We start from the raw sequence: 57,355 nt of genomic DNA on the forward strand, positions 1-57,355 counted from the left end.
TATGGCGGTTTGGGTTGGGAAATGGGCGAACTGCCTGCCGGTCCAATCGGTTGGTACTGGGGCTCCGAGTATAACGACTGGACTTACTCCGATACCTATGACAGTCAGTCTGAAGCAGGCAACGTCATAGGTTCATCCGGCAACTCCGGTGGTGGTGTGCGCGATGTGTTTGCCACCTATATCGAGAGCCTGATCCCCATCACCGAGCAGGTCGAGCTGAACCTGGCGGGTCGTTATGACAAGTACAGCGACTTTGGCAGCGCCTTCTCGCCCAAAGCGAGCCTGCGTTACCAGCCGCTAGACAACTTGATGTTCCGGACCTCCTGGTCACAATCGTTCCGGGCGCCGGGGCTGGATGATCTCTATGCCGCAGACTCATTCTCTGCTGACTATGCCAAGGACTATGTACGCTGCAATGCTACCGGCACAGCTAACTGTCCTGAGAAACAGTATGACGTTACCCGCCAGTCCAATAAAAATCTGAAGGAGGAGACGGCTGATACCTTCACTATCGGGGCTGCTTACAATCCGCTGGATAACTTGAATCTGTCACTCGATTACTACTACATCAAGATTGATGATGTGATCCAGCTAGCCACGGCACAAACCCAGATTTATCAGGAGCTGAACAGTGGCAGCAACCCGAACGTAATTCGTCTCCCCAACGGCACCATCAAGGAGATCAAGGCTGGCATGGTCAACTTGGGGCAACTCAAGACCAGTGGTGTAGATTTTAAAGCCGATTACAAGTACGACTTCAACACCTTCACCCTGCGTTATGACTTCGGTGGTACTTACATCCTGCAGTACGAAGAGGGGTTGTTTGCCGGTGGTCCGATGATCGACAAGAAGGGTTGGAATGGCAAACCTGACTTGCGCCTCAACTCCGGGATCGGTGCCAACTTCCCGCAGCTGTGGAATCTGGATACCTACCTGAGCGCCAACTATATCGATTCCCAGAGCCAGGACTATGTTGATGGTCAGGAAGAGGGTCATATCGCTTCCAACACCGTCTGGAACCTGAACGTCGCAGTCGATACCAGCTGGAATGGCAAGATCCAGACCGGTGTGAAGAACATGTTCAACCGTGGCCCCTCCCTGTCCAATGATGGCTTCACTTACGATGAAGACCTCTACAGCATCGACGGTCGCATCTACTACATCGACTACACCCAGAAGTTCTAATCAACCCTGTTGATATACAACCTCAGCCGGCCCGGTCGGGCCGGCTGTGCCCAACGTCCAAGGAAGTTACGGAGATAGGGTAATCCTATGAAGACAAGGACCATTACAATGAAGAAAGCGCTCCTTGGCAGCCTGGTTTCGGCCGCCTTGTTGACCAGCTTCAATCTGAGTGCCGCTACTGCCGGTCAGGCTGTGGACGCTCAAGCCGCCACCAACAACGCATCCAAAGTTTCCCAGCAGAAGATCGACAGCTATGCCGAATCTGCCGAATCCGCACTGGCCCAGTACAAGGCCGCCCTGCGTCAGGTCGACAGTCTGCGCACCTACAACGAGCAGGTGAGCAAGATGGTCGAGTCCCAGAGCGCCGAGCTGGCGTCGATGCAAAAGCAGATCGCCCAGATCGACCAGACCAGCACCGAAGTGGTGCCCCTGATGCTCAAGATGATCGACTCCCTCGAGCAGTTTGTGGCGCTGGATCTGCCGTTCCAGAAGGTCGAGCGGGAGGACCGCGTGGCGGCTCTGACCGACCTGATGAACCGGGCCGATGTCACCATCTCGGAGAAGTACCGCAAGATCCTGGAGGCCTACCAGATCGAGGAGGGCTTCAGCCGCACCATTGAGGCCTACAAGGCGAGCCTGGACAAGGATGGCAGCGAGAAGACCTACGAGTTCCTGCGCGTTGGCCGCATCGCGCTGCTTTACCAGTCTCCGGATGGTCAGGAGACCGGCATGTGGAACAAGAAGACCCGTCAGTGGGAAGAGTTGCCCCAGGAGTATCGCAGTGCGGTTGAACAGGGCCTTCGCATCGCCAAGAAGCAGGCGCCTCCCGCGCTGATCAAGCTGCCGGTTCAAACTGCGGAGAAAGCATCATGAAAGGAATCAAACTTGCTATTGCCTCCCTGATTGCGGGAGCTACCCTGGTCACCCTGCCGGTGACCGCTGCCGAAAAACCGGTGGATCTCAATGCGCTGCTGAACCAGGTCAAGGCCTCCAGCCTGAGCGAATCCCAACTCAACAAGGAGCGGGAAGCCCGCTTCCTGGCTGACAAGAACGAGCAGGGGGCACTGCTGGCCAAGGCCAAGGCCGAGCTGGCTGCTGAAACCGCCAAGGGTGATCAGCTCAAGGCGACCTTCGATGCCAACGACAAGCAGCTGACCGAACTGACTGAAACTCTGCGCCAGCGTTCTGGCAACATGGGCGAGATGTTTGGTGTGTTGCGTCAGTTTGCCGGTGAGTTCAAGGGGATCTTCAACGCCTCCGCTCGTCGTGTCGAGCATCCGGAGCAATCAGCTCTGTTGACCCGTCTGGCCGAGAGTAAAGAGCTCCCCTCCAGCGACGATCTGGAAGCGTTCTGGACCACCACCCTCGGCCGCATGGTGGACGGTGGCAAGGTGAGCCAGATCCCGGCGACTGTGGTCTACGGCGAGGGCAACCAGGCCGAGAAGACCGTCACCCAGATCGGCGAGTTCAACACTGTCTCCGAAGGCAAGTACCTCACCTTCGTACCGGAGACCGGCAAGTTCGAGCAGCTCTCCCGTCAACCGGAGAAGAGCGTGCTGGCTCCCATCGCCGAGTTTGAACAGGGCGGTGACGGGGTCAAGCCCATCTTTATCGACCCGTCTCGCGGCGTGATCCTCTCCCTGCTGGTGCAGTCACCGACCCTCAAGGAGCGTATCGATCAGGGCGGTTCCGTGGGCTATGTGATCCTGGCATTGGGGGTCATAGGTACCCTGCTGGCCATCTTCTGCGGTATCCGCCTGTCGCTGATCGGCTCGTCCATGCGCAAGCAGCTGAAATCTGATCAGATCATCAAGGGCAACCCCATTGGTGACATGCTGGGGGCCTACCAGAACCATCGCGGTGACAACATCGAGGATCTGGAGTCCAAGCTCGACGAGATCATCCTGCGCAACGTGCCCAAGTTCGAGAAGGGCATCAGCCTCATCAAGCTGATCGCCTCAGTCGCGCCGCTGCTGGGCCTGCTCGGCACCGTAGTGGGGATGATTGCCACCTTCCAGGCTATCACCCTGTTCGGTACCGGCGATCCCAAGCTGATGGCGGGCGGTATCTCCGAGGCGCTGGTGACCACCATGCAGGGTCTGGTCGTCGCGGTGCCCATGCTGTTCCTCTACACCATTGTGCAGACCCAGAGCCGTCGTCTGATCCAGGTGCTGGAAGAGCAGAGCGCCGGTTTCGTCGCCCGTTATCAGGAACGTCTGCACGCCTCCAAAGCCGCAGCGTAAGGAGTCACCCATGTGGTTCTGGTTGATTGAAGAAGTCGAGTCGGTCCGCCGGTTTTTGGGATTGGGGGGCGATGTACTGGTCGCCCTGTTCTTCCTGACCCTGATGATGTGGGCCCTGTTGCTGGAGCGCTGGTTCTACTTCATGGCGGTTTACCCCAAGCAGGTGAAGCAGACCAAGGCCACCTGGCTGGCTCGCACCGATCATCTCTCCTGGTCTGCCAAGCAGATCCGGCGCGAGCTGGTCTCACGGGTTGCCATGGCGGTGGACAAGGGGATGCCGGTCATCAAGGTGCTGATCGCTCTCTGCCCGTTGATGGGGCTGCTCGGCACCGTGGTGGGGATGGTGCAGGTGTTTGACACCCTGGCCATCACCGGCACCGGTTCGCCGCGGGCGATGGCATCGGGGATCTCCAAGGCAACGGTACCGACCATGGCGGGCATGATCGCCGCCCTTTCCGGCCTGTTTTTTGTCAACCAGCTCGATCACAAGGCCAAACTGGCGGTGCAAAAGCTGGAAGACAACCTGAAACACGGTTGATGCAGGATGCATACCCCCGGCGAGGCATGGCCTGCCGGGGGCACAGAACAAGCAAGGAGTTTCTGCTATGAGAAAACGTTACAGCGACAGCGGTGCTGACGAGGCGGCTATCGATTTGACCCCCATGCTGGACATAGTGTTCATCATGCTGATCTTCTTCATCGTCACCACCTCCTTCGTCAAGGAGTCCGGTGTCGAGATCAACCGTCCCAGTGCCAGCACGGCCGAGACGGTGAAGAAGGGCAATATCATGGTCGCGGTGCGTGAAAACGGTCAGGTCTGGGTCGACAAGCGGGTGGTCGAGGTGGGGGCGGTACGCGCCAACATCGAGCGGCTGCGGGCCGAAAACCCGGAGAGCGCCGTGGTGATCCAGGCCGATAACGAATCCCGTTCCGGTCTGGTGGTGCAGGTCATGGATCAGATCCGCATGGCCGGTGTCCAGAACATCTCCATCGCGGCAGACAAGAGCAGCTGATGCCGGAGAGAGACCTATGAGATACCTGATATCGTTGGCGGTCTCCTGTGTGGTGGTGTTCTTTCTGTTTCTGGGAATGAACAAGCTGATCACACCGGATCACCGGGAGCTGGTGGAGAAGGATGACGTCACCATGACCGATTTCATCCGCCTCAAGCCCCAGGAGACCCTGCAAGAGAAACAGCGGGAGCTGCCCAAACCGCCGCCGCCCAAGCGTCCGCCGCCGCCTCCCGAGATGGAGGTGGCCAGCACGGATCGGCCGAAGATGGAGAGCGCGCCGATGGACATGCCCAAGCTTGACATCCCGGTCAACATCGGTGGTGGCAACGCGCTGGGGGCCTACAGCACCGGCGGCGGTGGTGGCGGCGTCGGTGGCAACAACGGCGCCATTCCGCTGGCAACCTTCGAGCCCATGATGCCCCGCAAGGCGGCACTGGCGGGGCTGGCTTCCGGCAAGGTGCTGGTGGAGTTCACCGTCACCGAGCGCGGCACCGTCAGTAACGTGCGGATCGTCAAGGAAGAGCCGCGCAGCTATGACCTCGGCAAAGAGGCGCGTAAAACCATCGCCAAGTGGACGTTCAAACCGGCCATGGTGGATGGCAAGCCGCAGGCGAGCCGTATGCAGCAAGAGATCGAGTTTGCGGTCAACTAAGGAAGGTGGCGATGAACAAGTTACACAAGATGATCCTCGCCCCGGTCGCCATGGCGGTGCTGCTCAGCACCGCCAGTTGGGCCGCCGAGCAGCCGGCCCTGTCGGATCGGGCCTATCGGGCGGTCAACAAGGCGCAGGAGCTGATCACCGAGAAGAAATACGGTGAGGCCAATGCCAAGCTGCAAGACGCGCTTTCAGGTGCGGGCGAGCGGGTCTACGACAAGGGGGTCATATTGCAGACCCTCGGTTTCGTGGCCGCCCAGCAGGAGAAATACGGTCAGGCGACCAAGTACTTTGCCGATGCCATCGCGACAGGCGGCTTGCCGCCACCGGTGGCCCAGCAGGTACGATACAACTTGGCCCAGCTCTATATGGCGGAGGGTAATTATCAGGGGTCGATCAAGACCATGAAGGAGTGGTTTGCCAACCAGGGCAAGGATGACAAGCCCAACTCCCATGCCTATATCACGCTGGCCAACGCCCATGTTCAGCTCAAGCAGTACCGTGACGCGATCCCGGCGGTGGATCAGGCGATCAAGCTGTCGGCAGGTAAAGCGCCGGAGTCCTGGTATCTGCTGAAGATGGGCGCTCACTACGAGCTGAAACAGTACAAACCGGCGACCGAGGTGCTGACCTCTCTGGTCAACATGTTCCCGGAGAAGAAGAAGTACTGGACCCAGCTGTCGGCCATGCATATGCAGGCAGGCAACGATGCCAAGGCGCTGGCGGCGCTGGAGTCGGCCTACAACCTCGGCATGTTGACCGAGGCCGCCGAGCTGCAGCGCCTCGCCAACTACCTCGCCTTCACCGGCATTCCCCATCGCGCCGCACGGGTGATGGAGAAGGGGATGAAGGACGGGGTGATTGAGCGGAGCGCCAGCAACTACAAGACCCTGGCCAACTACTGGCATCAGGCCAAGGAGCTGGATCCGGCCATCGACACCCTGGCCAAGTCCTACCAGCTGGCCCCGAGTGCCGAATTGCAGCTGAAAATGGCGCGCATGATGATCCAGAGCAAACGCTATCAGGATTTGGTGGCGCTGGCCGCCAAACCGGCAGCCAATGCCAATGGTGAACAGCGGGCGGATCTCAAGTTCCTGACCGGGGTCGCCTATTTTGAGCAACAAAAGCCGAAGGAGGCCCTCAACGCCTTCACCCAGGCGGCTCAGAATGGCAACGTCAGCGGTCGGGCATCTCCGTGGATCAGTTTCCTCAAAGAGCAGAGTGGCACCGGAGAGGCAGCCGTCCAGTAATTCCAATGACAACTACCTGTAGTCCCTTTTATGGTTGCCTGGTGGCTCCATTAACCGCTCTTCGGAGCGGTTTTTTTATAGCTGAAACCGGCACTGGCGGGTGGCCGACGCTCGGTTTTATCCCTCTTCATGCCAATACAAAGCCTCCCTCGACATTGGCTTATCTCCCCCGATGCGACAAACGTTTTAGCTAGGGCTGCAACCGTGACACAAGGTGGCGCAGCGTTGTGGTTGACGAGGGCTCGGGTGGCTCGCTGCCAGGCGGGCTGTGCCATTCATCTTTCTCTTTGCTGTGACTTGCCAGTGTGGCTTTTGCCCTGTTGATAAGCGTCACATCGAAAACGGCTACTTTTAACAAGAAAAGCAACATATGGAAGTTGAAATTTTGGCCGACTCAGGAAAGAATGCGCGCTCGGTTATTGGCGTCGTGGGGCAGGTTGACCCGCCACCGGCAGACCGAGGATGAGACGGCCCCCGGCCCATTTGGTACAGGAAACCACACAGGAATTTTATGAATCCCCTTCGCACTGCCGCTTCGGCCCTTTTATGCACATTTGCGCTGGTCAGCCAGCAGGCTGCCGCCGTCGAGTACCGTCTGCCTGCGGCCAACAGCCGCCTGATCGGTGAAAATCAGGAATACGTGGTGCCTGCGGACAACCGTCCGCTGGAGCAGATCGCTGCTGACTTCCAGCTGGGTCTGACCAACATCATGGAAGCCAACCCGGGCGTTGATCCCTATCTGCCAAAGGCGGGTAGCACCCTGATCATCCCCCACCAGCTGATCCTGCCCAACGCGCCCCGCGAAGGGATCGTCATCAACGTTGCCGAGATGCGTCTCTACTACTACCCGAAAGGGAAGAACGTGGTGGAAGTGCTGCCCATCGGCATCGGTCAGCTGGGGGTAAACACCCCGGAGAACTGGATCACCAAGGTAGAGCGCAAGCGCGCCAACCCGACCTGGACCCCGACCGAGAACATCCGTCGCCGCTATGCCGCCCAGGGCAAGACCCTGCCGGCAGTATGGCCAGCCGGTCCGGATAACCCCATGGGTCTGCACGCCCTCTACATTGGCAACCTCTATGCCATCCACGGCACCAACGCCACCTTCGGTATAGGTCTGCGGGTGAGCAGCGGTTGCGTCCGTCTGCGCGCTGACGACATCAAGTATCTGTTCGACAACGTGCCGGTCGGCACCCGCGTCCAGTTCGTCAACCAGCCGGTCAAGACCACGGTCGAGCCGGATGGCGGTCGCTACATGGAAGTACATGAGCCGCTGTCGCGCACCGAGGAGGAGTTCAACTCCACCGCCTCCGTGCCGCTCCCGATGACTCCGGCTATCACCCGTTTCATCGCTCACGCCGAGTCTGACTCCAACGTGGTCAAGCAGGTGCTGGAACAGCGTACCGGTATGCCGACCCGCCTCAATCCCTGATTGAGCAAGTTGGCGGTGCCGCGCGCACTGACTGAATAAAGAAAACGGCGACCAGATGGTCGCCGTTTTTTATGGGGAGAGTCACCGCTTGCTCACTGCACGCAGACCGGGCAGAAGGCGTAGGTGCCTTGCGGATCGTTGAAGCGGGTGAGCGGGTCGAGACTGCGGTTCACTTCCACCAATGCCTTGCCAAATCCAGCCGGCAGCCAGCTTTGCAACTGGGGGGCCAGCACTTGGGCACTGCTGTCAAACAGCTGGCGCAGGAACTTGTCCTTGGTGGACTCCTCCTGCTCGATGGGGGTCACCTGCCACTCTTTGAGGTTGGCCAGCTCGGCGGCGGCCTTGATGGCGTCATCCAGATTGCCGAACTCGTCCACCAGCCCTAGGGCCTTGGCATCCTCACCAGTCCAGACTCGGCCTTCGGCCGCTTTTTCGGCCTCTTCCGGGCTCAGACCACGGCCCTTGCTGACCAGACCGATGAAGCGCTGGTAGGTATCCTCCACACTCAGCTGGATGGCCTGACCGACGTGATCCGGCAGGGCGCGGGTCGGGCCGACGCCGACGTAATCTGTGGTGCCAACCCCGTCGGTATGCACCCCGAACTGGGCCAACGCCTTGTCGATGGTGGCGAACATGCCGAATACCCCGATGGAGCCGGTGAGAGTGGTCGGGGAGGCGAAGATCTTGTCCGCATCGGCGGAGATCCAGTAGCCACCGGAGGCGGCATAGCTGCCCATGGAGACCACCACCGGTTTGCCTGCCTGTTTCAGGGCCAGCAGCTCGGCGCGGATCTGCTCGGCGGCGAAGGCGCTGCCGCCCGGGCTGTCGACCCGCAGGACCACGGCTTTGACCTTGTCATCGCGGCGGGCATCGGCCAGCAGGTCGGAGAGGCTGTCGCCGCCGATGGTTCCGGCAGGCTGGACGCCATCCATGATGGCGCCGCTGGCGACCACCAGACCCACCTCATCCTTGCCGCTCTGGGGATATTGTTCCGGAATGGCAGCCAGATACTCTTTCAGGCCGACCCCTTTCCAGCCGTGGTCGTCCGCTTCACCCACCTCTTTAATGACCGCCTGGGTCATCTCGTCGCGGGTGGCCAGCTGATCCACCAGACCGTTGTCGAGGGCGTAGTTGGCGGCATTGCCACCGGCCTTGCGCAGCAGCTCGAGGAAGCGATCCTTGCTCGGTGCGACCGCATCGGGTTCGATCTCCCGCTGCTCGGCTACGTCAGCCACATAGGATTGCCACAGCTGATCCAGCCAGCGCTGGTTCGCTTCTTTGCTCTCGGGAGACATCTCGTCGCGGGTATAGGGCTCGACGAAGGATTTGTAGGTACCGACCTTGAACACGTGCGGGGTGATGTTGAGCTTCTCCAGCGCCGACTTGAAGTAGGTCTGGTAGACCCCAAGCCCCTCGATCACCACGGCGCCGCTCTGGTTGAGCAGCACGTGATCGGCGTGGGCCGCCAGCAGGTATTGCCCCTGAGTGTAGAAGTCGGCCATGGCGATCACCGGTTTGCCGCTCTCCCGGAAGGAGTCGATGGCGCTCGCCACCTCCTGCAGTTTGGTGAAGTTGGCCCCCTGCAGCCCTTGCGGCTTGATCACCAACGCCTTGATGCGCTCGTCATCCTTGGCACTCTTGATGGCCCATAGCAGGTCGGAGAGGACGATCTCGCTCGGCTGCTCGTCGCTGCTGTCCATCTGGCGCAGCAGTTGTACGGTGGGATCTGTCTGGGAGCGTTGCTCCACCAGCACGCCGTTGAGATTGAGGGTCAGCGCCCCTTCGATAGGCGCCTTGGGAGCCTCTTTCTGGCTGACGCTGAAGACGATGACCAGCACTACGATGAGAAACAGCAGATTGACCAGCATCAGCCGGGTGAAATTGAGCAGGCGCCACAGGCTGCGGAACAACCAACCCAGACCTTTGAAAATAGACATAGTCGCGTTATCGCCCTGTTAATGGGTAGAGAAGAGCCATTATTAACCAGTTGCGGGCGAAATTGCCATTTTCGACTGGCGGATCCCGCCTATCTTCGTTTAGGGCACGGCTGTTCGCTGAAAAATTGTCCAAACATTTGTTTGAAAAAGAATTTTCGATTCTTTACTCTAGCCTCAGTTTGATAACAAAAAATTAACTGGAGGCATCGTGAGCCGCTATCCGACCCTGCTGACCCCGCTCGACCTTGGTTTTACCCAGCTGCGCAACCGTGTGTTGATGGGCTCCATGCATACTGGCCTCGAAGAGGAGAAGGGCGGTTTTGACAAGCTGGCCGCCTTTTACGCCGAGCGCGCCCGTGGTGGCGTTGGCCTTATCGTCACCGGCGGCATTGCCCCCAATCTGCGCGGTCGGCTGGTACCTCACGGCTCCCAGCTGAGCTTCCCCTGGCAGGTGAGCAAGCACAAGAAGGTGACCTGCGCCGTACATCAGGAGGGGGGCAAGATAGCGCTGCAGATCCTCCATGCCGGTCGTTACGCCTACCATCCTTTCAGTCTGGCGCCGAGCGCCCTCAAGGCACCCATCTCCCCGTTCAAACCGCGCGCCATGAGCGAGCGGCAGATCCGCGGCACCATCCGCGACTTCGCGGCTACAGCAGCGTTGGCCAAGGCGGCCGGTTATGACGGTGTCGAGGTGATGGGCTCGGAAGGCTATCTCATCAACCAGTTCATCTGCGAGCGCACCAACAAACGCACCGATGGCTGGGGCGGCAGCAGCGAAAAGCGGATGCGCTTTCCGGTGGAGATTGTCCGCGCCATCCGCGAGCGGGTCGGCACCGACTTCATCATTATCTTCCGCCTCTCCATGCTGGATCTGGTGGAACAGGGTTCGACCCTGGAAGAGGTGATTGCCCTTGGCAAAGCGCTGGAAGCGGTGGGGGTGACCCTGATCAACACCGGCATCGGTTGGCACGAAGCGCGTATTCCCACCATCGCCACCAGCGTGCCGCGCGGCGCCTTCAGCTGGGTCACTGCCGAGCTGAAAAAACACCTCAAGGTGCCGCTTATCACTACTAACCGGATTAACACCCCCGAGGTGGCCGAGCGGATTCTGGCGGGGGGCGAGGCGGATATGGTCTCCATGGCGCGCCCCTTCCTGGCGGATCCCGAGTTTGTCATCAAGGCGGCCGAAAATCGGGCGGACGAGATCAACACCTGCATCGCCTGCAACCAGGCCTGCCTCGACCATGTGTTCAAGCAGAAGCGCGCCTCCTGTCTGGTCAATCCCCGTGCCTGTTTCGAGACCGAGCTGACCTTTGGCCGCGTGCCCCAGCCCAAGAAGCTGGCGGTGGTGGGGGCGGGCCCGGCTGGCCTGGCGTTTGCCTGCTACGCTGCCGAGCGCGGTCATCAGGTGAGCCTGTTCGATCAAGCCAGCGAAATCGGCGGCCAGTTCAACTTCGCCAAGCAGATCCCGGGCAAGGAGGAGTTTCACGAAACCCTGCGCTATTTCGCCAAACGGCTGGAGAAGTGCGGCGTCGAGCTCTATCTGGGCCAGCGCCAGAGTGCCGAGAGCCTGCTCGGCGGCGGTTTTGACGAGGTGATCCTCGCTACCGGTATTCGTCCGCGCACCCCCAATATTCCGGGGATCGAGCATCCCAAGGTGATGAGTTATCTCGATGTATTGCGGGATCACAAACCGGTCGGCCAGAAGGTGGCGGTGATCGGTGCCGGCGGCATCGGCTTCGATGTAGCTGAGTATCTGGTAGAGAAGAAAGTGGAGATGGATGCCGATGGGCACCGTGATCACTGGCTCAAGGAGTGGGGCATCGACAAACAGCTTGGCGAGCGCGGTGGCCTCACGGCTCCTGAAATCGACGCCCCCGAGCGCCAGATCTGGCTGCTCCAGCGCAAGGAGAGCAAGGTGGGTGACGGACTTGGCAAGACCACCGGCTGGATCCACAGAACCGTGCTCAAGAACCGCAAGGTGCAGATGCTCTCCGGGGTGCAATATCTGGGGATCGATGACGAGGGCTTGCACATTCAGGTGGGCGAGACCAAGCAGTGTCTGCCGGTGGATCAGGTTATCGTCTGCGCCGGGCAGGAGCCCCTTAAAGAACTGCAGGCCGGGTTGCAAGCGGCAGGCAAGCCGGTGCATATCATCGGCGGAGCCGACGTGGCTGCCGAGCTGGATGCCAAGCGCGCCATCCGGCAAGGGGCCGAGCTGGCTGCGATCATCTAGCCAACTGTGCCCTCTTGTCCTTTATAGTGCGATAAACCCCTGAGCCTCAGGGGTTTTCTTCATTCGGTGCTGTGCTAAGGTAGCGCCATCATTGCCCCAGAGAAGGAATTGCCCATGGATGCCCTCACCCTGTTGCTCAATCGCCACTCCTGTGGCCGTCTCGCCGATCCCGCCCCGAGCGGTGAGGTGCTCGACAATATCCTCAAGGCGGGCCTGCGCGCGCCGGATCACGGCACCCTGACTCCCTGGCAGTTCATTCTGTTTGAAGGAGAGGGGCGCGAGCGGCTGGGCAAGCTGCTGGCCGAGGCGGCCCGTGCCCGTGGCGAAGATGAAGAGAGCATCAAGAAGTGCAGCGAAGCCCCGCTGCGGGCGCCCTTGATCGTCGCAGTGGCAACCCGTTATCAGGATCACCCCAAGGTGCCGAAACTGGAGCAGGAGCTCTCTGCCGGTTGTGCCCTGATGGCGATGCAGATGGCCGCGCAGGCGCAGGGCTTCAACGGTATCTGGCGCTCCGGCTGGTTTATCTTCGATGAGCAGATCAACAAGGGATTGGGACTGGCGGCAGAGGATCAGCTGGTGGGTTTCCTCTATCTCGGCACCCCCATGCTGGAAGCGCGTAAACTGCGCGAGCTGCCGCTTGATGAGTTTGTCCGCCGTTTCTGATTTTTCGGCCACGTTGCGGTTGAGAGAAGCAAAGCCTCGAGAAATCGGGGCTTTTCTGTTTAACCGTGAATAGTAACCAGAGAGATTGGGGAAAATAAATGGGTCAAAGAGGCTTCGCGCGTCATAGCAGGTAATTATTTAAATAGTGCGATGTACCTCGCAATCCTGTTGTATTTCACTATGTAAAACGTTTGCGCATTCGCTAATATCTCCCTGCCAGTTTAGAAGGGCACTCCTTCTAATTTTTCTGCGATGAGAGTCGCAATTCCGTAGCACCTTTTAACAGCCCAACGTCTTCGTGACATTGGGCTTTATTTTTATGGGGTGTCGGGGTTACTGTGAGCTGATGGTTGCATCATCATACAGCCCGGTTGGCAGCCTTATGCCCTGTTTTTGGCTGGCAGGATCCGGGCCGGGTTGCCGACTACCCGAGCACCGGCCGGTACATCTTTGGTGACTACGGCGCCCGCGCCGACGATCGCCTCCCGCCCTATGGTGACGCCGGGCAGCAAGATGGCGCCGCCCCCAATCCAGACCTTGTCTTCAATGGTGACCGGCAGCGCGGTCTCTGTTCCCTGAATTCGTTCGTCGGCCTCCAGTGCATGGGCTGCGGTATAGATCTGCACATTTGGCCCAATCATCACATGGGCGCCGATGCGGATGGGGGCATTGTCCAGCAGGGTCGCTCCCATATTGATGTAGGAGTCCTTGCCCAGGTGGATGTGGCGGCCATAGGTGCAGTAGAGGGGCGGGCAGATAAAGGCATTCTCTGCCAGTTCGCCAATCAGCTCCGCCAGTAGTGCCCGCTGCTCTGCTTCCTCTTCTGCCTGATTGAAACGGCGATAGTGCCGTGCCGCCTCCCGGCGCAACTGGGCCAGCTCGGGTGCCATGCAGTTGTACTGTTGGCTGCTAATCATCTTCTGGTATTCGATCATGAAGGTTGCTTTCCTTTATCTGCCAAGGATTTGGATATTGGCGCCAATACTGCAGAAGTAACGTGATCACCCACCCGATATGGGCAGAACCAGGTTGGCAGGTTTGCCTTCGGCAAAGGCCAGCACATTCTCGAACGCCACGCGAAAGTAGAGTTCGTAGCTGTTTTGCTCCACATAGCCGAGATGAGGCGTCGCCAAGACGTTGGGCAGGCGCAGCAGGGGTTCGCTTTCCTGTGTCGCCGGCTCGATGTCAAATACATCGAGCGCGGCCCGTTTCCCTGGATGGTTACTGAGCTCTGCATAGAGGGCGCCCGGCTCGATAAGTTCGGCACGGCTGGTATTGACCAGCAGAGAGTCAACTTTCATGCGGGCCAGATCTGCGCGGGTAACAGCGCCTCGGGTTGCCTCGCTTAGGCGCAGATGCAGCGTGAGGATATCGGCTTGACTGAAGAGAGCCTCCTTGCTGGAGGCGCAGGCATAGCCATTCAGCTCGGCCTGTCTGCGCGAAACCTCACTGCCCCATATCAGTACCGACATGCCAAATGCCTTGCTATAGCGGGCGATCCGCTGGCCTATCTTGCCGTAACCCCAGATGCCGAGCGTCAGCCCATGCAGCGTGCGTCCCAAACCGAGGTCACCAGATTGCTGCCATTGGCCTTGGCTTAACGCCTGGCTGTAAGCAGGTATATGGCGGGAGGCTGCCATGATGAGCGCCCAGCATAGCTCGGCGGGAGCAATAGGGCTGCCAATCCCTTCTGCCACGGCAACGCCGTACCGCTGGCACAGTGCCGGGTCGATATGCTGGCTGACTTTGCCGGTCTGGCTGATGAGTTTAAGGGTGGGAAGCTGTATCAGCAGCTGTTCGTCGATGCGGGTACGCTCGCGGGTCAGCACCAGTGCTTCCATTCCTTCCAGCAGGGCGGCAAGGCGCGTTGTATCGGGTTCGCTCTGGTTGAGGATGGTGACGTCATGACCCGCCAGCAGGGCAAAGCAGGGGAGGTGGCGCACCTGATCCTGATAGTCATCCAGAATGGCAATCCGCATAAGAAATCCTTCTCGGTTGCGTTGGCTCGGACCACTATCTTACCGGAATAAAAGGTGTCTGTTGTTTTCAAACGAATACAATCAGAAGGGAGGGCGATCATGCCCATGTCCACGGACCGGGAATAGCCCGGCAGGCCAAAACAATCAGGGCCCCCGAATGGGAGCCCTGATGGCATTAGGTTGGCGTCTATGTTGCCCGCGCTTAGCCGTGCTTGCGGCCGGAGAGGCGGCACCACTCCTCCTTGACAGCGGTCGGGTCCATCTCGAACCACTGGCCGTAGATAGTTTCCAGCTCCGGTGCCTGGCTCTCCAGCACGCCAGAGAGAGCCATCAGGCTGCCCGGCTTGCCGTGGCCGGCGATCAGCGGTGCCAGTTCGCGCAGCGGGCCGGCCAGGATGTTGGCGACTACCACGTCCGCCTCGACGTCCTGTGGCTGGTCGGCTGGCAGATAGAGTTCAATCTGGTCAGCGACGCCGTTGCGCGCGGCGTTGTCGCGGCTGGCCTGAATGGCCTGCGGATCGATGTCGATACCGATAACGCGGGCAGCACCCAGTTTCAGGGCGGCGATGCCGAGGATGCCGGAGCCGCAGCCAAAGTCGACCACGGTTTTACCGGCCAGATCCAGCCCGTCCAGCCACTGCAGGCAGAGCGCTGTGGTGGGATGGGTACCGGTACCGAAGGCCAGACCCGGATCCAGCATCACGTTAACTGCATCGGGGTTCGGCACATCGCGCCAGCTCGGGCAGATCCAGAGGCGCTCGCCAAACTGCATGGGGTGGAAGTGATCCATCCACTCGCGCACCCAGTCCTTGTCTTCCAGCTGCTCGACCTTGTAGCCGACATTTTCGCCGAAGATCTGCTGGAAAAAGGCGATGGTGGGAGCCGGGTCGGTTTCGGCATCGAACAGCCCCATCACTTCGGTCTCGCCCCAGAGCGGGGTTTCACCGGGCATGGGTTCGTAGACGGGCACATCCTTGGCATCCATAAAGGTCACCGCCTGGGCTCCACGCCCCAGCAGCATGTTGCTCACCTTGTCTGCGGTCTTGGCAGTGGCGTTGATTCGAATTTGTATCCAGGGCATGGCGTCGACTCTTCATAAATGTGAAACCGCGAGATTCTACCATCATGGGGCAGTGCTGTCGTGGTTTGCCCATGACGTGGAGGGATTCGGGGGCTTTTGCCGGATTGGCACGGTTCCTGTATCGCTCTATGCAGGCGAAGACGACCGGTTTTCGCTGAACGCTTTGCTCAAGTTCCGTCATCTTTCACTGCCACCCTCGGGTGGCATTTTTTTATCTGCACTTGTTTGCCTGGTAAACAGTCTGCCAGACAAAAAAAGAGCAAGGTCGGCACCTTGCTCAAGGACGGGCTGACGCCGTTTTGGCGCATTCATGCTGCTGTTGGCACGCCAGATGCAAAGACTAGATTGTCCTGCATAAGGATATGTGTGTGATTGTTACCCCAATGTTCAGGTATTCAGGCCATTTCTCGCGAAATGGCCTCTTTTTTGGCTGATTGTCGGACGTTGGCCTACCACAGGCAGTCATGAGTGCCGCTGGTTGTGCCCGTTTGGGGCATCTCCTTGGTGAACTTATCCCATCATGGTGCGTTTGAGGGCTTAGTTGGCAAAGTCGCTCATGTCGATCACCAGCTTGCCAACCATACGGCCCGCTTCCACCTCGGCATGGGCCTGAGCCAGCGTGATCGGGGTCAGCGACGGGATGGTTCTGGTCAGGGTGGTCTGCAATACCCCTTCATCGACCAGTGCCGCCACCCGGCCGAGCAGGCGGTGCTGTTCGATCATGTCCGGCGTCTGGAACAGGGAGCGGGTGAACATGAACTCCTGGCTGAAGGTGACGCTCTTGCTCTTGAGCAGGGAGAGATCCCACGGCTCGCTCGATTCGGCGATGGTGCAGATATGGCCAAACGGGCGGATCAGCCCTGCCATGGTGGCCCAGTGTTCGGCGGTGGCGTTGGTGCAGAAGATGGCATCGACCTGGGTGATGCCAAGGGCGGTCAGCTCCTCCTGCAACTTGTGGTGGTTTACGACCTGATGGGCGCCCATCTCGAGGCACCACTCGCGGCTCTCGGGGCGGGAGGCAGTAGCAATCACCTCCATGCCGGTGAGCTGGCGGGCCAGCTGGATGGCGATGGAGCCTACGCCACCGGCGCCGCCGATGATCAGCAGTTTGCCACGGCTCTCGCGGGTGAGGGCAAAGCGCTCGAACAGGGTCTCCCAGGCGGTGATGGCGGTGAGCGGCAAGGCGGCGGCCTCCACATCGCTCAAGCTGGTGGGGGCGATCGCGGCGATGCGCTCATCCACCAGTTGCAGGGCGCTGTTGCTGCCCGGGCGGCTGATGTCGCCGGCATACCAGACTCGGTCGCCCGCCTTGAACAGGGTGACTTCGCTGCCGGTGGCGATCACTTCCCCCACCGCATCCCAGCCCAGCACCCGGGGCGAGCTTTCAATTTTGGCCTTGGGGGAGCGCACCTTGGTATCCACCGGATTGACGGAGGTGGCAGTAACCCGGACCAGCAGATCCCGCGGACCCGGAACCGGATCGGGCAGGTTGGCTGCGATAAAGCAGTCGGGGTGGTCGCTTGGCAGATAGTGAGTCAGGGCAATGGCTTTCATGGTATTTCCTTTCAAATCGCTGTGTTCGGGATTGCCACTCACTCTAGTCTGGTTGATTATCAAGATTAAGATGGGTAATCGGTAAAGACTGTTTGAATATATGAACAATGTCGATCTGGAGTTGATGGGGCTGTTTGCCACCGTGGTGGAGCAGGGAAGCTTTACCCGAGCCGCCGAGCTGCTCGGTATGCCCAAGTCGTCGGTGAGCCAGAAGATCTCGCGGCTCGAATCCCAGCTCGGGGTGCGGCTGTTGCAGCGTACCACTCGCAGGTTGAGCCTGACCCCGCAGGGGGAGCTCTATGTGGAGCACTGTCAGGGGCTGCTGGCACTGGCCCGCAGTGCCAATCTGGCGATGGCACGGCTGCGCTCGGCCCCGGCGGGGCGGGTGCGGATCACTGCCCCCGAGGCGACCGGCACCCTGCTGCTTGGCCGGATCCTGGCCGAGTTTCGTGCGCTTTACCCCGAGGTGGTACTGGAGCTGACCCTGAGCGATGAGCAGCTTGATCTGGTGGGCGAGGGTTACGATCTGGCGCTGCGGGCGGCGCCGCTGAAAGACTCCAGCCTGATCTGCCGGCGTATCGGTCAGGTGCCGCGCCATCTGGTTGCGGCCCCAGCCTATCTGGCGGCCCACGGCATGCCGCAACAGTTGAGCGAGCTGGGCCGCTATGCCTGTCTGGTGCACTCGGCCATGCCGGTGTGGCCATTGCTGGAGGGGGGCTGGCGGCCGCAGGGGGCCTGTGTCAGCAACAGCTTGCTGGCGCTGCGGGAGATGGCGCTTCATGACGGGGGGATTGCCCTGTTGCCCCACCATGTCTGTGAAGGGGATTTGGCGGCGGGGCGGCTGCAGAAGGTGTTGCCGGATCAGCCCATTCCGGCCAACCCGTTTTACCTTATCTATCCGAGTCGGGAGCATCTGGCTCCCGCCCTGCGCACCCTGATGGATTTCGTGGCCGAGCGGTTGCCGTTCGCCTGAGTTACCAGCTGCTCTGGCTGGCCGACTCCTGATTGGGTTTGAGGCCGAGGGGGACCGACTGGCGCTCCGCCAGCATGCGGATCTGCCCTTCAATCAGGCTGGCGCTGGGGCCCAGCACCAGCACCAGCTGGTGGTCGTTGAGCTGGATCCAGGAGAGGCAGCCCAGACCCAGCAGGCGGGATTCATCCACCAGTGAAATATCGCGCACCCGCAGGCTGAGGCGGGTGATACAGACACTCATCGCCACCAGATTGTCCATCCCGCCCAGCACCTTGAGGTACTGGATCGCCAGCATCTGCGGGTCTGAGGGGGCAACGCTGGCAAGGCGCGGATGCTCCACCGCGATGGGCTTGCTCGGCATGCTGAGGGGGGCACGCTCCAGCAGCTGATAGAACAGCAGGGTGTAGGCGACGAAAAACAGGATACCGACCGGGATGAGCCAGAAGCTGTGCTCCCCTGCCTGATAGCTCAGCACCAGATCCAGCAGACCGGCGGAGAAGTAACTGCCCACCTTGATCCCCAGCCCGCTACAGACCGCCAGCGACAGTCCGGTCAGCAGGGCGTGGGCGAGAAACAGCCAGGGGGCGGTAAAGGCGAACAGAAATTCGATAGGCTCTGTGATACCCACCAGTGCCGAGGTGAGCGCAAGGGTGAGCAGCAGCCCGCCCTGTGGCAGCCGCTGCATCCGCTGGCGGTGCAGCCAGATGGCAAAACAGGCGCCCGGCAGGCCGAACATGATGATGGGGTAAAGACCGGCTACATATCCTTCATGAAGGGGCTGGGCGGTGGCCAGCGCCTGCAGGTTGCTCTCGCCAAGGCCGATGACGCTGCCCAATACCTGATGCAGCCCGAGCGGGATCAGCAGTCGGTTGAGGGTGCCGTAGCAGAAGGCGCCAAACGGCGTGGTGAGCAGCTCGGAGGTGAGCAGGGTCAGCCCGCGCTCCAGTGGCGGCCACAGTAGCGAGAGGGGGATGGCGATCAGCAGGCAGGCCAAGGCCGACACCAGCAGGCTGGGAAACTCCCCCCTGGCGATCTGCAGCCAGCGGGGCAGCGTTTGCTGGTGAACCCAGGGATAGATAATGGCGGTGGTGAGTCCCGCCAGCAGGCCGCAGATCATGTCGGCGTGCAGGTTGGGGGCCAGCGTATTGAAGGCGGTGCTGAGCAGCAGGAAGTTGACCGCACCCGCCAGCGTCTGCCCGCCCAGCTCTTGCCGACTCAGGCCAAAGGCGATCGCCACCGCATAGATAAGCGGCATCTGGCTGAAGATCGCCTGACCGGTGAGGGAGAGCACCGCCAAATCGAGCACGTCGGGTTGACCAAGCCGGTATATCAGCGCCGCCATCGGCAGGATGGAGACGGGCAGCAGCAGGGCATAACCGAGCCGCTGCAGGGCTTGAGTAACGACTTGTCGAGTGGCTTTAACGGGCATACAGCGGCTACGTTCTGTGACTTGGCGCACAGTTTAACCGGAAAACACCTATTTGGGGATAGTTTTGGAACCCCTAATTTATATTTTTATTATTTCTGCCCGAAAAGCTCGCGCACTTCCCGCGAGGGCGGTGCCGTCAGCAGGCTGACCGTGATAAAGACCACCAGTGCCAGCGTGAGGCTTGGCACGATGGCGTGCAGGCCAGCCAGCTTGATCCCCCACTGACTGAGTACCCCATAGCAGACGATGCCGCTGACCATGCTGGCCAGCGCGCCCGGGCCGTTGGCCCGCGACCAGTAGAGGCCGAGCACCAGTGGCCAGAGGAACACCGCCTGCAGACCGCCAAAGGCGAGCAGGTTGAGCCAGATGATCATCTCGGGCGGTTGCAACGCCGCCAGCAGCACCAGGGTGCCGAGGATCAGGGTGCAGAGCAGGGAGAGGCGCGGAATGCGCACTTCCAGCTTCTCCTGCTTTGGACTCAGATAGTTGAGATAGAGATCCTTCACCAGAGTGGCGGAAGCCTGGATCAGCTGGGAGTCGATGGTGGACATGATGGCCGCCATCGGCGCCGCCAGAAAGACCCCGGCCAGCCAGGGGGGCAGCACTTCCATCATCAGGGAGGGCATGATCTTGTCCGGGCTGTCCATGCCCGGCAGGATGGCGCGGCCGAGGGCGCCCGCCAGATGCATGCCGAACATCAGCAGGGCGCTGACCACAGTACCGATCAGAATGCCGCGATGGAGCGCCTTGCTGTCGCGATAGCCAAAACAGCGCAGCGCCGAGTGGGGTAGCCCCACCACCCCGACACAGACCAGGATCCAGAAGCTCAGCATAAAGGGCTGGGTCAGCATGTCGCCGGCCCCTTGCGGGCTTACCAGCTTGGGATCGATCTCCCTGAGCTGGTGGATAAGGTTCGGCAGCCCGTCACCGGCAATCAGAATTCCTGCCAGCAGGGCGCCGGTGCCGATCAGCATGATGATCCCCTGCAGGGCATCGGTCATCACCACGGCGCGGAAGCCGCCGATGATGGTGTAGAGCAGCACACAGCTGGCAAACAGCATCAACCCCTGCTGGTAGGAGAGGCCGGTAGCGGTCTCCAGCAGGCGGGCACCGCCGATAAACTGCACCACCATGGTCGCGATAAAGGCGAGGATGATAGTAACGGAGCCGAGGATCACCACTGCCTTGCTCTGATAGCGGGCCCACAGCATGTCGTTGATGGTCACCGCATTGACCCGGCGGGCGATGATGGCGAACTTCTTGCCCAGTACTCCCAGAGTGAGCCAGACGGTGGGCAGCTGGATCATCGCCAGCAACACCCAGCCCAGACCGATCTTGTAGGCCGCGCCCGGCCCACCGATAAAGGAGGAGGCCGAGGTGTAGGTGGCCACTAGCGTCATCGCCAGCACCAGCCCGCCCATGCTGCGGTTGCCGATGAAGTACTCCTGCACGAAGTTGCCTTCAGCTCTATGACGGCTGGCCCAGAAACCCACCCCCAGCACCAGCACCAGATAGATGAAGAGCGGCAGCATCAGCTCAAGATTCATGGGATGACTCCTTGCCGGAAGGAGCTGGGGTATCGAGGGGGATATCCACAAACAGTCGATCCACCATCAGGGCACATAGTGCGATGAACAGCAGTGGCATCGCCACGCAACTGAGCAGGAACCAAAGGGGAATGTCCCAGCATTCGATCTCTTCCGGGATCAGATAAGCCGTGCCATACCAGGCAAGAAAATAGAGTAGGGTCAGCAGCAGGCAGAAAGCTGCTTCCCGGCGGGCGAGAGCAAAACGGTTCACCTTGGCCTCCGACAATTTTGAGGGGCGCAAGGATAACAAAAAAGGGCCATGTCGCCATGGCCCTTTTTCAGCAGAGGCTCCTTGCGGAGCAGACTTCCACCGGAAGTCCGGTCTCTATCAGAGATCCTTACAGACCCAACTTCTTGTGCAGATAGTGGGCGTTGGTACTGCCACCGTGCAATGTCATCGGGTCTCTATCAGCGATCCTTACAGACCTAACTTCTTGTGCAGGTAGTGGATATTGGTGCCACCGTGCTGGAAGTTTTCGTCTTTCATGATCTCTTTTTGCAGCGGTACGTTGGTCTTGATCCCTTCCACTACCAGCTCGTCCAGCGCATGGCGCATGCGGGCGATGGCAATGTCACGATTCTCGCCGTAGCAGATCAGCTTGCCGATCATCGAATCATAGTGGGGCGGTACCTTGTAACCGGCATAGATGTGGGAGTCCCAACGCACGCCCAGACCACCCGGCGCGTGGAAGCGCTGCACCAGACCCGGAGAGGGCATGAAGGTGGCCGGATCTTCGGCGTTGATCCGGCACTCGATGGCATGACCACGGATGCGGATATCCTGCTGGGTGATCGACAGGGGCTGACCGGCGGCGATGCGCAGCTGCTCCTTGATCAGATCGATACCGGTGACCATCTCGGTGACCGGATGCTCAACCTGGATACGGGTGTTCATTTCGATGAAATAGAACTCGCCGTTCTCGTACAGGAACTCGAAAGTACCCGCACCGCGGTAGCCGATCTCGATACAGGCGCGCACACAGCGCTCGCCGATGAACTTGCGCATTTCGGCGGTGATGCCGGGTGCCGGCGCCTCTTCCACCACTTTCTGGTGGCGACGCTGCATGGAGCAGTCACGCTCGCCCAGATAGAGGGCGTTGCCCTGGCCGTCTGCCAACACCTGAATTTCGATGTGGCGCGGGTTTTCCAGGTACTTCTCCATGTAGACCATGTCGTTCTTGAAGAACTGGCCTGCTTCGGATTTGGTTAGGGCAATGGCGGAGGCTAGCTCGGCCTCGCTGCGTACCACGCGCATGCCACGACCACCGCCGCCACCGGCGGCCTTGATGATCACCGGATAGCCGATGCGCTTGGCAATGGCGGCGTTGCGCTTGGTGTCGTTGTCCACCGGACCGTCAGAGCCCGGTACACACGGTACGCCTGCCTTCTTCATCGCTTCGATGGCGGAGACTTTGTCACCCATCAGGCGGATGGTCTCGGCGCGCGGGCCGATGAAGATGAAGCCGGATTTTTCGACCACTTCGGCAAAATCGGCGTTCTCGGAAAGGAAGCCGTAACCCGGGTGGATGGCCACGGCACCGGTCACCTCGGCGGCGGCGATGATGGCCGGAACGTTGAGGTAGGAGTCGGTACTGGCTGGTTTGCCGATACAGATGGATTCGTCGGCCAGCAGCACATGTTTGAGCTCCCGGTCGGCGGTGGAGTGAACGGCCACTGTCTTTATCCCGAGCTCTTTGCAGGCGCGCAGGATCCGCAGGGCAATTTCACCGCGGTTGGCGATGACTACTTTGTCCAACATGGGTGGCGATTTCCCTTATTCGATGATGAACAGCGGCTCGTCAAATTCGACGGCCTGACCATTTTCAACCAGGATCGCTTTGATCACACCGGCCTTGTCAGACTCGATTTGGTTCATCATTTTCATGGCTTCGACGATGCACAGGGTGTCGCCGACATTGACTTGCTGACCCACTTCCGCGAACGGCTTGGCATCCGGGCTGGAGGAGCGGTAGAAGGAGCCAACCATCGGGGAGCGCATCAGGTGACCGCTCGGGGCGGCATCTGCGGCCGGTGCGGCGGCAACCGGGGCGGCAGCGGCAGGTGCGGCAACCGGAGCGGCTTGCTGCATCATCATCTGCGGCATGGCGGTGGTCACCTGACCGGAGAAGTTGCGGCTGATGCGAACGGACTCTTCACCTTCGGAGATCTCCAGTTCGGCGATGCCGGACTCTTCAACCAGTTCAATCAGCTTCTTGATTTTGCGGATATCCATTAGCATTCTCTTTCTTCTTTATCTGATCAGTGATTATCAAGCCGCGCGCAGATGGTGCACGGCCGCGGTTAAAGCGAATTGGTAGCCATCGGCCCCCAGACCACAAATGACCCCTTTTGCGACATCAGACAGATAGGAGTGATGACGGAACGGCTCCCTGGCATGGACGTTTGACAGGTGAACCTCGATAAAAGGGATCGCGACACCCAGCAGCGCATCGCGAATGGCGACGCTGGTGTGGGTGAAGGCGGCTGGATTGATGATGATAAAATCCACTTGGCCCATGGCCTGATGGATGCGGCCGACCAACTCATGTTCGGCGTTGGATTGCAGATGTTCCAGAGTGACACCGAGTTTGCTGGCGTTAAGCTTCAGATCGGCGACGATCTCATCAAGCGTCTTGCTGCCGTAGATACCCGGTTCCCGTTTGCCCAGCAGATTCAGGTTTGGTCCGTTGAGCAGGAGAATGCGGTGATTTTGCGACATATTGAGTACATCCTCGATGATAATGCTGCTATCTATCAGCTATCTTGTGGACTACCAGAAATCTAGCCATTTTCTGCGCAAATCGGTGTGCCCTGGCACACAGATTTCGCAATTATATTGATTTCGTGAAAATTAGCAGCATTTTACTGGTCTAATCTCTACATCTGGCTATTTATTGCACGTTTCGGTCGGCAAGGCTCCGTAGCTACCGCCTTGCTGTTTGCTGGCGGATGAGAAACGACAAAGCCGGCACAGGGCCGGCTTTGTTGAGCAACAAACGAAGCGGGATCAGGCTGCTTCCGACTTCTCGCGAATGAGTTTGTCTACTACCCCCGGATCCGCCAGGGTGGAGATATCCCCCAGGCTGTCGGTCTCGCCGGTGGCGATCTTGCGCAAGATGCGGCGCATGATCTTGCCGGAACGGGTCTTCGGCAGCCCCTCTGCCCAGTGGATCACGTCCGGCGTGGCGATGGCACCAATCTCCTTGCGGACCCACTCCTTCACTTCTTTGTGCAGCTCGCGGCTCGGCTCTTCCCCGGCGATCAGGGTGACATAGGCATAGATGCCCTGACCCTTGATCTCGTGAGGAACCCCCACCACCGCGGCTTCAGCGATCTTGGGATGGGCCACCAGCGCCGATTCAATTTCGGCGGTACCCATGCGGTGGCCGGAGACGTTCAGTACATCATCCACCCGACCGGTAATCCAGTAGTAGCCGTCCTCGTCGCGACGGGCACCGTCGCCGGTGAAGTAGCGGCCCGGGAAGGTGGAGAAGTAGGTCTGCTCGAACCGCTCGTGATCGCCGAATACGGTGCGCATCTGACCCGGCCAGGAGTCGGTGATCACCAGATTGCCCTCGGTGGCCCCCTCCAGCGGCTCGCCCATGTTGTCGACCAGCGCCGGTTGCACCCCGAAGAAGGGACGAGTCGCCGAGCCCGGTTTCAGGTCGGTGACGCCGGGCAGCGGCGTAATCAGGATGCCGCCGGTCTCGGTTTGCCACCAGGTATCGACAATGGGGCAGCGCTCATCGCCAATGGTGCGGTAGTACCACTCCCAGGCTTCCGGGTTGATGGGTTCACCCACCGAACCCATGATGCGCAGGCTCTGGCGTGACGTGCCGGTGACCGCTTCGTTACCCTTGGCCATCAGGGCACGGATGGCGGTTGGTGCAGTATAAAGGATGGTGACCTTATGCTTGTCCACCACCTGACTCATGCGGTTGGTGGCCGGGTAGTTGGGCACCCCTTCGAACATGATGGTGGTGGCACCGTTGGCAAGCGGCCCGTAGACCAGATAGGAGTGACCAGTGACCCAGCCCACATCGGCGGTACACCAGTAGATGTCCTCTTCGTGGTAGTCGAACACATATTTGAAGGTGAGGGTGGCATAGACCAGATAGCCGCCGGTGGTGTGCAGCACCCCCTTGGGTTTGCCGGTGGAGCCGGAGGTATAGAGGATAAAGAGCGGATCTTCGGCGTTCATCGCCTCGGGCGGGCAGTCGCTGCTGACGGCGGCGGTCGCTTCATGCCACCAGATGTCGCGGTGGTTGTGCCAGGCGACATTGCCGCCGGTGCGCTTGAGCACGATCACCTTGTTGACCTGGGTATCCGGGTTGGTGAGCGCTTCATCCACATTCTTCTTGAGCGGCACCGGACGGCCACCACGCAGCCCCTCGTCGGCGGTGATCACGATGCGCGAGCCCGAGTCGATGATGCGACCAGCCAGCGCTTCCGGCGAGAAGCCGCCGAATACGATGCTGTGTACCGCGCCGATGCGGGTACAGGCCAGCATGGCGATGGCGGCTTCGGGCACCATCGGCATATAGAGGCAGACCACATCGCCGCGGTGTACCCCTTGTGCTTTCAATACGTTGGCAAACTTGCACACTTCGCTGTGCAGTTCGCGGTAAGTGAGTTTACGATCTTCGGCGGGGTTGTCCCCTTCCCAGATGATGGCGACCTTGTCACCCCGTTCGGCGAGATGGCGATCGAGACAGTTGGCAGAGACGTTGAGCTGGCCATCTTCAAACCACTTGATGGAGACATGGCCCGGATCGTAGGAGGTGTTCTTGACCTTGGTATAGGGTTTCATCCAGTCGAGAATTTTTCCCTGCTCTCCCCAGAAGGTATCTGGATCCTCGACTGAGGCCTGATACATGGCGGCGTAGTCGCCCTTGTCTAGCAGTGCATTGCTGCTGATGTGGGGTTTGACCGGGTAGACCTTGCTCTCGCTCATCACTCACTCCTTTGAATACATACTTTTAATAATTAAGTAACAACTTATACCTTTGGCTGATGGGGGCAATTAGACTTTTGGATAGACAGCAACATTTGGTTACAGGGTTATGGGTGACACTCACGCAGTGAGTCGGTAAAACGGAGGACTTTGATGGATGGAGGTAGTTATGTTTTCTCTATTGCTCTGTGCATCCCTGTGGCAGTTTGATACGACTGTTCTTGCAGACAAACCTCCCAAAGAGTTTGCGATTACACACCAGGAGCCTTCACAGACTGTGCGGGAGCGGGTTGCTGATCAGCTTGGTCATGCATGGCAGGACAAAAAGTCGGGAACCAAGTTTTCCCTCAGTGAGCCAGGATCCCGTTACTCTGGCGATTCACCGCTCACTCGCATGGCCAATGACCGGGATAATGGCGGTGTTCCTACCCTGACGTTTGGAAAATAGTTTGATTGGCCGTTTGTTTCCTTGGTATCGCTAATGTTGAACGTTTTGGCAATCCAAGCGTTCGTGCATCTGTTCTACATGCAGTGGTTTGCTGAACAGATAACCCTGTCCTTCGCCGCAGTTGAGTGACTGCAAAAAGGCGTGTTGTGCCTTGGTTTCAATCCCTTCGGCGGTGACCTCCATATCCAGACTGTCGGCCAGATTGATGATGGTGCGGCAGAGCTCCCGACTGTTCTTGTCTTCCGGTAATGCCTGCACGAATGCACGATCAATCTTGATGCGATCGATCGGCAGGGTCTTGAGCAGACTCAGTGACGAGAAGCCGGTACCAAAGTCATCGATGGCAATCTGCACTCCGAGATTTTTCAGTCGGGTAAAGAGATCCAGACTCTGTTCGACCCGCTGGATGATGCTCTCCGTCACCTCGATCTCGAGCCGTTCTGGCGGAAATCCGGTCTCTGCCAGAATAGCGGCGACCCGTTCAACATAGCCCGGGGAGCGCATCTCCCGCACCGACACATTGACCGACAAGCGGGGCACCGGCAGTCCGGCGGCCAGCCAGTTTTGTCCCTGCTCGCAGGCGTTGCGCATCACCCATTCCCCAATTTTCTCTATCAGGCCGCACTCCTCTGCCACCGGAATAAAACGGGTCGGCGCTATCATTCCCTCATTGGGATGCTGCCAGCGCAGCAGGGCTTCCAGTCCGCTCAGGTGGCCGCTGGCCAGATTGGTCATGGGTTGATAGAAGATGCAGAGCTGTTCGAGCTCCAGGGCCTTGAGCAGGCCCTGCTCAATCTGCATCCGCTCGCGGGCTCGAGCCGCCATGCAGGGGGTGTAGAACTGGAATCCGTTGCGCCCCTGACTTTTCGCCTCGTACATGGCGCTGTCGGCGGCGCTGACCAGGGTTTCCGGACTGTCTGCATGATCCGGATAGATGGCAATACCGATACTTGCCGAGATCGCCACCAGCTCATGGGCCAGCTCAACCGGTTCACGCAACACGGTCAGCAGGGTATTGGCCAGGGTTGCTAGCTCGTCAGGCTCCTCCAGATAGGGGATCAGCACCAGAAACTCGTCTCCCCCGAGGCGGGTCGCCAGATCGTTGTGCTGCAGGCAGCCGCGGATCCGCTCTGCCAGCCGCTTGAGCAGCTCATCGCCGACTCCGTGGCCCAGGCTGTCGTTGATCAGCTTGAAGCCATCCAGATCGATAAAGAGCAGCCCCAACCGTTTGCGATTGAGCTGCGCAGTTTTCAGCTCAAGGGCCAGCCGCTCCTGCAATAGATGACGATTGCCCAGCTCGGTCAGGGGATCGTGATAGGCAAGGTGATTCAGCTCGGCCTCCACCTTGCGAATGGCGCTGATGTCGGAGAGGGCGATCACATAGTGAGTGGTGTTGTTGAAGTTGTCATAGACTGCGCTGATCTGCTGCCAGGAGGAGAAGTAGCTGCCATCCTTGCGCAGACAAACCATCTCGCCATGCCAGGCGTTGTTGCCGGGGCGCAGGTGATACCAGGGATAGTCGAGGTCGGTGTAGCGCCTGGGATGCATGATGATATCCGGGGTACGGCCTATCACCTCTTCGGCATTGTATTGGGTCAGCATGGTGAAGGCCGGGTTGACCGACAGAATATGGTGCTCGCTGTCGAGGATGATGATCCCCTCGGCCGTGGTATCGAATACCACGTTGGCCTGATGGAGTCGCTCCTCCTGACGGCGGCGGGCGGTGGCATTGTGAATGACTCCCATGACCCGGTGGCCGACCGACTCGGTGGCGGGGACATGGTCGGCATGAATATCGACCCAGTGGCGCTCGTTGAGAGCGGTGAGGTAGCTCAGGGTGAGATGGATGGGGTCATGACTTTGCAGGGCGGCCTTGAGCTGGCTGCCGGATTCCGGTTCAAAACAGTCGACGAACGCTTGCAGCCCGCCGTGGAACTGGTTGGCCTCGATGCCCAGCAGCGGCTCAATCTGGCCGTCGAACAGCAGTCTGTCTTCCGCCACGTGCCATTCCCAAACCCCGATTTGGGCTGCTCGCATTGCCAGCTGCAGCCGTTGTTCGGTTTCGTACTGCTCGGTGATGTCACGCACGATGGCAAGGATGCCGTTCAGCTCTCCCTTCTCATCACGCATCGGGCTGTAGGTGGCCTGAAAGCGGCGGGAGCTGCTGTCGTACGCCGCGGTTTGGCCCGTGATGGCGATATCCACGTAGGGCAGGCCGCTGCGCATGATCTGCTGAAACATGGGCTCCAGCGTCGGTGCCAGCTTGGGAACCACCTCTCTGAGGTGCTTGCCCTGATGCTCCTCGATGCTTTTGCCATTGATGTCGGCCAGCACCTGATTGACTTTACGGTAGCGAAATTCGCAGTCAAAGACGCCGATGCCCAGAGGGGCATTATCCATCAGCTGTTCCAGGACGGTGTGATCTGACAGCTGGGTCAACATTGCCTCGGTGTCGGCGTTGAAAAGCTTCCCATCCATGATGACCTCGGCATTGATTGTTTTATCACTTGCATCAGTTGTCAGTATGGCACGAACTGTTTGGCCGGGAGTCAAGCGGAGTTATCTGGTTGTTTTGACGGCAAGAATAGGCAGAAAAACCTGATAAAAAGGATGGAAAAAGGGGCGAGTGGTTATCCCTTCTGGCGACCAAACGCTTGAATGCCGCGCACCAGTACCAGCCAGCCGAGCAGATGGAACGGGAGGGCAAGCAGATAGAGCAGCAGGAAGTGCGACTCGCTGCCGCTGCTGTTGATGAAGTCGATCCAGGCGGCCAGCAGCGCCAGCATGCCGGCAATCTGGAAGCGGCGGCGCAACACCACCTCGACGCCGAGATTGGCAAGGTAGAGGGTGAGCAGGATGCCGGCAAAGCCGGTGAGCTGGGCGGTGCCGTAGAGCTCGCGATCCGGGTTGAACAGCAGCGCAATCAGGGGAGTAATGCCCTGATCCAGTGGGATCAGGGCCAGCAGCCAGCATGCAATCAGAAGCAGGGCTGTCTTCATCGCGGACTCAGTCGGCGGACGGTGCCGGTTTGACCAGAGAGAGGTAGTTGGCATCCATCTTGAGGAAGACCCCCAGCAGGCGGGCACTGGCGCCGTAGAAGCCAAACCGGTCGGCGGCGCGACAGGCGCTTTCGAACTTGTCAAACCACCCCAGCAGATGGCCGTGCAGCAGCGCTTCCTGCTCGTCGAGCCAGCGTTCCCGCTCGGCTGCGCTCTTGGCTTCCGCCGCGCGGATGATGAGATTGCCCATCAGATCCAGCTCGATGGCCAGATGATCCGCAGGCTCTTTGTATTTGTCGCTGACATTGATGCCGAGGCGATCGAGGCGGGCCTGCATCTCGGCCATCGGGGCCTGCATCAGCAGCTTGGCCTCACCACGATAGAGCGATTCGTAGGGCAGGGCGCCCTGTTTGGGATCCACCAGAAACAGGCCGGCGAAGTCGGCGGCCAGTTCCAGCTGGCGATCCGGGCGCACCAGCAGGCGGGCGATGGCCTCGTTGAGTTCGGCCACGGCTTCGCGCATCGGATCCAGGGTGGAGAGGCTTTTCAGGAAGCTTCGTACATCATAGGTGTCATATTCGGCGATCTGCTCATCACTGAGTTCGGCGGCGAACAGGGTGGAGAACCACCAGTAGAGTTCGGCCCGGCGTTCGCTGGTAGCCATAAATTCCTGCATTTTTCCTCCGTGGATGGCAATCGGGAGCCTTGATGGCTCCCGATTCTAACGACTTTAAAAATAAAGGAAACTCAAGGGGGCGCTTTCGTCCCCCTGGGGTCAGAGTGCCGGGAACATGGGGTCGATGCCCTTGGCCGATTCCGGCGCGCCGAAGGCAGTGACGGCGGGCGCCTGTCCGCGGAACTTCTCGATCTCCACCAGCGCGGTATGGGCCGTGGTGGCCTGCGCTAGGCTGGAAGAGCCGATGTCGGCGGTCAACACGTTGGGATCGCCGTAGGTACAGAGCGTACCCACCTTGCCGCCCTCTTGCGGGCCATACCAGGCCCCTTCCTGAATGCGCACCACCCCAGGGGCGTAGTCATCGCTCACCACCAGCCCGGCCAATACCTGACCGCGGCCGTTGAACACCCGCACCAGATCGCCGTCCTTGAGGCCACGGGATTTGGCATCCTGCGGATTCATGTAGACAGGTTCGCGACCCTGCACCGTGTAGGTGGCTCGGTAGTTGTCGGAGGAGCAGAGCTGGCTGTGCAGCCGCTTGTCCGGGTGGCAGGATTGCAGGTGCAGCGGGTACTGTTTGCTGCCCGGCCCGCCGTGAGAGCGCTCGTAGGGCTCGATCCAGACCGGGTGGCCCGGGCAATCCCCATAGCCGTAGTCGGCGATGGTCTTGGAGTAGATCTCGATGAGACCGGACGGGGTACCGAGGGGTTCCAGATCCGGCTCCTGACGGAACGACTCGTGGCGCACCCAGGGCTGGCCCGCCGGGAAGGTGACGAAGCCTTCCCCGTGCCAGAACTGGCTGAAGCGGGGCAGACGAATGCCGATGCCGCGGCCCTGCAGGCGGGCGTCGTCATAGATGCTCTGGATCCACTCCAGCTTGCTCTTGCCGCCGGTGAACTCGGCCTCGCGACCGAAGCGACGGCAGAGATCTGCGAAGATGTCGTAGTCATCGCGCGCCTCGAACAGCGGCTCCACCACCTTGTACATGGCCAGAATGCCCGCGTTGGAGTGGGAGCCCCACTGCTCGATGTCGTCCCGCTCATAGGTGGTAGTGGCGGGCAGCACGATATCGGCGAAACGGCAGCTGGCCGTCCACTGGTGATCGATGCTGACCACGGTTTCCAGCTTGCGCCAGGCGGCGACCATCTTGTTGCGATCCTGCTGGTGGTGGAACGGGTTGTTGCCGCAGAACACCGCCATCTTCATGTGGGGGTAGGTGATGGTCTGGCCGTTGAAGGCGATCTGCTTGCCCGGATTGAGGATGCAGTCGACGAAGCGGGCCACCGGAATGAATTTGGAGTAGCCCTTCCAGTCGCCGTCATGGAGCGGCTTGACCCCGGGAATGACCGAGCTGAAACCTGACATGATGGGGCCGCTGGAGGTGATGGTGCCCGCTCCGTTGTAGTGCCAGCCAAAGCCGTAACCGCCCCCCGGCAGGCCGATCTGACCAAGCATGGAGGCCAGTACCACCAGCATCCAGGCGTACTGTTCGCCGTGGTGCATGCGCTGCACACACCAGCCGCCGATAAGCTGGGTGCGGCCGCTGCTCATGGCGCGTGCCAGCTCACGAATGGTCTCGGCAGGCACGCCACAGATGGCCGCGGCCCACTCGGCATCCTTCACCTGACCATCGCTGGTGCCCAGCAGGTAGGGCAGAAACTTGTCAAAACCGGTGGTGTAGTTCTTCAGGAACGCTTCGTCGTGGCGCTTCTCGCTGTAGAGGGTGTGGGCGATGCCCAGCATCAGCGGCACGTCGGTCTGCGGATTCAGGGTCACCTGATCGCAATTGAGGTACTTCTGGGTCTTGGATTTGACCGGATCGACACTGATCACCCGGATCTCGCCCTTGGCCACCTTCTCTTTCAGCTGTGCCCAGTAGTCGTAGACGCTGTGATCCGGCACCAGCCAGCCCACCTGCAGGTTCTTGATGGGATCGGAGCCCCAGATGACGATGGTTTTGCTGTGCTCCAGCACCAGCGGCCAGGAGGTCTGCTGTTCATACACCTCCATAGCGCCCGCCACGTGGGGCAGGATCACTTGGGCGGCACCAGTGGAGTAGTCACCGGCCTTGGCCAGATAGGTGCCGTGCAGGTTCATGGCGCGTCCCAGCATGGCGCCAGCGGAGTGCAGCTTGCCCACCGACTGCCAGCCGGAGTGACCGGCATAGAGGGCGCTCGGGCCATAGGTTTTCTGCACCCGCTCCAGCTCGTGATAGAAGAAGTCCAGCGCCTGAGACCAGGTCACCCGCACAAAGCGGTTCTGGCCACGTTCGCTGGTGTCGGACTGGTGGCCCTTGCGCAGCCAGTCCAGCCGCACCATGGGGTAGCGGATGCGGGAGGGGTTGTAGACCACCTCACTCAAGGCTTTGAGCATGTCGGTGGGGTGCTTGTCATGCTCGAACGGCAGGGTCTCGACCCAGCGCCCATCGACCACCCGGGCACGGAAGGCGCCCCAGTGGGAGCCGGACTGCACCAGCTTGTCGCCAGACTCGGCGGCCATCACGGCGCGGCCGAGCAGGGAGGGGCCGATCAGGGCAGAGGCACCGCTGGCCAGCAAGCCACCCAGAAAACCACGACGGGAAATATTGATCATCTTGTTATTCCTCTCTCGGATCCGGAACTCGAATCCGGAATTAGTGGCTGCCCTGACCACCGGTATCGGCGGCATGGTTCTGCAGGTATTTGAGCAGGGTGCGCTCCTCTTCCTTGCTCAGGCGATAGTAGGCAGACATTGCCTTGAGGCCCGAGATCCAGCCGTTGGCAGTGAAGTGAGCGGGATCCGGCGCGCCGTGGCAGGAGTTGCAGGTGGATTTGTACATCTCGCCGGCGTAATCCCAGATCGGCTTGAGCGAGGACTCAAAGCCTTTGCCATCGACCCAGGCCTGCACCTGAACCTGCTCCCACTTGATATGGGTGGCGCTGTCGGTCTCCTGCTTGAGCACTTTCTCGCTCGCTTTCAGTTCGTCACGGATGGTGGCGACGAAGACCCGCTTGCCCATGTATTCGCTCAGCACCCGGCCCTTGCCATCGCTCTCGCGCCACCCTTCGATGGTCACCTTGAGGCGATCGCCGCTGCGGTCCACCACGTCGATGCGGGAGGCGGGCAGCAGTTTGCCGACCGGGTCGGTGCTCTGTTCGCTGGCATAGAGATCTTTTTCACCCAGGTTGTAGAGGGTCTCGGCGGCTGGCGCCTCTTGCGCGTCGTTGACCAGGGTGGCGTAAGTGGCCCGGAAGCCCCCCGCCATGTTGGGCAGTTCGTGGGCGATGCCCTTGTGGCACTCGATGCAGTTCATGTTCTTCGCCGCCGCATCTTTCATCGCCAGCGCTGCCGCCGGGGACTGCTTGGCGTGATCCATGTTGTCGTAGCTGTGGCAGGACTTGCAGGTCTTGGAGTTCTGGCTGCTCATCCGTGCCCACACCTTCTCGGCCAGATGCAGGCGCCGGTCCTCGAACTTCTCCTGGGTGTCGATGCTGTGGCCTATGTACTCCTGATAGAGGTCGTTGGCCGCCTCCATCTTGCGGGCCACCTTGCCGACAAAGTCCTTCGGCTGGTGACAGTCGGTACAGACCGCCTGTACCCCTGAGGCATTCTTGAAGTGGATGGACTCCTTGTACTCCGGATAGACGGTGTCTTTCATGGAGTGGCAGGAGATACAGAATTCGAGGCTGCTGGTTTTCTCAAAGCCATAGTGCAGGCCGACGGTGCCCGCGAGGGTGACGCCGACGCCCACCAGAAGCAGCGCCAGTACCGACCAGCGACGGCTGGGGGTGCGCAGGAAGTGCCACAGTTTTTTCATCATGCTCTCTCACATCACTTTTTTGATGGGAGCCATGATAGGGAGGCGTTGTGAACAGGGCTGCCGCCACAAATTAATGAAATAGGGGTATTTATGACAAAATGTGAATAGAATAATCCTCCCTTGTCGACCATCGTGAATCCTGCCCATGAGCTACCACATTCTGGTTGTTGAAGATGATGCGGTTACCCGCGAGAAGCTGACCGGCTATTTCGAGCGGGAGGGCTATCGGGTGACGGCGGTCGAAAATGGCCAGGAGATGCGCGCCGTGCTGGCGGAGCAGACGGTCGATCTGGTGATGCTGGATATCAACCTGCCGGGGGAAGATGGTCTGCTGCTGACCCGTGAACTGCGGGCGCGCAGCACGGTGGGGATCATTCTGGTCACCGGCCGCAGTGATGCGGTAGACCGGATTGTCGGCCTCGAGATGGGGGCCGACGACTATGTCACCAAGCCATTCGAGCTACGGGAGTTGCTGGTGCGAGTCAAGAATCTGCTGTGGCGGATCTCGCTGGCGGCCGCCGCGCCGAGCGAGCCTGTGGTGGCTGACGATGCGGTGCGCTTTGGCCCCTGGCGTTTTGACATTCCCCGCCGCCAGCTCAGCAAGGACGGAGTGCCGGTGCGTCTGACCAAGGCCGAATATGAAGTGCTGGTGGCCTTTGTCGCCCATGCCGGGCGGGTGCTCAGCCGGGAGCGGATCCTGACCCTCATCAGCCATCGCGGCGATGGCCCGAGCGATCGCACCATAGACGTGTTGATCCGGCGGCTGCGCGGCAAGATGGAAGCGGATCCGCGGGATCCCCAGCTGTTTGTCACCGTCCATGGTGAAGGCTATCTGTTTGCCGGTGAGATAGCCTCCTGACCCCGTTGCGGTGGCTTTGACCTGTTTGACCGGGTATCAGATCGGCGGGCGGGTATCAAATTGCGGGCAGTCGTCGCCAATCTGGTGCCAGGGCGCCTTGGAACCGACAAAGATGTGAAACGTGGGTCGCTGGCTCGGCACATCGTCCAGTACCCCCAACCGCAGATTGATCTTGCCGCTGCTGCTCTTCTGGCTGAACAGGCTGGAGCCGCAGTGACGACAGAAGGCCAGTGTGGTCTCTGCCGATTTCCTGTAGCGGCCGATGGCCTCTTCTCCCTTCACAATGGTGACCTTGCTGCCATCCAGTCCGCCGACCGAGGCGTAATCTCCCCCTGAAAACTTGCGGCATTCGCTGCAGTGGCAGTTCCCCATATAGTCGAACTGATCCGGCAGGGTCAGGGTGACGGCGCCGCACAGGCAGCTGGCATGTAACTCTTTCATCTCTTCTCCTTGAGTGGGCTGATCGGATTTGGAACGGCTATTCGACCCGATAGACGGGGCGAAAAGCGCCATCCGAGAGGGAATCGGCGGGGTCGGCCAGCGGTGCAGATAGCGTCAGAATGGGTGGCCCCATCACCCGCGGGCACTGCTCGGCATTGGCATCAGAGTGTTGCAGCAGGCAGACCGCCTGAGCGACTGCAAGGCGCCCCTGCAGCCGCATCTGATCGCTGTTGGCGGCGAGGATCTTGCCCCGGCGCAGGCCCCGCTGTACCCCGTGGCTGAAGTAGGTGCTCAGCACCTGGGGTCTGTCGAGATGGCGCTGCGCCAGCTCGTTGACCGCCACTTCGGCGGCGATGGCGCCGCCCACCAGATAGTCGAGGTAGGGATAGCGGGCCAGCGTCTGCTGCACCAGCGTGCGCTGGATTTCCCGGCTGTTGTCGCCGCGCTCGGTGCTGACCAGCTTGATGGCGCTCCCCTTGATGGCGTCGGCAAAGCCCGGCTCTACGAAGTTGTTGCCGCCACTCGCCTGCGGGCCGGGGAAGAGGGCGACCGAGACCGGCTTGCTGCCGGCGGGGTGGCGCTGCGCCAGCCAGTGGCCAATCTGCCAGCCCATCTGGTACCAGGAGACTCCCACTTTGGCCTGCACCAGACCGCTGGGCAGATCGTTGACCAGCCCAAAGACCGGCAGCGGCGTGACCTTGATGGCCTCGCGCAAGCCCTGATAGCTCACCGCGCCGAGCAAGATGGCGTCGCTCCCTTCCTGCACGCAGCGCTGCAACTGCTGGCGCTGCTCGGCGAGGGCGCCATAGCCCCCCGCTTCGTGGATCTGCAACTTGACTCCCAGCCGCTTCGCTTCGTCCACCATGCCCTGATTGACCGAAAGCCAGTAGGCGTCGCGCAGATGGGGGTAGAGGGCACAGAGGGTCAGCGGTTTGGTTGCGGCGGCGGGTTCCTGCCACTGCTGGCGCAGCGGCTGGCCGCTGAATTCGCCGCCGGGCCAGATATCGACCGCAAAGGCGAGCGCGGCGCGGGGAAGCATTAGCAACCAGATCAGCAACAACGGGGAGAGATAGACGCTTCGCATGGTCAGGGGTTTTGTTAAAGTGTTGGGCCATATTATCCGGTCAAAGCCGACCACAACCAAGGGACTTCCCGTGAGAATCTTTTCCGGCTTGGGTGGCAAGTTGCTGCTGGCCTTCTCCCTGATGGCGTTGCTGACCCTGAGTGCCTCCCTGCTGGGCTGGGTGGGGCTTAGCCATCTGCGCCAGCTGGAGCAAGGGGTGCAGCAGACGTTGGCCGATCAGGAGCTGGCCCGCACGCTCTCTCGCCTCAGCGGCGAGATCCAGAGCGCGTCACGGCTGCTGGCCACCGCAACCAGCGAGCAGGAGCGGGAGCATCAGGGACGCCTGCTCACCCTGCAGGGGCAACAGCTGCAGCAGGTGTTGGCTCAACTCGGCCGTGGGCAGGGTTCAACAAGCCTCGATCAGCTCAGTCAGAGCATTATCGGCAATCTGGGCCAGCAGGGCTGGCTGGTGGGGGAGCGGTTGACCCTGATGGCACAGGGGGAGGCGCAGCGGGCCCGTCTGGTGGCGGCGGCTGGGCAGATCGCCGAGCTGGCGAGAAGCCAGATGGAGAACGCCGAAACCGTGATGGTGGCGGGGTTGGGTTCCCTCTACCAACAGCAAGGTGCGCAGGCGACCCGGACGCTGGACCGCCTGCTGGAGCAGGATCTCGACTGGCTGGAGCAGATGACCGAGCTGCGTCATCGTACCCTGATGCAGCAGCAGCGCATCGAGGAGATGTGGCGCAGCGAACGGCAGGAACAGTTGCAAACGCTATTGCAAGAGGGGCAGCGGGAGCTGGCCATCTTGCAACTGCGGGCCGGGGCAGTGACCGATCCTGCCCGCCGGCAGGCGGTGGAGCAGGCGCTGACCGTGCTGGCGCAAAGCGACAAGCTGGTGCAACTGCGCAGTGACTGGCTCGGCAAGGGGGAGGCGCTGCGGGTGCTGGCCAATGCCAACGAAGCCCTGATGAGCAGCCTCAACCAGCAGGTCGGTGAGCTGGTCAGCCGTGCCCGCGATTCACTGGGGCAGAGCCAGCAGGCGCTAAGCCAGCGTCTCAGACTGCTGGAGCAGGCGCTGATGGCCATTGGCCTGCTCACCCTGCTACTGCTGATGCTGTTGATGTGGCGCATGGTCTATGGCCGGATCGTCTGGCCGCTGCAACGGGCGGTGGCGGGGATGAGCCGGTTGGCGCGCGGGGATCTGGCCCCCCTTGAGCCGATCGCCAGCACCGGGCGCGATGAGCTGGCGGAGTTGGGGCGGGCCCTGCAGGTGTTTCGTGACAATGCGGTTGAGCTGGGCCGCTATCAGCGCGAGCTGGAGTCGCGGGTCGAGGAGCGTACTGGCCAGCTCAGCCACGCCAACGAGCGGCTCAATGAGGAGGTGGAGAAGCAGCGGCAGGCCCGCGCCGAGGCAGAACAGGCCAACCGCGCCAAGTCGGTGTTTCTCGCCACCATGAGCCACGAGATCCGCACCCCCATGAACGGCATTCTGGGGGGGCTGACACTGCTGGAAGATACCCATCTCAGCGATACCCAGCAGCGCTATCTGGCCGCCATCGAGCACAGCGGCGAATCCCTGCTGGAGATCCTCAACGACATTCTCGACTACTCCAAGATCGAGGCGGGCCATGTGGAGGCGCGCCGCGAGCCCTTCCCCCTGTTCCAGCTGGTGGATGAGCTCAGCGCGTTGTTTCGGCCAAAGGCGGCGGCCAAGGGAGTCACCCTGGCGCTGAAATATGCGCCCGGGCTGGCGCCTGTGGTCGAGGGGGATCTGGGCAAGCTGCGGCAGGTGCTCGGCAATTTGCTCGGCAATGCGGTCAAGTTTACCGCCCGTGGCCAGATTACCCTGACGGTGGCGCCCCTTGTCTGTCACGGCCCTTGCGCCGAGCCCTGCATCCGCTTCGTGGTGCGCGATACCGGCCCCGGCATTCCGGCCGATGAGCAGGAGGCGGTGTTCGAGGCGTTTCGCCAGCGCAAGCGTGATATAGGCCATCAGGGCGGCACCGGGCTGGGACTGGCGATCAGCCGCAAGCTGGTGACTGCCATGGGGGGCGAGCTTATCCTTGCCAGCGAACCGGGCAAGGGGTGTGAATTCAGCTTCAGTTTGCCGTTGCAGCGTTCGAGCGCCCAGTTGCCTGCCGAGGCGCAACCGCTGCACCTTGGCCAGTCCCGTGACATCCTGCTGGTGGAGGATAACGAGATCAACCGGTTGGTGGCGCACGGCATGCTGACCCGCCTCGGCCATCGCGTCACCCTGGCGGAGGATGGTCGCAGTGCGCTGGCGCTGGTGACCGAGCGCCCCTTCGAGCTGGCGCTACTCGATATCAATCTGCCCGATATGGACGGCATGAGCCTTCGTGAGGATCTGGCCGCCATCAGCGAGGAGATGCATGAGCGGTCGCTGCCCGCCATCGCCATCTCGGCCCAGATGTATCCGGAGGATATCCGCCACTGCCTTGCCGCCGGCTTTGTCGATTTTGTCGGCAAGCCGGTGCGGCTGGCGGTGCTGGCGAACGCCATAGATCAACTATTTCGGCAAGAAGGGGCCTCTATCGAGCCGCAGGTGCAGTTATCAGTAGCCGTGCCCCCAACTAACCACCCCGGGTGGGCCAATCCGGTGCTGGATGCCGATCTGCCCCTGCTCGGCATGGCGCGGATCCGCCAGCTGGTCGCGCTGTTTGAGTCGCAAGGGCGGGTGTTGGTAGATGAGTTGGCTCAGGATGAGGGAAGTGAGCAACGTCAGCTTGCGCACAAGCTCAAGGGGAGTGCGCTGGCGCTGGGGTTGACCGAATTTGCCAGCCATTGCGCGGCTCTTGAGGCGGGGGGCGGTGAGCCTGCGGCAATCGGGGCGCAATTTGACGCGGCGTTGAGCGGATTGCAGCAGTGGCTGGTGGCCAACAGGGATTCGCCGTTCTGATCCCTGCTGGCGATGTACAACGTTCAGAGGGGGCCAGCCCCTGCGCCGTTATTCGCTCTCGCGAAACAGCACCTGCTTGCACTTGGCACAGACCCATTCCCGGCGAAAATCGGTCAGGTGCACCATTCCCACCTCCAGCAACTCGTGGTGGCCGCAGTGATAACAGAAGATGATGTCGCCATCGACTGATTCTGGGTGGGCCGCCAGATATTCGGCTTTGGTGGGGAGCTGCTCCCACGAGGTGGTGGGGACATGTTTGCGTTGGCTGGTGTAGTAGACCCAGTAGAACAGAAAAAAGACAGCCAGGATCACGAATGTCAGCAGATGGTCCATCTTGAACTCCTCCGGTTAGGTGCAGCCCCTCGGATGCATGGCTGCAATCAGCTCCATCATCATTAAATTTGTTTCGAATGAATATGTTACAGGATGGGTAAAGAGGGCGTTGTGATCCCCTTCGGGTTTTGCCCGCCCGTAGCGGGATGAAAAATGTGCCATTTGGCTGAGCGGCCAGGGTATTGAACGGGGAGGGAATCTTGTTTTTTACAACATAAATTCAACATTTTTTTAGGTGGTTGGACTGTCTCTTTGATCCAGCTCACGTTACAATGCCCGCGCCCACTTCACCTAACGCGCAAACGATTTTCAGGAGAGAAACGGATGTTGAAACGTGACATGACCATCGCCAATTATGATCCGCAATTGTGGCAGGCCATCACAGACGAAACCCGTCGTCAGGAAGAGCATATCGAGCTGATTGCGTCTGAGAACTACACCAGCCCCCGTGTCATGGAAGCCCAGGGCTCCCAGCTGACCAACAAGTACGCCGAAGGTTACCCCTCCAAGCGTTACTACGGTGGTTGCGAGTATGTGGATGTGGTCGAAACCCTGGCCATCGAGCGCGCCAAAGAGCTGTTCGGTGCCACCTACGCCAACGTGCAGCCGCACTCCGGCTCCCAGGCCAACAGCGCCGTTTACATGGCTCTGCTGCAGCCGGGCGACACCGTACTGGGCATGAACCTGGCCCACGGCGGTCACCTGACCCACGGCTCTCCGGTCAACTTCTCCGGCAAGCTATACAACATCGTCCCTTACGGTATCGATGAGTCCGGCAAGATCGACTACGACGACATGGAGCGTCAGGCTGTCGAGCACAAGCCGAAGATGATGATCGGTGGCTTCTCCGCCTACTCCGGTATCGTTGACTGGGCCCGCATGCGCGAAATCGCCGACAAGGTCGGTGCCTACCTGTTCGTCGACATGGCTCACGTGGCTGGTCTGATTGCCGCTGGCGTCTACCCGAACCCGGTTCCCCACGCTCACGTGGTCACCTCCACCACCCACAAGACCCTGGCCGGTCCGCGCGGTGGTCTGATCCTCTCCGCCGCTGACGACGAGGAGCTCTACAAGAAGCTCAACTCTGCCGTCTTCCCGGGTGGTCAGGGTGGCCCGCTGATGCACGTCATCGCCGGTAAAGCCGTTGCCTTCAAAGAGGCGCTGGAGCCGGAGTTCAAGACCTATCAGGCTCAGGTCGTGAAAAACGCCAAGGCGATGGCTGCGACCTTTATCGAGCGCGGTTACAAGATCGTTTCCGGCGGTACCGACAACCATCTGATGCTGGTTGACCTGATCGGCCGCGAGCTGACCGGTAAGGATGCTGACGCTGCGTTGGGCAAAGCCAACATCACCGTCAACAAGAACTCCGTGCCCAACGATCCGCGCTCCCCGTTCGTCACCTCCGGTGTACGGATTGGTACCCCGGCCATCACCCGCCGTGGTTTCAAGGAAGCCGAGTCCATCGAGCTGACCCACTGGATCTGCGACGTACTGGACAACCACGACAACGATGCCGTGCTGGCCACCGTACGCGAGAAGGTGCTGGATATCTGCCGCCGCTTCCCGGTTTATGGCTGATAAGTCAGACCGTCCGGTTTGAGACCAATGCCACCTGCGGGTGGCATTGTTTTTTCTGGCTTTTACCGGTTTTGGATGGCCGTGCTACACTGGCCGACCTAGATCCTGGCCCGCCGGGCCGGTCCCTGTTCCATTAACGCCGGAGGTCCGATGCATTGCCCATTCTGTAGTGCGGTTGATACCAAGGTGATCGATTCCCGTCTGGTGGCAGAAGGCCATCAGGTGCGCCGCCGTCGTGAGTGTCTGCTCTGTCACGAGCGTTTTACCACCTTCGAGATGGCCGAGCTGGTGATGCCCCGCGTCATCAAGTCCAACGGCTCCCGCGAGCCGTTCAACGAAGACAAGCTGCGCGCCGGCATCCTGCGGGCGCTGGAGAAGCGGCCGGTGAGCATGGAGGCCATCGAAAAAGCGGTCAACCATATCAAATCCCGCCTGCGTGCCACCGGCGAGCGCGAAGTCGCCTCCGAGCTGGTGGGCAATCTGGTGATGGATGAGCTCAAGAGTCTGGACAAGGTGGCCTATATCCGCTTTGCCTCCGTCTATCGCAGCTTCGAAGATATTCGCGAGTTCGGCGAAGAGATTGCCAAGCTGGAGAAGTAAACCGCCATTCTCACCCATGTTGCCGCGTCCGATTACGCTGCGCTAATCGAACCTACGATACTGCGTAAAGTCGAGATGTGTTGTCAAAGGAGCCCGGATGTTTAGTCAAGATGATTACCAATGGATGAGTCGGGCCCTCGAGCTGGCCCGCCGCGGCCGTTACAGCACGGCCCCCAACCCCTGCGTCGGCGCCGTGCTGGTCAAGGATGGCGTGGTGGTTGGCGAAGGATGGCATCAGAAGGCGGGCGAGCCCCATGCCGAGGTCTACGCCCTGCGTGCCGCCGGTGACAACGCCCGTGGCGCCACCGCCTATGTGACCCTCGAACCCTGCTCCCACCACGGTCGTACACCCCCCTGCGCCGAAGCGCTGATCAACGCCGGCGTGGCCAGGGTGGTGGCGGCCATGGTCGATCCCAATCCCCAGGTAGGCGGACGCGGCCTGCGGATGCTCTCCGAAGCGGGCATCAAGACCGATTTCGGCCTGCTGGCGAGCGAAGCGGAAGCGCTCAACCCGGGCTTTTTCAAACGGATGCGTACCGCCTTCCCGCGAGTGACCGTCAAGCTGGGGGCCAGTCTCGATGGCCGTACCGCCATGGCGAGCGGCGAGAGCCAGTGGATCACCTCCCCGGATGCGCGCCGTGATGTGCAGCGACTGCGGGCCCGCCACGATGCGGTGCTCTCCAGCGCCGAAACCGTGCTGGCCGATGGCGCCTCCCTGACCGTGCGCTGGGACGAGCTGCCCCCCTCGGTCAAGGCGAGTTATCCCAAAGAGACCCTGCGCCAGCCGCTGCGAGTCATCGTCGATTCGCAAAACCGCCTCACTCCCGACTTGCCGCTGTTCCAGAGCGAGAGCCCGGTGTTGCTGGCCCGTCACAAGGCGTCCGGCGAGTGGCCCGCGTGGGTGCAGCAGCTGGAGCTGCCGCTGCTGGATGGCAAGCTGGATCTGGTCAGCCTCTTCATGCTGCTGGCCAAGCAGAACGTCAACTCGGTGCTGGTTGAGGCTGGCCCGCGGCTGTGCGGCGCTCTGCTGGAAAAAGGGCTGGTGGATGAGCTGGTGCTCTATCAGGCGCCCAAACTGATGGGCGACGAGGGGCGCGGCCTGTTCCATCTGCCCGGCCTGACCCGGCTGTTCCAGGCGCCCAAGCTCGCCATCAAGGATGTGCGCATGGTGGGGCCGGATATTCGCATTACCGCCAAAATAGCTTGATCTTTCAATGTTCAAGGGGGCATACGCTGCCCCCGTCATCAGCAAGGTGATCTGCATGTTTACCGGAATTATCGAAGCGGTGGGGACCCTGGCCGAACTGCGTCGTCAGGGGGAGGACATGGCCCTCACCGTCCACGCCCCGGGCCTGGATTTTAGCGACGTCAAGCTGGGCGACTCCATCGCAACCAACGGAGTCTGCCTCACCGTGGTGGCGCTGGGCGACAAGAGCTATACCGCCGATGTGTCGCTGGAAACTCTCTCCCGTACCGGCTTTGCCGCCGCCAGAGTGGGCGATCGGGTCAACCTCGAGAAGGCGCTGATGCCCACCTCCCGTCTCGGCGGCCATCTGGTCTCCGGCCATGTGGACGGGGTAGGGGAAGTGAAAAGCGTCTCCAGCAGCGGCCGCGCCATCGAGTACTGGATCAAGGCGCCGGGCGAGCTCTCCCGCTACATCGCCGAGAAAGGTTCCATTGCGGTGGATGGCATCAGCCTCACGGTCAACGCGGTACAGGGCGACCTGTTTCGCCTGACCATCGTGCCCCACACCGCGCAGGAGACCACCATCGCCAGCTGGAAGCCGGGTCACAAGGTCAACCTCGAGGTGGATCAGATCGCCCGCTATCTGGAGCGGCTGATGATGGGCAAGAGTCAGGAGAGCAGCGCCTCCACCCTGACTCTGGACAAGCTGGCCAAGGCCGGTTTTCTCTGATGGTCGGGGTGTTGGCCCCGACCAAAACGATTTTCTGTGATCCCGCTCCGATTGAAATGGGGCCATGCGCCCCAATCTAGAGCAACATACACTCGCATTTGCGTTGAGCCTGCGGGCTCAACCCCCAAGCACACTGATGGAGTAGCCCATGGCGCTGAGCACAACCCAGGAAATCATTGCCGACATCAAGGCTGGCAAGATGGTGATCCTGATGGATGACGAAGACAGGGAGAACGAAGGGGACCTCATCATGGCCGCCTCCTGCGTCCGTCCGGAGGATATCAACTTCATGGCCCGCTACGGCCGTGGCCTCATCTGCCTGACCCTGACCCGGGATCGCTGCAAGCAATTGGCGCTGCCGCTGATGGTGGATCGCAACAATGCCCAGTTCTCCACCGCCTTCACCGTCTCCATCGAGGCGGCAGAAGGGGTGACCACAGGTATCTCCGCCGCCGATCGTGCGGTGACCGTGCAGGCGGCTGTGGCGCCCAATGCCAAGGCTGCCGATCTGGTGCAGCCGGGCCACATCTTCCCGCTGATGGCGCAGGATGGCGGCGTGCTGACCCGTGCCGGCCACACCGAAGCCGGTTGCGATCTGGCCCGTCTGGCCGGTTTCGAGCCTGCCGCCGTCATCGTCGAGATCCTCAACGAGGATGGCACTATGGCGCGCCGTCCTGACCTGGAGATCTTCGCCGAGGAGCACGGCATCAAGCTTGGTACCATCGCCGACCTGATCGAGTACCGCAACCAGCACGAGACCACGGTCGAGAAGGTGGCCGAGTGCAAGTTGCCCACCGAGTTTGGCGAGTTCGACCTCATCACCTTCCGCGATACCATCGACAATCAGGTTCACTTCGCCCTGAAAAAGGGTGAGGTGCTGGCCGACCAGCCGACCCTGGTGCGCGTCCATCTGCACGATGTGCTGAGCGATCTGCTGCTGACCGACCGCCACGCCGCCCGCAGCTGGCCGCTGCCCAAATCCATGGCCCGCATCGCTGACGAAGGCGGGGTGCTGGTGATTTTGGGGGCGGAATCCCACGGCGCCGAGCTGCTGGCCCGGGTCAAGGGTTTTGAAGCCGCCGACAAGGGACTGGCACCGGAAGGAGCCAAGTGGCAGGGCACCTCGCGCCGGGTTGGCGTGGGCTCCCAGATCCTCAAGGCGCTCGGCGTGAGCAAGATGCGTCTGCTGAGCTCGCCGAAGAAGTACCATGCCCTCGGTGGTTTCGGTCTGGAAGTGGTTGAGTACGTCGGCGAGTAAAGCTCCACCAGAGAAGTACCATCCCCTTCCGGGTGGTGTCGGTCTGGAAGTGGTTGAGTACGTAGGCGAGTAATGTACTACCAGAGAAGTACCATCTCCTTCCGGGCGGTTTCGGTCTGGAAGTCGTGGAATTTACCGGCGAGTTAGCGCGTCGGACTGGTTAAATCGCGATCATGGCCGTCTATTGCGGCCATGGTTTTTGTCGTGGGTCTGTTGTGCTAGAATGTGCGCACTTTTGACTCCGGCCCTTTTGATTGCACAGATACAGGATTTCCAATGAAGGTTATCGAAGGAAATATCGCCGCTCCTGAGGCGCGCGTTGCTATTGTTGTTGCCCGTTTCAACAGCTTCATCAACGACAGTCTGGTGAACGGCGCGGTGGACGTACTGAAGCGTCAAGGTCAAGTGCAGGACAGCAACCTGACACTGGTAAAAGTGCCGGGCGCGGTTGAAATGCCATTGGTCATCAAGAAGCTGGCCAAGAGTGGTCAATACGACGCCATCGTGGCGGTCGGTACTGTCATCCGTGGCGGCACCTACCACTTCGACCTGGTGGCAAACGAGAACAGCAAGGGCATGGCCCAGGTAATGATGGAATATGAAATTCCCGTTGCCTTCGGTGTGCTGACCACTGAAAACATTGAACAAGCCATCGAGCGTGCAGGTACCAAGGCGGGTAACAAGGGTGCAGAGGCTGCACTGGCAGCGCTCGAAATGATCAACGTCCTGAAAGAACTGGACGTGTAACGAGGAGAAGTACATTGAAACCGTCTGAGCGCCGTAAAGCCCGCCATTGCGCCACCCAGGCCATCTACCAGTGGCAGATGACCAAGGCTAACGTGGGTGACATCGAAGAGCAGTTCAAGATCGATCAGGACACCAAGGGTGTAGACCTGAACTATTTCCGCGATCTGCTGTTCGGGGTAGCCCTCCACTGCAGCGAGCTGGACAAGGTGTTTGCACCTTTCCTCTCCCGTCCGCTGGAAGAAGTGGACATGGTGGACAAGGCGATCCTGCGTCTGGCGACCTACGAGCTGACCCGTCGTGATGATGTACCGCCGCGCGTGGTCATCAACGAAGCGATCGAGCTGGCCAAAGCTTTTGCTGCCGATGACAGCCACAAGTTTGTCAACGGTGTACTGGACAAGGTGATCAAGTCGCTGAACAAGCGTTGATCCTGCTGTCCGTCAGCATCTAAGAGAGGAGCCAGCTTATTGCTGGCTTTTTACTGTATGGGTGAATTTGAGCTGATTGATAAGTACTTCAAGGTCCCCCACGCCCGCAAGGACGTGGTGATGGGCCCTGGAGATGACTGTGCCCTGCTGACCCTGCCCCCCGATACCCAGCTGGCGGTGAGCACCGACACTCTGGTGAGCGGCGTACACTTCTTTCCCGACATGGATCCGGTGGATCTCGGCTACAAGGCGCTGGCGGTCAATCTCTCCGATCTCGCCGCCATGGGGGCCGAGCCGCGCTGGGTGTCGCTGGCGCTGACTCTGCCTGCCATCAACGAAGGTTGGGTCGCCGGGTTTGCCGAAGGGTTTCTGGAGCTGGCCGAGTACTACAATGTTGCGCTGGTGGGCGGAGACATGACCCGCGGGCCGCTCTCCATCACCATCTCGGTGAAGGGGGCGGTGCCTGCCGGACGCGCCCTGATGCGCAGCGGTGCCAAAGCCGGTGACGGCATCTATGTGACCGGCACTCTGGGGGATGCCGCGCTGGCGCTCTCCCACCTGCTGGGCAAACGCACCCTCAACGAGAACCAGCTGGCAGCTGTGCTGCCACGGCTCGACCATCCCCATCCCCGCATTCTGGCCGGTCAGGCGCTGCGCGGGTTGGCGGGCAGTGCGCTGGATCTCTCCGACGGTCTGGCATCGGATCTCGGCCATATCCTCAAGGCCTCCGGCGTGCGGGCCCAGATCGATCTCGATCTGCTGCCGCTCTCTCCGGTGTTGCAGGATGCGGTGAGCGAGCAGGAGGCGTGGCAACTGGCGCTGGCCGGTGGCGATGACTACGAGCTCTGTTTTACCGTACCGGAGGAGCACCGCGGCGCGCTCGATACGGCGCTGGCCCACAGCGGGGTCAAGTTCAGCCGCATTGGCCGCATTGTGGCGGGCGAGCCGGGCATCGACTACCTGCGTGGCGACCAGTCGGTCGAGTTGCAACTGAAAGGGTGGGATCACTTCGCATGAGTTTGTTCAGGATAAAGCCCGAGCTGACACGACTGGATCTGAAAAATCCGCTTCACTTTTTGGCGGTGGGGTTTGGTTCCGGTCTCAGCCCCAAAGCGCCAGGCACCATGGGCACCCTGGCGGCCATTCCGCTCTACCTGCTGGTGAGCGGGCTGCCGACCCACTGGTTTATCGCCTTGCTGGCGGTGGGGTTTGTGGTCGGTATTCGTATCTGTCAGAGCGCCACCGATGCCATCGGTATGCCGGATCACGGCGCCATCGTCTGGGATGAGGTGATCGGGTTTGGCGTCACCATGATCGCCGCGCCAGCCGGTTGGGAGTGGGTGGTGGCGGGCTTCGCGCTGTTCCGGTTGTTTGATGTGCTCAAGCCCTGGCCCATCTCCTGGTTTGATCGCCGGATCCACGGTGGTTTGGGTATCATGCTGGACGATCTTATCGCCGGCCTGTTTGCCCTGTTTTGTATGCAATTACTGGCATTCTGGCTCGGTTAAGAGCCACCTTCCGGGGGATGACCGTTCTGGCATTCCCCGATTTATATCTGCTTAATTTTCATTCATCGGCATATGCTGCCGTTTATCATCCATTTCACATAAATATTCACTACTCATTCGGGGCTGGTGATTGTTTTGGAAATAGTGATAAATGCTGCTTGTTGCGTTGTTGTTGAAATTAAAGTAATGATACCAATAGATGTACGGACGCACCGGCCATTTGTGTGATGAAAATCATCATTTATCTCTGCTGAATTGGTGGTTATCTGCACAAAACATTGCGGAATTGTATAACTCAATCATTTACACCCGTGGTCAAACCGTCTAAGTTACTCGCGGGTTATTCCAAAAAAATGCAAAAAACCCGCCCGGATCGCTGGTTTCGCTGCCTCATGGATTGAGCAAATATTGCCCAAGGTAACAACCGGCATCTGCGGCTGATTTACGGACGAATTATTTGGGACGGATGTCCCCCGCAGAGGTAAACATGTCCTTGCTCGAAGTAAAGAACTTGCGGATCGAGTACCCCTCCCGCTACGGGGTGCTGGCCGCGGTGAAGGATCTCTCTTTCTCTATCGAAAAGGGTGAGATTGTCGGGGTGGTCGGTGAATCCGGCGCCGGCAAGTCCACCATCGGCAACGCCGTTATCGATCTCCTGAGCCCGCCGGGTCGCATCGCCCGTGGCGATATCTATCTCAATGGCGAGCTCATCTCCGGCAAGAGCCAGAACGAGATGCGGGCCATCCGTGGCTCCCGTATCGGGTTCATCTTCCAGGACCCCATGACCTCCCTCAACCCGCTGTTCACCGTTGAGCATCAGCTGGTGGAGACCATTCTGGCCAATACCGACCTCTCTCGCGAAGCCGCTTTTGCCAAGGCATTGGAGCTGATGGGGGCTGTGGGTATTCCGCAGCCGGAGCTGCGCATCAAGCAGTATCCACACCAGTTTTCCGGTGGCATGCGTCAGCGGGTGGTTATCGCCATTGCGCTCTCCTGCGATCCGGAGCTGATCATCGCCGATGAGCCGACCACGGCGCTCGACGTCTCCATTCAGGATCAGATCCTCCAGCTTATCCGCGCCCTATGCAAAGAGCGTCAGGTGGGCTGCATGCTGGTGACCCACGACATGGGCGTGGTCTCCAACGTTACCGACAAGGTGGCAGTGATGTATCGCGGCGATCTGGTGGAGTTCGGCCTGACCGAACAGGTGCTGGGCAGCCCCAATCACCCCTATACCCGCAGCCTCATCTCGGCGGTACCCCGCTCCGATGTGAAGCTGGTGCGTTTCCCGCTGGTCTCCTATATCGAGGATGCCAGTGCGCCGGATACCAATATTGACCTCAAGACCCACTGGCTCGGCCAGAGTCAGGACGAGCGAGCCTATGAAGGGGCGCTGCTGCGGGTGGAGAACGTCGATCTGAAGTTCGTCACCAAGGACTCCATCTTCCCGAGCCGCCGCCAGTATGTACGCGCCTGCAACAACATCAGCTTCGAGATCTTCGAAGGGGAGACCTTCGGTCTGGTGGGGGAGTCGGGCTCCGGTAAATCGACCATTGCCCGCGCCATCACCGGTCTCTATCCGCCTGATACCGGCAAAATCTTCTTTGAGGGGATCGATCTCACCGCCCTCAAGAGCGAGCGCGAGCGTCGCCCGCTGCGTCGCCAGATGCAGATGGTGTTTCAGAACCCCTATTCCTCGATGAACCCGCGGATGAAGGTGTGCGACATCATTGCCGAGCCGATCCGCTTCCATCAGCTGGCGAGCAGCGAGAGCCAGATTGAGGGGATTGTCGGCGATCTGCTGGATCACGTGGGTCTCGGTCGTGGTGCCGGGGTCAAGTATCCCCACGAGTTCTCCGGCGGTCAGCGCCAGCGCATCTCCATTGCACGCGCCCTGGCCACTCGCCCGCGCTTCCTCATCTGCGACGAGCCGACCTCGGCGCTGGATGTGTCGGTGCAGGCCCAGATCCTCAACCTGCTCAAGGATCTGCAGCAGGAGCTCAAGCTCACCATGCTGTTTATCAGCCACGATCTGCCGGTGATCCGCCAGATGTGCGACCGCATCGGGGTGATGCAGCACGGTCATCTGGTGGAGGTGGCCGAGACCGAGAAACTCTTTACCAATGCCGAGCATGAGTACAGCCGCAAGCTGATCTCCCTCATGCCGGAGTTCAAGGGAATGTCCCGCGAGGGGCTGGAAATCGCAAGCTAGGAGAGCGCCGGTGCGCCGGTCTGCTTGTCAAAAAAAGTGTCATAAGAAAGCCAAAAGCATGGAGAACAAGATGAAGAAAGGATTGTCCAAGATTGCCCTGGCGCTGTTTGCCGCCGGTTTCGCCTTCAGTGTCTCAGCCGCTGATATCAAGGTGGGTGTCGCTTCTGACGCCACTTCGCTGGATCCGCAGGAGCAGCTCTCCGGTCAGACCCTGGAGATGTCGCACCTGGTATTCGATCCCCTGATGCGTTACACCCAGGACCTGCAGTTCGAGCCCCGTCTGGCCGAGAAGTTCGAGCGTGTCGATGACAAGACCGTCCGTTTCCATCTGCGCAAAGGGGTCAAGTTCCACTCCGGTAACGACTTCACCGCAGACGATGTGGTGTGGACCGTCAACCGCCTGAAATCCTCCGTCGACTTCAAGGCGATCTTCGATCCCATCAGCGAAGTGAAGAAAGTCGATGACTACACCGTCGATCTGATTACCGCCAAGCCGTTCCCGCTGGTGCTGCAGACCGTCACCTACATCTTCCCGATGGACTCCAAGTTCTACACCGGCAAGACCGAAGCGGGCAAAGACAAGGCCGAGATCGTCAAAAACGGCGACTCCTATGCCTCTACCCACGTCTCCGGTACTGGCCCGTTCACCGTCAAGTTCCGCGAGCAGGGTGTGAAGCTGGATTATGCCCGCAACGCCAACTACTGGGACAAGGCCTCCAAGGGTAACGTTGAGAACCTGACCGTGGTGCCGATCAAGGAAGATGCGACCCGTGTTGCAGCCCTGCTGGGTGGCGACGTGGACATGATCTATCCGGTTGCGCCGAACGATCTGGAGCGCGTGAAGAATGGCAAGGACTCCCAGCTGGTCACCCTGTCCGGTACCCGCGCCATCATCATCGAGCTGAACCAGAACACCAACCCGGCACTGAAAGACAAGCGTGTGCGTCAGGCGATCAACTACGCCATCAACCAGGTGGGCATTGTCGAGAAGATCAACAAGGGCTTCGGTACCCCTGCTGGTCAGCTGAGCCCGAAAGGCTATGCCGGTCACAACGAGGCGCTGGTGCCCCAGTATGATCTGGCCAAGGCCAAGGAGCTGATGAAAGAGGCGGGTTACGAGAAAGGCTTCAAGATGACCTTCATCTCCCCGGCTGCCCGCTACGTCAACGATGTCAAGATTGCCCAGGCTGTCTCCGCCATGCTGGCCAAGATCAACATCAAGGTGGATCTGAAGACCATGCCGGTGGCCCAGTACTGGCCTGAGTTTGACAAGTGCGCCGCCGACATGCAGCTGATCGGCTGGCACTCCGACACCGAAGATACCGCGAACTTCTTCGAGTTCCTGACCTTCACCAAGGACGCCAAGACCGGTATGGGTCAGTACAACTGCGCCGGTTACGCCAACGCCGAAGCTGACAAGCTGGTGATGGATGCCAACGCCGAGACCGATCCGGCCAAGCGTGCCGAGATGCTGAAGAAGGTCGAAGCCATGCTGATCGAAGATGCTGCCTACGTGCCGTTGCACTGGGAAGATCTGGCCTATGGCGCCAAGAAGAACGTCGACATCAAGCCGGTGGTCAACGTGATGAACTTCCCTTACCTGGGTGACCTGGTGGTCAGCAAGTAAGAGAACGTCGCAAGGAAGGACGGGGCGGGGTGGTCAGCTGGCCACTCCGCCCACTAACAGAAGCCTGTGCCACGACACAGGCCACGTAGAAGGACAAGCATGTTTACATTCCTGCTGAAACGGTTCTATCAGGCCGTGATAGTGATGTTCGTCATCAGCCTGGTCGCCTTCTCCATCCAGGACAACCTGGGTGACCCGTTGCGCGAGCTGGTGGGACAATCCGTCTCCGAAGCCCAGCGTCACGAGTTGCGCGAGAAGATGGGCCTTAACGATCCCTTCCTCATCAAATACAGCCGCTTTCTGAAAAATGCGGTGCATGGGGATTTGGGCACCTCCTATTTCTTCAAGCGACCCGCTCTCGAGGTGATCCTCGACAAGCTGGTGGCTACCCTTGAGCTGGTGTTTGCCGCCGCGCTCATCATCGTGGTGGTCTCCATTCCACTCGGTGTCTATTCGGCGATCCGCCCGCGCAGCATTCCCACCAAGATCATCATGGCGGGGAGCAGTATCGGTATCTCGATCCCGGTATTCTTGACCGCCATCATGCTGATGTACCTCTTCTCCATCCAGCTGGGCTGGCTGCCGGCCTATGGCCGCGGCGAGACCCGTAACCTGCTGGGCTGGGAGTCGGGCTTCTTCACCTGGGACGGTATCCTGCACCTGATCCTGCCCGCGGTGTCGCTCTCTTCCATCATGTTGCCGCTGTTTATCCGGTTGGTGCGCTCCGAGATGCTGGAGCAGCTCTCCTCCGAATACGTCAAGTTCGCCCGCGCCAAAGGGCTGGATAACAACAAGGTCTACTATCAGCACGCTCTGAAGAACACCATGCTGCCGGTCATTACCGTCGGTGGGGTGCAGATCGGCACCATGGTGGCCTACACCATCCTGACCGAGAGTGTGTTCCAGTGGCCGGGCACCGGCTTCCTGTTTCTTGAAGCGATCCACCGGGTCGATACGCCCCTCATCACCGCCTACGTCATCTTCGTGGGACTGATCTTCGTGGTGACCAATACCCTGGTCGACCTGCTCTACGGGTTGATTAACCCGACCGTTAACCTGACTGCCAAGGGGTAAGCATGAGTAACGCTGTAACTGCAAGCCCAAGCCGCTGGGCACGTTTCAAGAACTCTGACATCGTCTACTACTTCCTGCGGGACAAGGTAGCCATGTTCAGCTTTGCGGTGTTTGTGGTGTTCGTGCTGGCGGCGCTGCTGGCGCCCTGGCTCGCTCCGCACAACGTCTATGATCAGACCAGTTTTGATCTGATGGATGCCGAGTTGCCCCCCTCCTGGCTCGAAGGCGGCGAGGAGCGCTTCTGGCTCGGCACCGACAACCAGGGGCGGGATATCTGGAGCACCATCCTCTATGGCGCCCGTATCTCCCTCACCATCGGCCTGTTTGCGGTGGCGCTGCAGCTGGTGCTCGGTATCGTCATTGGTCTGATTGCCGGTTATTTCGGTGGCCGCATCGACAACCTGCTGATGCGCTTTGCCGATGTGCAGCTGTCGTTCTCCACCATGATGGTGGCGATCATCATCTCCGCCATCTTTCAGGCAACCTTTGGCTCCGAGTTCTACTCGAAGTTCGCCATCATGATGCTGGTGGTGATCATCGGTATCGCCGAGTGGCCGCAGTATGCCCGTACCGTGCGCGCCTCTGTGCTGGCGGAGAAGAAGAAGGAGTATGTGGAAGCGGCCAAGGTGATGGGGTTCCGCGCCCCGCGCATCATGTTCCGCCACATTCTGCCCAACTGCCTGTCGCCCATTCTGGTCATCTCCACCGTGCAGGTGGCCAACGCGATCATGAGCGAGGCGGCGCTCTCCTTCCTCGGTCTGGGGATGCCGGTTGATCAGCCCTCGCTCGGTTCGCTTATCAGCGTCGGCTTCAACTACATCTTCTCCGGCTCTTGGTGGATCACCGCCTTCCCGGGCATCTGTCTGGTGGTGCTGGTGCTGGTCATCAACCTGCTGGGTGACTGGCTGCGGGATGTGTTTAACCCCAAGATCTACAAAGGTTAACGCGGGCTGATTCTGAGACGCCGAGTCGCAGCTATCAGGTCATTTGGATAAAAAAATCCGAAACCGGTTTTGCCGGTTTCGGATTTTTATTGGTCTTGAGCAGACAGCTTGTTGATTGCACACCCATCAATAGTGCGGCGGCGGGGTCTCTTCGGCCATGCTGGCAATCTGGCTGGGCTGTACGCTTTGCAGTTTGTCGATCAGCAGCTGGATCTGGTATTTGAGCCGATCGAGTTCACGGCCCTGAGTGGTTACCTCGTCGTTGAGCTGCTCTATGGTGTACTCCGCATAGGCGAGACGGGTTTCCAGGGTTTCGATGCGATCGTTAAGTTGCTGACTCATGGGCCTTCGGGTCCTTACTTGATTGTCCAGATTTCGGCCAGACCACTGGAGCTGGCACTGACAAGGTGGCTATTGTCGCGCAAAGCGACGCCGTAGACCACTGCGCTGGGCGGTTTCACCTTGGGTTGCGGCGAGACGCGCCAGCTCTGCAGCAGGGCACCATCGCTCACTTGCCACAGGGAGAGCTGACGGGAAGGGGCGCCGGTGATGAGCCACTTGCCATCGTTGGCAAAGCGGGCGCTGGTGTAGACCTCGAAGCGGTGATCATATTGCAGCTGACTCACCTCTTTGCCGGTTTTCAGATCCCAGATGCTGGCCCGGCTGCTGTCGGCGGTGAAGGCGTAGCGGCCGCTCGGCTCCAGTCTGGCCATGATCACCCGGCCACCATGGTTGAACCGCCAGATCACCTGCCCGCTACGGGTATCCCACAGATAGGCGCTGTAGTCGTTGCCGCCAGTCAGGGCGTAGCGACCGTTGGCGGAGAGATCCACCGTATTGACCTGTTCGGTGTGCCCCAGAAACTGCAGGCGACGACCGCTTCGGGTATCGAGCCACTCGGCCTTGCCATCTTCCCGACCTATCAGCACATAACGACCGTCGGCAGAGAGCGCGATGTCCCTCAGCCTGGATTCAGGAAGTGAGTAGTAGCCTTGTGATTGCCCGTCGCTCAGCCGCCAGGTTGCAAAGGTGTCTGGGGTGGCGGTGACGGCATGGCTGTTGCCTTCGGAAAAGCGGGTAATGAATACCAGATCATCCGCCGAGTCGGATTGCTTCCAGCGCCAGCGTTGACGGTTCTGTTCCAGATCCCAGACGATGATGCCCTGGCTGATGCTGGAGACAATGGCCTGCTTGCCATCACTGGAGAGATCTGCGGTCAGCAGACCCGTGCTGGCGAGGGTCATTTGCTGGTTGGGTTGGGAGCTTTGCTCGCAACCGGTGAGCATTAAACAGAGGCTCACCAGATAAATGGCACTTTTTATCATTTTTGCGGTCTCACGCTTTTGTTACCTGCGATCACGGCGTTAGTATAAGGCGCTTATCACGATAAACCTCTCATTTCACGATGGAACCGAGAGCGGTATTTGGAGTTTGGAGAAACTGATGAACAAATTTCTGAAGGTGTCCCTGTTGGCGGCGGCCGTTGCCGTCGGTCTGACTGCTTGCCAAAAAGACGAGAAGCCTGCTGCGGCCAATACCGCCGAAGTGAAGGCAGAAGCCAGCAAGCCGGCAGAGGCGACCAAGGCCGAAGCCAAGAGCTTTGAAGAGCAATCTGGCTACGCAATTGGCCTCTCCATGGGTCGTTACATCGCCAATACCCTGGAGCGTCAGCAGGAACTGGGCATCAAACTGGACAACGCCGTGATCCTGAAAGGGGTGACTGACGGTCTGGGCAAAGAAGCCAAGATGACTGATGAAGAGATCCAGAAGGTACTGCAGGATTACGACGCCAAGATCAACGAGCTGACCAAGGCCAAGGCCGAGAAAGACGCCGTTGAGAATCTGAAGAAGGGCGAAGAGTTCCTGGCTGCCAACGCCAAGAAAGAGGGTGTGAAGAGCACTGAATCCGGCCTGCAATACGTGGTCGAGAAGATGGGCACTGGCGCCAAGCCGAAATCTACCGACATCGTCAAGGTTCACTACACCGGTACCCTGACCGACGGCACCAAGTTCGACAGCTCCGTCGATCGCGGCGAGCCGGCTACCTTCCCGCTCAACCAGGTTATCCCGGGTTGGACCGAAGGTGTTCAGCTGATGCCGGTTGGCTCCAAGTTCAAGTTCTTCCTGCCGTCCAAGCTGGCTTATGGCGAGCACGGTGCTGGCTCCATCCCGGCGAATGCCGTACTGGTGTTTGACGTTGAGCTGCTGGCTATCGAGAAGCCGACTGCAGACGATGCCAAGAAGTAATCTTTTCTTGTAGTGAAAAACGGCTCCTTAAGGAGCCGTTTTTACTTGTGTATTCCCTGCAATCGCGGGATAAAAGAGCTGTCTTGGCGTTGGGTTTGCGCGCGAAAATAAGGCAAAATAGATCGCAGAATCAAATACAAGGATGAGTCCAGTGGCTGAAAATAAATCGCGTGTCCTGCTGGTGGAAGATACCCGTAGTCTGGCGGTGGTCTATGAACAGCACCTGCGCCAGGAGGGGTATGAGGTGGTGCTGGCCGACTGTGGTCAGCAAGCGTTGGCGCAGTTGCTGGCAAGTCCTCCCCCCGTGGTGCTGCTGGATCTGGAGCTGCCGGATATGTCCGGTATGGATATTTTGCAAATGATCACCGAACAGCAGTTGCCTTGCTCTGTGGTAGTGATCACCGCCCACGGCTCGGTGGATGTGGCGGTGGAGGCGATGCGCCTCGGAGCCTTCGATTTTCTGACCAAGCCGTTTGACAGCAAGCGGCTCTGCGCCACTGTTCGCAATGCCTTGAAACACCAGCAGTTGAGCTCGCTGGTTGCCCACTATCGGGAGAACTTCGAGCGTAGCTCCTTCTTCGGTTTTATCGGTGCCTCCATGTCGATGCAGGCGGTCTATCGCATCATCGAAAGCGCGGCGCCCAGCAAGGCGACCGTCTTTATCACTGGCGAGAGCGGCACCGGCAAAGAGGTGTGTGCCGAGGCGATTCACCAGTGCAGTCCCCGCAGCGAACAGCCCTTTATTGCCCTCAACTGCGCCGCCATTCCCCACGATTTGATGGAGAGCGAGATCTTCGGTCATGTGAAGGGCTCCTTTACCGGCGCCCAGGGGGATCGCAAAGGGGCAGCCAGTCTGGCCGATGGCGGTACCCTGTTTCTCGACGAGATCTGCGAGATGGATCTCGACCTGCAGAGCAAGCTGCTGCGCTTCATCCAGACCGGCACAGTGCAGCGGGTCGGCAGTGGCAAGCTCGAGACGGTGGATGTCCGCTTTATCTGCGCCACCAACCGGGATCCGCTGGTGGAGGTGAAAGCGGGCCGTTTTCGCGAGGATCTCTACTATCGGCTCCACGTCATTCCGCTTACCCTGCCGCCACTGCGGGAGCGGGGTGAGGATATCCTGCTGCTGGCGCGCACCCTGCTGCAAAGCTACGCCAAGGAGGAGAACAAACGCTTCAAGGATTTCGATGTCGAGGCGGCGCGAGTGCTGCTTGACTACCCCTGGCCTGGCAACGTACGCGAGCTGCAAAACGTGGTGCGCAATATCGTGGTGCTCAATGACAAGGAGCTGGTGAGCCCGGATATTCTGCCGCCACCGCTCAATGGGGTGCGCCCCCAACTGCCGGCTGCGATTGCGGCAGCGGTGGCATCGGCTCCGGCCGCCACTGGCGTGGCCAACGGGCTGATTCGTCCGCTCTGGCTGGTGGAGAAAGAGGTGATCGAACAGGCCATCGCCAGTTGTGACGGCAACATTCCCAAGGCGGCGGCCCTGCTCGAGATCAGCCCCT

The 57,355-nt window shown here is 60.1% G+C and carries 51 protein-coding genes (2 of these 51 cut by a window edge); 29 read left to right on the forward strand and 22 right to left on the reverse strand.

Translation table 11 applies throughout. The annotated features are described in order from the left end of the window. From AB5Y90_RS13490 to AB5Y90_RS13525, 8 genes are all read left to right on the forward strand, one after another. On the forward strand, positions 1-1,185 hold the final stretch of the coding sequence (locus AB5Y90_RS13490; RefSeq protein WP_058057271.1) for a TonB-dependent receptor. It extends 1,341 nt beyond the left edge of the window; the window shows 1,185 of its 2,526 coding nt (coding positions 1,342-2,526); its start codon lies off the left edge, out of view; its stop codon occupies positions 1,183-1,185. Positions 1,186-1,293: 108 nt separating this feature from the next. Continuing rightward, complete coding sequence (locus AB5Y90_RS13495) at positions 1,294-2,058, forward strand: DUF3450 domain-containing protein (RefSeq protein ID WP_335811795.1); 765 nt, start codon at positions 1,294-1,296, stop codon at positions 2,056-2,058. Beyond that, the gene (locus AB5Y90_RS13500) at positions 2,055-3,428 is read left to right on the forward strand and encodes a MotA/TolQ/ExbB proton channel family protein (protein WP_335811796.1); all 1,374 of its coding nucleotides are present in this window, start codon (positions 2,055-2,057) and stop codon (positions 3,426-3,428) included. Before AB5Y90_RS13495 ends, AB5Y90_RS13500 begins: the two co-directional genes overlap by 4 nt. A 10-nt stretch (positions 3,429-3,438) precedes the next feature. Beyond that, entirely contained in the window at positions 3,439-3,966 is a 528-nt protein-coding gene (locus AB5Y90_RS13505) for a MotA/TolQ/ExbB proton channel family protein (protein ID WP_005338936.1), read from the forward strand. A 67-nt stretch (positions 3,967-4,033) separates the two neighbouring features. Next, positions 4,034-4,441, forward strand: a complete 408-nt coding sequence (locus AB5Y90_RS13510) for a biopolymer transporter ExbD (protein ID WP_005338933.1) — start codon at positions 4,034-4,036, stop codon at positions 4,439-4,441. Positions 4,442-4,457: 16 nt separating this feature from the next. Continuing rightward, positions 4,458-5,093, forward strand: coding sequence for an energy transducer TonB (locus AB5Y90_RS13515; RefSeq protein ID WP_005343441.1), 636 nt, complete (start codon positions 4,458-4,460; stop codon positions 5,091-5,093). A gap of 11 nt (positions 5,094-5,104) precedes the next feature. After that, complete coding sequence (locus AB5Y90_RS13520) at positions 5,105-6,346, forward strand: tetratricopeptide repeat protein (protein WP_368166979.1); 1,242 nt, start codon at positions 5,105-5,107, stop codon at positions 6,344-6,346. Positions 6,347-6,857: 511 nt separating this feature from the next. Next, positions 6,858-7,778 carry a L,D-transpeptidase family protein gene (locus AB5Y90_RS13525; protein ID WP_005338927.1) on the forward strand — a complete coding sequence of 307 codons (921 nt, stop codon included), beginning with the start codon at positions 6,858-6,860 and terminating at the stop codon, positions 7,776-7,778. 92 nt (positions 7,779-7,870) lie between these two features. Here AB5Y90_RS13525 and sppA read toward each other — a convergent pair whose 3' ends face one another. Continuing rightward, positions 7,871-9,715 carry a signal peptide peptidase SppA gene (gene sppA, locus AB5Y90_RS13530; protein WP_368166981.1) on the reverse strand — a complete coding sequence of 615 codons (1,845 nt, stop codon included), beginning with the start codon at positions 9,713-9,715 and terminating at the stop codon, positions 7,871-7,873. A gap of 208 nt (positions 9,716-9,923) precedes the next feature. On the opposite strand from sppA, the gene AB5Y90_RS13535 reads away from it, so the two are divergent. Continuing rightward, complete coding sequence (locus AB5Y90_RS13535; protein WP_368166983.1) at positions 9,924-11,951, forward strand: FAD-dependent oxidoreductase; 2,028 nt, start codon at positions 9,924-9,926, stop codon at positions 11,949-11,951. 114 nt (positions 11,952-12,065) lie between these two features. Next, the gene (locus AB5Y90_RS13540) at positions 12,066-12,614 is read left to right on the forward strand and encodes an NAD(P)H nitroreductase (protein WP_042080611.1); all 549 of its coding nucleotides are present in this window, start codon (positions 12,066-12,068) and stop codon (positions 12,612-12,614) included. Between the two features lie 380 nt (positions 12,615-12,994). Here the strand turns inward: AB5Y90_RS13540 and AB5Y90_RS13545 are convergent, their stop codons facing one another. The 4 genes from AB5Y90_RS13545 to AB5Y90_RS13560 all read right to left on the reverse strand — a co-directional run bounded on the left by AB5Y90_RS13545 (position 12,995) and on the right by AB5Y90_RS13560 (position 17,228). Continuing rightward, positions 12,995-13,549 (reverse strand): sugar O-acetyltransferase, encoded by a 555-nt coding sequence (locus AB5Y90_RS13545; RefSeq protein ID WP_181223329.1) that lies wholly within the window; start codon positions 13,547-13,549, stop codon positions 12,995-12,997. Positions 13,550-13,615: 66 nt separating this feature from the next. Further along, positions 13,616-14,593: a D-2-hydroxyacid dehydrogenase family protein gene (locus tag AB5Y90_RS13550; protein WP_368166985.1), complete on the reverse strand. Its 978-nt coding sequence runs from the start codon at positions 14,591-14,593 to the stop codon at positions 13,616-13,618. Positions 14,594-14,795: 202 nt separating this feature from the next. Then, positions 14,796-15,674 (reverse strand): 50S ribosomal protein L11 methyltransferase, encoded by an 879-nt coding sequence (prmA, locus tag AB5Y90_RS13555; protein ID WP_005349476.1) that lies wholly within the window; start codon positions 15,672-15,674, stop codon positions 14,796-14,798. Positions 15,675-16,211: 537 nt separating this feature from the next. Next, positions 16,212-17,228 carry a zinc-binding alcohol dehydrogenase family protein gene (locus AB5Y90_RS13560; RefSeq protein ID WP_368166987.1) on the reverse strand — a complete coding sequence of 339 codons (1,017 nt, stop codon included), beginning with the start codon at positions 17,226-17,228 and terminating at the stop codon, positions 16,212-16,214. A 100-nt stretch (positions 17,229-17,328) separates the two neighbouring features. Between AB5Y90_RS13560 and AB5Y90_RS13565 the strand changes: the two genes are divergently transcribed. Further along, positions 17,329-18,201 carry a LysR family transcriptional regulator gene (locus tag AB5Y90_RS13565; protein ID WP_216951974.1) on the forward strand — a complete coding sequence of 291 codons (873 nt, stop codon included), beginning with the start codon at positions 17,329-17,331 and terminating at the stop codon, positions 18,199-18,201. A 1-nt stretch (position 18,202) separates the two neighbouring features. On the opposite strand, the gene AB5Y90_RS13570 is transcribed toward AB5Y90_RS13565, so the two are convergent. The 7 genes from AB5Y90_RS13570 to acs all read right to left on the reverse strand — a co-directional run bounded on the left by AB5Y90_RS13570 (position 18,203) and on the right by acs (position 26,173). Beyond that, positions 18,203-19,630 (reverse strand): PTS transporter subunit EIIC, encoded by a 1,428-nt coding sequence (locus tag AB5Y90_RS13570; RefSeq protein WP_042080616.1) that lies wholly within the window; start codon positions 19,628-19,630, stop codon positions 18,203-18,205. An 89-nt stretch (positions 19,631-19,719) separates the two neighbouring features. Beyond that, the gene (gene panF / locus AB5Y90_RS13575) at positions 19,720-21,177 is read right to left on the reverse strand and encodes a sodium/pantothenate symporter (protein WP_216979392.1); all 1,458 of its coding nucleotides are present in this window, start codon (positions 21,175-21,177) and stop codon (positions 19,720-19,722) included. Continuing rightward, positions 21,167-21,430, reverse strand: a complete 264-nt coding sequence (locus AB5Y90_RS13580; RefSeq protein WP_254204220.1) for a DUF997 family protein — start codon at positions 21,428-21,430, stop codon at positions 21,167-21,169. Before AB5Y90_RS13580 ends, panF begins: the two co-directional genes overlap by 11 nt. Positions 21,431-21,637: 207 nt before the next feature. Next, positions 21,638-22,978, reverse strand: coding sequence for an acetyl-CoA carboxylase biotin carboxylase subunit (gene accC, locus AB5Y90_RS13585; RefSeq protein WP_216951972.1), 1,341 nt, complete (start codon positions 22,976-22,978; stop codon positions 21,638-21,640). 15 nt (positions 22,979-22,993) lie between these two features. Further along, entirely contained in the window at positions 22,994-23,452 is a 459-nt protein-coding gene (gene accB, locus AB5Y90_RS13590; protein WP_005338908.1) for an acetyl-CoA carboxylase biotin carboxyl carrier protein, read from the reverse strand. A 36-nt stretch (positions 23,453-23,488) separates the two neighbouring features. Then, the gene (aroQ, locus tag AB5Y90_RS13595) at positions 23,489-23,938 is read right to left on the reverse strand and encodes a type II 3-dehydroquinate dehydratase (protein WP_129504641.1); all 450 of its coding nucleotides are present in this window, start codon (positions 23,936-23,938) and stop codon (positions 23,489-23,491) included. Between the two features lie 288 nt (positions 23,939-24,226). Beyond that, on the reverse strand, positions 24,227-26,173 hold the full coding sequence (gene acs / locus AB5Y90_RS13600) for an acetate--CoA ligase (RefSeq protein WP_139476985.1): 1,947 nt from the start codon (positions 26,171-26,173) through the stop codon (positions 24,227-24,229). Between the two features lie 169 nt (positions 26,174-26,342). On the opposite strand from acs, the gene AB5Y90_RS13605 reads away from it, so the two are divergent. Next, a complete protein-coding gene (locus tag AB5Y90_RS13605) occupies positions 26,343-26,621 on the forward strand; it encodes a hypothetical protein (protein WP_031227628.1) in 279 nt (92 codons plus the stop codon). A gap of 30 nt (positions 26,622-26,651) precedes the next feature. Here AB5Y90_RS13605 and AB5Y90_RS13610 read toward each other — a convergent pair whose 3' ends face one another. From AB5Y90_RS13610 to torC, 5 genes are all read right to left on the reverse strand, one after another. Beyond that, entirely contained in the window at positions 26,652-29,063 is a 2,412-nt protein-coding gene (locus AB5Y90_RS13610) for an EAL domain-containing protein (RefSeq protein ID WP_368167006.1), read from the reverse strand. 188 nt (positions 29,064-29,251) lie between these two features. After that, entirely contained in the window at positions 29,252-29,620 is a 369-nt protein-coding gene (locus AB5Y90_RS13615) for a hypothetical protein (protein ID WP_005349490.1), read from the reverse strand. 7 nt (positions 29,621-29,627) lie between these two features. Further along, on the reverse strand, positions 29,628-30,296 hold the full coding sequence (gene torD, locus AB5Y90_RS13620; RefSeq protein ID WP_021230390.1) for a molecular chaperone TorD: 669 nt from the start codon (positions 30,294-30,296) through the stop codon (positions 29,628-29,630). A gap of 99 nt (positions 30,297-30,395) precedes the next feature. Continuing rightward, positions 30,396-32,888, reverse strand: coding sequence for a trimethylamine-N-oxide reductase TorA (gene torA / locus AB5Y90_RS13625; protein WP_123173669.1), 2,493 nt, complete (start codon positions 32,886-32,888; stop codon positions 30,396-30,398). Positions 32,889-32,928: 40 nt separating this feature from the next. After that, a complete protein-coding gene (torC, locus tag AB5Y90_RS13630) occupies positions 32,929-34,095 on the reverse strand; it encodes a pentaheme c-type cytochrome TorC (protein WP_005343495.1) in 1,167 nt (388 codons plus the stop codon). Between the two features lie 145 nt (positions 34,096-34,240). Here torC and torR point away from each other — a divergent pair, with 145 nt between their 5' ends. After that, positions 34,241-34,954: a two-component system response regulator TorR gene (gene torR, locus AB5Y90_RS13635; RefSeq protein ID WP_368166990.1), complete on the forward strand. Its 714-nt coding sequence runs from the start codon at positions 34,241-34,243 to the stop codon at positions 34,952-34,954. Positions 34,955-34,990: 36 nt separating this feature from the next. Here the strand turns inward: torR and AB5Y90_RS13640 are convergent, their stop codons facing one another. Further along, on the reverse strand, positions 34,991-35,395 hold the full coding sequence (locus tag AB5Y90_RS13640) for a GFA family protein (protein WP_368166992.1): 405 nt from the start codon (positions 35,393-35,395) through the stop codon (positions 34,991-34,993). A 37-nt stretch (positions 35,396-35,432) separates the two neighbouring features. Then, complete coding sequence (gene torT / locus AB5Y90_RS13645; protein WP_368166993.1) at positions 35,433-36,479, reverse strand: TMAO reductase system periplasmic protein TorT; 1,047 nt, start codon at positions 36,477-36,479, stop codon at positions 35,433-35,435. Positions 36,480-36,549: 70 nt separating this feature from the next. On the opposite strand from torT, the gene torS reads away from it, so the two are divergent. Continuing rightward, a complete protein-coding gene (torS, locus tag AB5Y90_RS13650) occupies positions 36,550-39,375 on the forward strand; it encodes a TMAO reductase system sensor histidine kinase/response regulator TorS (protein WP_368166995.1) in 2,826 nt (941 codons plus the stop codon). A 48-nt stretch (positions 39,376-39,423) separates the two neighbouring features. Here torS and AB5Y90_RS13655 read toward each other — a convergent pair whose 3' ends face one another. Further along, a complete protein-coding gene (locus AB5Y90_RS13655; protein WP_270820206.1) occupies positions 39,424-39,708 on the reverse strand; it encodes a hypothetical protein in 285 nt (94 codons plus the stop codon). A 324-nt stretch (positions 39,709-40,032) separates the two neighbouring features. On the opposite strand from AB5Y90_RS13655, the gene glyA reads away from it, so the two are divergent. The 13 genes from glyA to AB5Y90_RS13720 all read left to right on the forward strand — a co-directional run bounded on the left by glyA (position 40,033) and on the right by AB5Y90_RS13720 (position 53,600). After that, positions 40,033-41,286 (forward strand): serine hydroxymethyltransferase, encoded by a 1,254-nt coding sequence (gene glyA, locus AB5Y90_RS13660; RefSeq protein ID WP_005338884.1) that lies wholly within the window; start codon positions 40,033-40,035, stop codon positions 41,284-41,286. Between the two features lie 150 nt (positions 41,287-41,436). Next, positions 41,437-41,886 carry a transcriptional regulator NrdR gene (gene nrdR / locus AB5Y90_RS13665; RefSeq protein WP_005338880.1) on the forward strand — a complete coding sequence of 150 codons (450 nt, stop codon included), beginning with the start codon at positions 41,437-41,439 and terminating at the stop codon, positions 41,884-41,886. A gap of 97 nt (positions 41,887-41,983) precedes the next feature. Further along, entirely contained in the window at positions 41,984-43,093 is a 1,110-nt protein-coding gene (ribD, locus tag AB5Y90_RS13670) for a bifunctional diaminohydroxyphosphoribosylaminopyrimidine deaminase/5-amino-6-(5-phosphoribosylamino)uracil reductase RibD (protein ID WP_368166996.1), read from the forward strand. A gap of 55 nt (positions 43,094-43,148) precedes the next feature. Beyond that, entirely contained in the window at positions 43,149-43,802 is a 654-nt protein-coding gene (locus AB5Y90_RS13675) for a riboflavin synthase (RefSeq protein WP_033114137.1), read from the forward strand. A gap of 148 nt (positions 43,803-43,950) precedes the next feature. Beyond that, positions 43,951-45,060, forward strand: a complete 1,110-nt coding sequence (gene ribBA, locus AB5Y90_RS13680) for a bifunctional 3,4-dihydroxy-2-butanone-4-phosphate synthase/GTP cyclohydrolase II (RefSeq protein WP_368166999.1) — start codon at positions 43,951-43,953, stop codon at positions 45,058-45,060. A gap of 276 nt (positions 45,061-45,336) precedes the next feature. Continuing rightward, positions 45,337-45,807, forward strand: a complete 471-nt coding sequence (gene ribE, locus AB5Y90_RS13685) for a 6,7-dimethyl-8-ribityllumazine synthase (RefSeq protein ID WP_005338866.1) — start codon at positions 45,337-45,339, stop codon at positions 45,805-45,807. A 14-nt stretch (positions 45,808-45,821) separates the two neighbouring features. After that, entirely contained in the window at positions 45,822-46,235 is a 414-nt protein-coding gene (gene nusB / locus AB5Y90_RS13690; RefSeq protein ID WP_005343514.1) for a transcription antitermination factor NusB, read from the forward strand. 57 nt (positions 46,236-46,292) lie between these two features. Then, positions 46,293-47,252 (forward strand): thiamine-phosphate kinase, encoded by a 960-nt coding sequence (gene thiL, locus AB5Y90_RS13695; protein ID WP_368167000.1) that lies wholly within the window; start codon positions 46,293-46,295, stop codon positions 47,250-47,252. Next, the gene (locus AB5Y90_RS13700; protein WP_005349509.1) at positions 47,249-47,743 is read left to right on the forward strand and encodes a phosphatidylglycerophosphatase A; all 495 of its coding nucleotides are present in this window, start codon (positions 47,249-47,251) and stop codon (positions 47,741-47,743) included. The genes thiL and AB5Y90_RS13700 overlap by 4 nt, the downstream gene beginning before the upstream one ends. A gap of 487 nt (positions 47,744-48,230) precedes the next feature. Continuing rightward, the gene (locus AB5Y90_RS13705; RefSeq protein WP_194496594.1) at positions 48,231-49,955 is read left to right on the forward strand and encodes an ABC transporter ATP-binding protein; all 1,725 of its coding nucleotides are present in this window, start codon (positions 48,231-48,233) and stop codon (positions 49,953-49,955) included. Between the two features lie 70 nt (positions 49,956-50,025). Beyond that, positions 50,026-51,582, forward strand: coding sequence for an ABC transporter substrate-binding protein (locus AB5Y90_RS13710; RefSeq protein WP_042054176.1), 1,557 nt, complete (start codon positions 50,026-50,028; stop codon positions 51,580-51,582). Positions 51,583-51,681: 99 nt separating this feature from the next. After that, on the forward strand, positions 51,682-52,656 hold the full coding sequence (locus AB5Y90_RS13715; protein WP_005349514.1) for an ABC transporter permease: 975 nt from the start codon (positions 51,682-51,684) through the stop codon (positions 52,654-52,656). 2 nt (positions 52,657-52,658) lie between these two features. Then, a complete protein-coding gene (locus tag AB5Y90_RS13720; RefSeq protein ID WP_040068611.1) occupies positions 52,659-53,600 on the forward strand; it encodes an ABC transporter permease in 942 nt (313 codons plus the stop codon). Between the two features lie 126 nt (positions 53,601-53,726). Here AB5Y90_RS13720 and AB5Y90_RS13725 read toward each other — a convergent pair whose 3' ends face one another. Both AB5Y90_RS13725 and AB5Y90_RS13730 read right to left on the reverse strand, forming a co-directional pair. Then, complete coding sequence (locus AB5Y90_RS13725; RefSeq protein WP_005335285.1) at positions 53,727-53,942, reverse strand: SlyX family protein; 216 nt, start codon at positions 53,940-53,942, stop codon at positions 53,727-53,729. A gap of 14 nt (positions 53,943-53,956) precedes the next feature. After that, a complete protein-coding gene (locus AB5Y90_RS13730) occupies positions 53,957-54,925 on the reverse strand; it encodes a vegetatible incompatibility protein HET-E-1 (protein ID WP_043820853.1) in 969 nt (322 codons plus the stop codon). A gap of 118 nt (positions 54,926-55,043) precedes the next feature. On the opposite strand from AB5Y90_RS13730, the gene fkpA reads away from it, so the two are divergent. Both fkpA and AB5Y90_RS13740 read left to right on the forward strand, forming a co-directional pair. Continuing rightward, entirely contained in the window at positions 55,044-55,847 is an 804-nt protein-coding gene (fkpA, locus tag AB5Y90_RS13735) for an FKBP-type peptidyl-prolyl cis-trans isomerase (RefSeq protein WP_005335283.1), read from the forward strand. Positions 55,848-55,998: 151 nt separating this feature from the next. Further along, positions 55,999-57,355: the 5' portion of a sigma-54-dependent transcriptional regulator gene (locus AB5Y90_RS13740; protein ID WP_368167002.1), read on the forward strand. The gene runs 50 nt beyond the window's last position; the window shows 1,357 of its 1,407 coding nt (coding positions 1-1,357); the start codon lies at positions 55,999-56,001; its stop codon lies beyond the right edge, outside the window.

Source organism: Aeromonas sp. R4-1, from assembly GCF_040908325.1.
Taxonomy (GTDB): Bacteria; Pseudomonadota; Gammaproteobacteria; order Enterobacterales; family Aeromonadaceae; genus Aeromonas; species Aeromonas veronii.

Excerpts from the sequence above, each read along its gene's own strand:
- AB5Y90_RS13560 (WP_368166987.1), bottom strand. The coding sequence starts at position 17,228 with ATGAAAGCCATTGCCCTGACTCACTATCTGCCAAGCGACCACCCCGAC.
- aroQ (WP_129504641.1), bottom strand. The coding sequence starts at position 23,938 with ATGTCGCAAAATCACCGCATTCTCCTGCTCAACGGACCAAACCTGAAT.
- thiL (WP_368167000.1), top strand. The coding sequence starts at position 46,293 with ATGGGTGAATTTGAGCTGATTGATAAGTACTTCAAGGTCCCCCACGCC.
- AB5Y90_RS13705 (WP_194496594.1), top strand. The coding sequence starts at position 48,231 with ATGTCCTTGCTCGAAGTAAAGAACTTGCGGATCGAGTACCCCTCCCGC.
- prmA (WP_005349476.1), bottom strand. The coding sequence starts at position 15,674 with ATGCCCTGGATACAAATTCGAATCAACGCCACTGCCAAGACCGCAGAC.
- torR (WP_368166990.1), top strand. The coding sequence starts at position 34,241 with ATGAGCTACCACATTCTGGTTGTTGAAGATGATGCGGTTACCCGCGAG.
- torT (WP_368166993.1), bottom strand. The coding sequence starts at position 36,479 with ATGCGAAGCGTCTATCTCTCCCCGTTGTTGCTGATCTGGTTGCTAATG.
- ribD (WP_368166996.1), top strand. The coding sequence starts at position 41,984 with ATGTTTAGTCAAGATGATTACCAATGGATGAGTCGGGCCCTCGAGCTG.
- AB5Y90_RS13720 (WP_040068611.1), top strand. The coding sequence starts at position 52,659 with ATGAGTAACGCTGTAACTGCAAGCCCAAGCCGCTGGGCACGTTTCAAG.
- AB5Y90_RS13700 (WP_005349509.1), top strand. The coding sequence starts at position 47,249 with ATGAGTTTGTTCAGGATAAAGCCCGAGCTGACACGACTGGATCTGAAA.
- nrdR (WP_005338880.1), top strand. The coding sequence starts at position 41,437 with ATGCATTGCCCATTCTGTAGTGCGGTTGATACCAAGGTGATCGATTCC.
- ribE (WP_005338866.1), top strand. The coding sequence starts at position 45,337 with ATGAAGGTTATCGAAGGAAATATCGCCGCTCCTGAGGCGCGCGTTGCT.
- AB5Y90_RS13655 (WP_270820206.1), bottom strand. The coding sequence starts at position 39,708 with ATGGACCATCTGCTGACATTCGTGATCCTGGCTGTCTTTTTTCTGTTC.
- AB5Y90_RS13515 (WP_005343441.1), top strand. The coding sequence starts at position 4,458 with ATGAGATACCTGATATCGTTGGCGGTCTCCTGTGTGGTGGTGTTCTTT.
- AB5Y90_RS13615 (WP_005349490.1), bottom strand. The coding sequence starts at position 29,620 with ATGAAGACAGCCCTGCTTCTGATTGCATGCTGGCTGCTGGCCCTGATC.
- AB5Y90_RS13570 (WP_042080616.1), bottom strand. The coding sequence starts at position 19,630 with ATGCCCGTTAAAGCCACTCGACAAGTCGTTACTCAAGCCCTGCAGCGG.
- AB5Y90_RS13710 (WP_042054176.1), top strand. The coding sequence starts at position 50,026 with ATGAAGAAAGGATTGTCCAAGATTGCCCTGGCGCTGTTTGCCGCCGGT.
- torA (WP_123173669.1), bottom strand. The coding sequence starts at position 32,888 with ATGATCAATATTTCCCGTCGTGGTTTTCTGGGTGGCTTGCTGGCCAGC.
- AB5Y90_RS13725 (WP_005335285.1), bottom strand. The coding sequence starts at position 53,942 with ATGAGTCAGCAACTTAACGATCGCATCGAAACCCTGGAAACCCGTCTC.
- AB5Y90_RS13495 (WP_335811795.1), top strand. The coding sequence starts at position 1,294 with ATGAAGAAAGCGCTCCTTGGCAGCCTGGTTTCGGCCGCCTTGTTGACC.
- AB5Y90_RS13640 (WP_368166992.1), bottom strand. The coding sequence starts at position 35,395 with ATGAAAGAGTTACATGCCAGCTGCCTGTGCGGCGCCGTCACCCTGACC.
- glyA (WP_005338884.1), top strand. The coding sequence starts at position 40,033 with ATGTTGAAACGTGACATGACCATCGCCAATTATGATCCGCAATTGTGG.
- AB5Y90_RS13510 (WP_005338933.1), top strand. The coding sequence starts at position 4,034 with ATGAGAAAACGTTACAGCGACAGCGGTGCTGACGAGGCGGCTATCGAT.
- acs (WP_139476985.1), bottom strand. The coding sequence starts at position 26,173 with ATGAGCGAGAGCAAGGTCTACCCGGTCAAACCCCACATCAGCAGCAAT.
- AB5Y90_RS13675 (WP_033114137.1), top strand. The coding sequence starts at position 43,149 with ATGTTTACCGGAATTATCGAAGCGGTGGGGACCCTGGCCGAACTGCGT.
- ribBA (WP_368166999.1), top strand. The coding sequence starts at position 43,951 with ATGGCGCTGAGCACAACCCAGGAAATCATTGCCGACATCAAGGCTGGC.
- AB5Y90_RS13545 (WP_181223329.1), bottom strand. The coding sequence starts at position 13,549 with ATGATCGAATACCAGAAGATGATTAGCAGCCAACAGTACAACTGCATG.
- fkpA (WP_005335283.1), top strand. The coding sequence starts at position 55,044 with ATGAACAAATTTCTGAAGGTGTCCCTGTTGGCGGCGGCCGTTGCCGTC.
- AB5Y90_RS13610 (WP_368167006.1), bottom strand. The coding sequence starts at position 29,063 with ATGTTGACCCAGCTGTCAGATCACACCGTCCTGGAACAGCTGATGGAT.
- accB (WP_005338908.1), bottom strand. The coding sequence starts at position 23,452 with ATGGATATCCGCAAAATCAAGAAGCTGATTGAACTGGTTGAAGAGTCC.
- AB5Y90_RS13540 (WP_042080611.1), top strand. The coding sequence starts at position 12,066 with ATGGATGCCCTCACCCTGTTGCTCAATCGCCACTCCTGTGGCCGTCTC.
- AB5Y90_RS13550 (WP_368166985.1), bottom strand. The coding sequence starts at position 14,593 with ATGCGGATTGCCATTCTGGATGACTATCAGGATCAGGTGCGCCACCTC.
- AB5Y90_RS13505 (WP_005338936.1), top strand. The coding sequence starts at position 3,439 with ATGTGGTTCTGGTTGATTGAAGAAGTCGAGTCGGTCCGCCGGTTTTTG.
- panF (WP_216979392.1), bottom strand. The coding sequence starts at position 21,177 with ATGAATCTTGAGCTGATGCTGCCGCTCTTCATCTATCTGGTGCTGGTG.
- AB5Y90_RS13605 (WP_031227628.1), top strand. The coding sequence starts at position 26,343 with ATGTTTTCTCTATTGCTCTGTGCATCCCTGTGGCAGTTTGATACGACT.
- accC (WP_216951972.1), bottom strand. The coding sequence starts at position 22,978 with ATGTTGGACAAAGTAGTCATCGCCAACCGCGGTGAAATTGCCCTGCGG.
- AB5Y90_RS13730 (WP_043820853.1), bottom strand. The coding sequence starts at position 54,925 with ATGATAAAAAGTGCCATTTATCTGGTGAGCCTCTGTTTAATGCTCACC.
- sppA (WP_368166981.1), bottom strand. The coding sequence starts at position 9,715 with ATGTCTATTTTCAAAGGTCTGGGTTGGTTGTTCCGCAGCCTGTGGCGC.
- AB5Y90_RS13565 (WP_216951974.1), top strand. The coding sequence starts at position 17,329 with ATGAACAATGTCGATCTGGAGTTGATGGGGCTGTTTGCCACCGTGGTG.
- AB5Y90_RS13500 (WP_335811796.1), top strand. The coding sequence starts at position 2,055 with ATGAAAGGAATCAAACTTGCTATTGCCTCCCTGATTGCGGGAGCTACC.
- AB5Y90_RS13715 (WP_005349514.1), top strand. The coding sequence starts at position 51,682 with ATGTTTACATTCCTGCTGAAACGGTTCTATCAGGCCGTGATAGTGATG.
- AB5Y90_RS13520 (WP_368166979.1), top strand. The coding sequence starts at position 5,105 with ATGAACAAGTTACACAAGATGATCCTCGCCCCGGTCGCCATGGCGGTG.
- AB5Y90_RS13525 (WP_005338927.1), top strand. The coding sequence starts at position 6,858 with ATGAATCCCCTTCGCACTGCCGCTTCGGCCCTTTTATGCACATTTGCG.
- torC (WP_005343495.1), bottom strand. The coding sequence starts at position 34,095 with ATGATGAAAAAACTGTGGCACTTCCTGCGCACCCCCAGCCGTCGCTGG.
- torD (WP_021230390.1), bottom strand. The coding sequence starts at position 30,296 with ATGCAGGAATTTATGGCTACCAGCGAACGCCGGGCCGAACTCTACTGG.